Below are 56,513 nucleotides of genomic sequence, written 5' to 3' on the forward strand. Positions count from 1 at the left end.
GGAGGTCTCCCGGGTTCGCCTCTGCCCGAAACTCGGGTAGCTAAGTCGAGGTTTCCTCGCTGTAGGGCAGCCCAACCCGCCCGGCAATCGTGGCACGATCGGGCGGCCTCCCCTCAGGCCGGCTTGGTGCGCCCGGGCAGGTGCTTGTCTGCGGCCGAGAAGGCGACCATGCCGGTCAGCATCGCCGCGAGGAACACCACCGCAGGCGGGCCCGCCAACAAGAACGAGGCCAGGACGGGCCCTGGGCAGTACCCCACGAGTCCCCAGCCGGTGCCGAAGATCAGCGATCCAACCACCAGTCGGGCGTCCACCTTTGTCTTAGTGGGGCCGGAGAAGGACGGGGCGTAGAGCGGTACCTGCCGCCATTTAGCCAGGGTGAAGCCGAGGGCGGCGACCAGAACGGCGGCGCCCATGACGAAGGCCAAGCTCGGATCCCAATTTCCGAAAACATCCAGGAAGCTAAGGACCTTCTCTGGGTTGACCATCTGGGACACCACCAGACCCAGCCCGAAGAGCAGGCCGGATACCAGGGCGATAAGGATGCGGTTCATAGCGCTCAGCCTCCAAAGACATGGCGGGCGAGGAAGACGGTCACTACGGCTGCCAGGAGGAAGAGCCCCGTTGCCGTGATAGAGCGGCGCGACAGGCGCGCCAGCCCGGCAACGCCATGGCCGCTGGTGCAACCGCCGCCGAGCCGCGTGCCGAAGCCGACGAGGAGCCCGGCCATGATCAGCGTGCCGGACCCAGCCTCAATAGAGAACGGTGGCACACCTTGAATGGCGGCATAGACCAAGGGCGTCCCAATAAGCCCAACCAAGAAGGCGATGCGCCAGCCGACCTCGCCCGCCTGCGGCTTGAAGAGCCCGCCGACGATGCCGCTGATTCCGGCGATGCGCCCATTGGAGAGCCAGAGGAGCGCGACCGCCAGGCCGATGAGCGCGCCACCCACGGCGGCCGAGACGGGGGTGAAGTTTTCCATGGGGCTAGTCCTTTAGCTCGCGGATGGCCGCGCAGCCGGTCTCATGAAAGTAGTTCAGCGGAATTTTGAGGTAGGAGACGCCGTTGGCCTCGGGTTCAGGTAGGCGCCCGCCTCGGATGTTGATCTGCAGGGCGTCCAGCAGTAGGGCGGGGAAGGCCAGCGTCCGGTCTCGCGCCTCGCGCGTCTGGACGAAAGCGTCCTCGCTCACGCCGCCCCGGAAGTGCGTGTTGTGCGCGCGCTGCTCGGCAACCGTGGACTCCCAACGCGGCTGGCGATCGCCCGGCTGGTAGTCGTGGCCGGTGAAGACGCGGGTCTCCGGCGGGAGTTCCAGGATGCGCTGGATGCTGCGGTAAAGCGCCCGGGCGTCGCCACCCGGGAAGTCGGCACGGGCCGTGCCGCCGTCCGGCATGAACAGGGTATCGTGGACGAAGGCGGCGTCGCCGATGACGTAGGTGATGGAGGCCGCCGTGTGGCCGGGCGAAAAGATGACCTCCACGTCCAGCTCACCGATCCGGAAGTGCTCGCCGTCCTTGAACAGCCGGTCCCACTGCGAGCCGTCGGTCGGAAAGTCGGGGAGGTTGTAGATCTCCTTCCAGATCTTCTGGACGTGGACGATCTGCTCGCCAATGGTGGTCGGGGCGCCGAACACCTCCTTGAGGTAAGGGGCGGCGGAGAAGTGGTCGGCGTGCGGGTGGGTGTCGAGGATCCACTCGACCGTCAGCCCCTGCTCCCGAACGAACGCCACCATCCGGTCGGCGAAGGTGGTGTGGGTGCCGCGGCAGGTGCGGTCGAAATCGAGCACGGGGTCGATAATGGCGCAGCGCTTGGTCGCAGGATCCGCGGCCACGTAGGCGATGCTGTTGGTGTCCTGGTGATAGAAACCGGTCACCGCCGGATGGTTGTTGGGCATCTCTGTTTCCTTTTTCTTTCGGAGCGAGCAGCGCCAGGCGCGTGAGTTACAGCCGCTGGCCTGTCAGGCTTCAGGCTGGGCAGCCTTGTTTGGCGGTGTGCCCGCGGCCTCCGCTTTGGCGCAGAACAGGTCGTAGAGAAGGCCGATTACCCGCTCCGCGGGCTCGCTGCCCAGGCGGTAGTAGATTGTACGGGAAGCGCGGCGGGTCCTGACTAGCCCGTCTTCCCGCAGGCGGGTCAGGTGCTGCGAGAGATGGGGCTGCCGCATCTCGAGCAGCGTCTCCAACTCCCCGACGGACTTCTCTCCCTGGGTCAGCGAGCAGAGGATCAGCAGCCGGTGCTCATTCCCGAGCGACCTGAGGAAGCGCTCCGCTTCGCCAGCCCGGCTGCGCATTTCTGTTATATTCATTCTTGATAATCTATAAATAATGAATATGCCTTCAAGGCCAACACGACCAGGAAAGCTCACATGCCCAACAGAATCAGGATTAATGATCGGCTGAGCGTCGACCCCACCCCGCCGACCAGAGAGGAACTGGAAAGGCTGGCCCAGGAAGGCTTCCGGTCCGTGGTCAACCTGCGGACGCCGGGGGAGCCCAACCAACCCCTCTCGCCCGACGCGGAGGGCGAGGCCACCCGCGAGGCCGGGCTGGACTATGCCCACATGCCGGTCGCGCCCACAGGCCTGCATTCCGAGCAAGTGGATGAGTTCCGGCAGAAGCTATCCGAACTGCCGGGGCCGGTGCTGATTCACTGCGCCTCCGGAAAGCGGGCCAGCATTTTCGGTGTCCTTGGCCTGGCGACGGAGGAAGGCCTCTCAGGCGAAGAAGCGCTCTCCCGGGCGCGAGCTCTTGGCTTCGATTGGGGAAGCCCTCAGATCGAAGCATTCATCAAGCGATACCTCGATCAGAGCGCGTAGGCGGACGTCCAGAGGCGTCGGCTTCGGGCGGGTGGTAACGGTCGCCCCGAGAAGAGCAGGGCCCGTGCCGTCTGGATCATCGGCGGCCATGGTCTGCGGCACGGCGTCAGGTCCGTGTCTCCCCTGTTGAGCAGCCTTCGGCTTTTCCTCCAGGTCTTGGCGCGGACCTAGGCTACGACTTCGCGCATCTCGGTGAGATCCGCGCCACCAGGAATGAGGTACTCGCCGATAATGAAGGTGGGTGTGCCCTGCAGGCGGGAAAGAACAGCCCGCACCTTGCCAAACGCTTGGCTGACCTCGGTGGACTGATGCTACAGGCCGCGCCCAGCCGCGGGCCATGTTGACCCTGGCACCTTCCAACGCGGCACGGATGCGCGCCTTCTTCATGGCCTGAGCGGCGATGTCCTCGCGTCCATCCCGCAGCACCGCTGCCTACCGCCGCCCCGTGGCGGCCGCAGGCTTCGACGGGTTGCGGGCGACGCGATGAGCGCCCGGCCCACCCGCATTCCACCGTCGGTGGGCAAGCCCCCGGCGGCCACTGGAGCCTGATAATCAAGGCTTATCATTGACTCTTGGGTGGGTGAGACTGCCGGGTGCCAGCGACATCCACTCACCGGCTTGCAACCGCTCGCGAGCCTTGGCGTCCTGCGCCAGCCGGTGCCGCGGCCTCCGCGCAACGGGCCGGGGATCAGGCTCAACGATGGCGCCGGACGCCTCGATGCGGATCGCGGTGACGTCGAAGACCTGCATGGGATGGCCAAGGGGGCCGACTGCAGATCAACCCGTGTGCCCACCTTCCGGGGGATGGCGAGGACTTGCCGGCCTTCATGTGGTCCGGCGTGCCGGCGCTGCCGAACAGGTCCTCCACCTGCAGGCTGGTTTGCAGCCAGGCATCCGAAATTCCTGTCGCAATCCAAGGTGACGAAGGAGCCGGCCTTCACCTCGGTGACGTGGTAGCCGGGTTGGATCGAGCCGCGTCGCCCTGCCCCGCCATGGTGTCTTTATGATCGCGCCTGACCGACCGGCGCCTCCAACTTCTTCGAGCTGGCCGTCGCCACGGCGCGGGGTCGCGCGCCCCCGCCGCCACGCCAGCCCAAGGCCCCCCGGTTCACGGAACCCGCGCGGTGCGGTCCAGGGCCGCGAGCGGCGCCCACCCCTCAATCCCTTTTCTGCCGCGCCTCGATCTCATCCAAAACAGCTTCCGGCGCGATGTCCTGCTGAACCTCCCGCAGCTCCGGATCCGCATTGGTCTGGATGTCCAGCCGCCGGGCGATCTCGACCACCAGCGCGGAAAGCCTGGTCAGCTCATGCTCGGTGAGAAGGCTGATCTGCAGGTCCAGGTCGGCGCGCTTGTCGGCCGCCGCGGCCATGCGGTTCTGGCTGATCAGCACGAAGGTGGACAGGAAGATGGCCTCGACCGACGCCTCCATCGCCAGCACCACGAAGGAGGGATCGAATTTCGGCACCATCGGGACGAGGCCGAGATTGATCAGGATCCAGCCGCCATAGAAGACGAGGTGGAGATAGACGAAGGTCATGCTGCCGGTGAAGCGGGTGATGGCCTCGGCGACCCGCTCCTCGCGGCTCGCGGCCGCCGCCTCCTCGCGGCGCCGTTTCTCCAGCGCCTCGATGTTGCGCAGGAGGGAAGTGCTGAGATTGGCCGGCCTGGGTGGCGGCACCGTCAATCCTGGTTCGGGCATGTCGGACCGGTCCTGGCTTCCGGGGGCGGGCGTGGGTCGGCAGAAGGCGAGAGGAACCGCTTCGGATCCCACCCGGCGCCGGGCTCGGGCTCAACGGCTGCCGCCGATGCCGCTTCACGGCTTGGCGGAGGGCTTCTTCGGCAGGGGCGGCTCGCCGGTCCATTCATCGGTGATCTGGGCCTGGGCCTCGGAGATCCTGGCCAGGTCTTCCGGCGAGGGCGGCTTCTGGATGTAGCCTCCCGTCGCCTGCTCGGCGGTGTGGTGTGCCTTGGGGCCCTCGGGCGCGCGCTTGGCCATGTCTGTCCTCCTCTGTCTCGGCCTTGCTGAAACGCCGCAACGGCGGCACCGTTCCAGGGGCCGAGGAAGGGCCGGCCTCCGGGCTTCACGCCGCGCCCGCTGTCGCCGGTTCCCGAGATCGCCTAGGTTGCCGCCATGCTGGCCATGCCGGAGAGCCTGTTCCACGCCGCCGCCCCGCTTTCCCCGCGCCCGGGCCTTGCGGGGTCCGGGCCATGGCGCAGGCGCAGGGCACAAGGCGGGGCCCGGCGATCGCGTGCCGGGCGGCGCGGGGCATGAGTGCCGGGGCGCCCACCGCCGCGGTGCGCAAGATCATCCATGTGGACATGGATGCCTTCTATGCCTCGGTGGAGCAGCGCGACGACCCCTCGCTGCGCGGCCTTCCCGTGGCGGTGGGCGGCGCGCGGGAGCGCGGCGTGGTGGCGGCGGCCAGCTACGAGGCGCGGCGCTTCGGGGTGCGCTCGGCCATGCCCTCGCTCACCGCGCGGCGGCTCTGCCCCGACCTAGTCTTCGTCCGCCCGCGCTTCGAGGTCTACCGCGCCGTGTCCGAGCAGGTGCGCGCCGTCTTCGCCGAGCACACGCCGCTGATCGAGCCCCTTTCCCTCGACGAGGCCTATCTCGACGTCACCGAGAACCTCCAGCGTATCGCCTCGGCCACCGAGATCGCGGAGCGCATCCGCGCCACCATCCGCGAGCGCACGGGGCTCACCGCCTCCGCCGGCGTGTCCTACAACAAGTTCCTGGCCAAGCTGGCCTCCGATCACCGCAAGCCGGACGGGCTGTTCGTCATCACCCCGCGCATGGGGCCGGGCTTCGTGGAGGCGCTCCCGGTCGGGCGCTTCCATGGCATCGGCCCGGTCACGGCGGCGCGGATGAACCGGCTCGGCATCCATACCGGCCTGGACCTGCGGCAATGGAGCCTGGAAGGCCTGCAGGCCGAGTTCGGCAAGGCGGGTGCCTTCTACCACGCCATCGCGCGCGGCGAGGATTACCGCCCGGTGCAGGCGCACCGGCTGCGGAAGTCGGTCGGGGCCGAGACCACCTTCAGCCGCGACCTGGCCGAGTTCGGCGAGCTGCGCGAGGCGCTGCGCCCGCTGGCCGCCAAGGTGTGGGACCATGTGGCGCGCCACGGGCTGCAGGGCCGCACCGTGACGCTGAAGGTCAAGTTCAGCGATTTCCGGCAGATCACCCGCAGCCAGTCCTCGGTTGTTCCCGTGGCCAGCCTGGCGGAGCTGGAGGGCATCGCGACGCGGCTGCTGGGCGCGGTGCTGCCGCCGCCCCGCGGCATCCGGCTCCTGGGCGTCACCCTCTCGGCGCTGGGCGACGACAGCAAGGGCCCGGCGGCACAGCTGGCGCTGGCACTTTGAAAAGCCCTGGCCGGCGCCCCTGCCAGCCGCGCGGAAAGCCCGCTCAGCGCAAGCAGGCGAGGCCGACCGTGGAAGAAGCCTGCGAGGGTAACCGGCTTCGCGCCGCGAAAGGTTGCAAGGCGATCACGGGAGTTTTCCGCCTGCCGCCTTGCATAACATCCTGCACAGCCCCATATAGGTCTGGTCAGACTCGTTTGGTTCGGCCTGTTCTCCTTGCTCCTGCTTGAGCGCCGAGCCTGGTGTCCGTTTCCCCTCGCAGCTTGATCCGCGACGCGGCAGCGCGACGCGGCCATTTTTCATGAACGGAACACCATCATGTCCATCGGCACCGTCAAGTGGTTCAACGCGACCAAGGGCTTCGGCTTCATCCAGCCCGACGACGGCGGCAAGGATGTCTTCCTGCACATCTCCGACGTCCAGCGCTCCGGGCTGAGCGAGCCGCGCGAGGGCGACAAGATCGAGTACGACCTGCAGCGCGGCCAGCAGGGCAAGACCTCGGCCACCAATCTGAAGATGGCCTGACGCGCCTCGGGGCTGCCGGACCGGCGGCCCCGTTCGCGAAGATGGGGCGCGTGCCTTCGGGCAGGCGCCTCGCGGCCGGCAGAGCCGCCAGGGTGAGATGCCGCGCGCGGGCCGCCGGCATGCCGCCTTCCGGGTGGCCCGGAGACACATCCCCGACCCGCCAAGGAGTTCACGATGCCTCCCCATGGCTTCACGGTCGGCCAGAGCGTTGAATTCGTCCCCGGGCGCTTCGACGGTGCCGCGCCGCGCGGCACCTACACGGTGCTGCGGCAGCTGCCCAACGACTCCAGCGATCGCGAGTATCGCGTGCGCAGCATCCATGACGGCCATGAGCGCGTCGTGCGGGAAAGCCAGATCCGCGGCAGCGTCGCGCCCGGCATCTGAGTTTCGTCCGGGTTCCCCGGAACCCGGATATCAGGCCGTCGGGCAGCCATGAAAGGAACGCATCGTGGCGCGAAGCCCACAGAAACCCGTGGAACCGGACCCCGAGGCCGAAGCCAGGCTGGAGCAGGAGATCGCCTCCCTGGCCAAGCGCCACCGGGTCTCGCCCGCCATCATCCGTGAGATCATCCGGCGTTCCGGCTCGAGCGAGAAATCCTCGATCGAGCGCGAATTGCAGAAGAGCAAGGCGCGGCGCTGATGCCCCCTCCGCTTCCTCCCCGGGAACCTCCCGGGAAGGAGGCGGACTGGCCGCCGGTTGGGGATCACCTCAGCCGCGCTGGCTTTCCACCATGGCGCCATAGACGAGGTTCTTGAACAGCATGCGGGTCTGCCCGCGCGCGGTCGGGCCCTGCGCCATCAGGATGGCCACCAGCCCCTCGGCGCGGTCGATGGTGAAGGAGGTGCCCCAGGCGCCCGCCCACATGGCATCGCCCCGGCTGCCCGGCGCCACGCCCAGCCCATCCTGCAGCCGAACCGCGAAGCCGAGGCCAAAGCCGTAGCCCGGCCCGGTGGAGGAGGCGGGAGAGCCGCCCATGCCCTGGATGTGGTTGGAGAGCATGTAGTTCACCACCGGCGCCGCCAGGTAGCGCCGCCCCTCGAAATGGCCGCCATTGGCGATCATCTGCGCGAAGCGGAAATAGTCCGCCGCGGTGGAGACCAGCCCCGCGCCGCCCTTCAGGTAGGAGCGGCCCGCCTCGTCCTCCAGGATGCGGTAGGCGCGCCACATCGGCTCGGTCTGCGGGTCGGTGGTGGGGGATTCCGCCAGCCGCGCGCGCTTGCCGGGCTCGACGAACCAGGCCGTGTCGCGCATGCCGAGCGGCCCGATGAGCCGCTCCTGCAGCAGCCGGTCCAGGCGCTGCCCGGCCACGCGCTCGATCAGCAGGCCGAGCACGTCCGTGGAGATGGAATAGAAGAACATCGTGCCCGGCTGGAAGGCGAGCGGAATGGTGCCGAGGCGGCGCAGCATCTCGTCGCCGCCGATCGCCTCCCGCCGCGCCTCGATGTTCTGTTCCTCATAGGCGTCGCGGATGCGGCTCGACGGCACGGCGTTGGCATAGGCGAGGCCGGAGCTGTGGCGCAGCAGGTCCTGCACCGTGATGGGCCGCTCCAGCGCCACCTCCTCGGGCGGCTGGCCGTCGCGCCGGCGCTCCACCTTCAGGTTGGCCAGTTCCGGCATCCAGCGGGTGATCGGGTCGCTGAGCTTCATCATCCCCTCCTCGACCAGCATCATCGCGGCCGTGGAGGTCATCGGCTTGGTCATCGAGGCCTGGAGGAAGATGGCGTCGCGCGGCATCGGCCGGGTGCGCGCGGCATCCTGGTGCCCATAGGCCTCGTGGTGGACGATCTCGCCGTCGCGCGCGATCAGCGCGACGCAACCGGCGAAGGAGCCGCGCTCCGCCTCGGCGGCGAAGGCCTTCTCCATGCGCCCCAGCCGCTCGCGGGAGAAGCCGCGGACGAGGTCGGCGCCACCCGGCGGGCGGGGCCGCGCCGGGCCGCGCTGCGGGTGCGGCGCGGGGCCGGCGGGCTGCGCGATGGCCGGGCCGGCCAGGCCGGCGGCGAGGCCGGTCATGCCCGCGGTGAAGGCCGCGCGGCGCGAGGTGGTGAAGCGGTTCATGCGTTTCCTGCCCTTGTGTCCTTGGACCCTCGAAGGGGTCAGGGGCAGGCTAGCGCGGGATCGGCCGGAACGGAATCCGGCCGGAAAGGCCCGCCCAGGTCACTTTCGCGCCTGCGCAACGGGCGGGGCGGGCCCCGCGCCCGTCCCGCCCGCGCTCAGGGCTGCGCCAGGACGCGCTCCGCCACCCGGGCATAGAGCGCGGCGCCATAGGGCGTGGCCTCGTCGTTGAAGTTGTAGTGCGGGTTGTGCGCGGCGGCGCCGGGACCGTTGCCGACATGGATGTAGGCGCCCGGCACCTTCTCCAGCATGAAGCTGAAATCCTCCGAGCCCATCACCGGCGCGCGGTCGCGGCGCACCGCCTGCTCGCCCACCAAGTCGGCGGCGGCGTCGGCGATCTCCGTGCTGCGCTCGGCCTGGTTCACCAGCGGCGCGAAGATCAGGCGGAAATCCACCTCCGCCGTGGCGCCGAAGCCGGCCGCCACCCCCTCCGCCATGCGGCGCATCGCCTCCTCGATCTGCCCGGCCACCTCCTTGCTGAAGAAGCGCGCCGTGCCGGACAGCACCGCCGTCTGCGGGATGACGTTGTAGGCATCCCCGCCCGTCACCTTGGTCACGCTCACCACCGCCGTCTCCCGCGGCGAGATGTTGCGCGACACGATGGACTGCAACGCGGCGCCGATGTGGCAGGCGGTCAGCACCGGATCGATGCTCATCTCCGGCCGCGCGCCGTGCGAGCCCTTGCCGTGCACCGTGATGTCGAAGAAGGCGCCGCCCGCCATGAACGGCCCGGCGCCGATGGCATAGCGCCCGACATCGAGCCCCGTGGCGTTGTGCATGCCGTAGAGCGCATCGCAGGGAAAGCGCTCCAGCAGCCCGTCCTCCAGCATGGCGAGCGCCCCGCCGCAGCCCTCCTCGCCCGGCTGGAAGATCAGGTGGACCGTGCCCTCGAAGTTCCGCGTCTCGGCGAGGTAGCGGGCGGCGCCGAGCAGCATGGTTGTGTGGCCGTCATGCCCGCAGGCATGCATCCTGCCCGGCACGGTGGAGGCGTAGGGCAGGCCGGTCAGCTCGCTCATCGGCAGGGCGTCCATGTCGGCGCGGAGCCCGATGGCGCGGTTGCCCGGCCTGCCGCGCAGCACGCCCACCACGCCGGTGCCGCCGATGCCGCGATGCACCTCGTCCACCCCCCATTCCTCCAGCTTGCGCGCGACGAGCGCGGCGGTGCGGTGCTCCTCCATGCCCAGCTCCGGATGGGCGTGCAGGTCCTGGCGGATGGCGGTCAGCTCGTCATGGTAGCGGCGGATGTGGTCGAGGGCGGTCATCGGGCGGATAGCTCCGTGCGGATCGGGAGGAAGGCCGGGAAGCGGCGGCCCCGGCCGGGCCGGTCTCAGGGGCGGCGGATCTCAGGCGCGGCGGATGTCCCAGAAGACGAACAGGCCGTTGGGCACGTCCGCCAGGTCGCGGCGATAGGCGGTCTTGTAGAGGTACTGGCCGGTCGGCACATAGGGCACCTCGCGCAGCGCCACCTGCTGCAGCTCGGCGCAGATGCGCTGCTGCGTGGCCAGGTCCGGCGCGTCCAGCCACGCCTCGCGCAGCTCCTCGATGCGCGGGATGCTGGGCCAGCCGAAGAAGGCGCGCTCGCCATTGGCGCGCAGCACCTGCTGCACCACCGGGTTGATCATGTCGAGCCCGGCCCAGGTGGTGTTGAACATGTTCCACCCCCCCTGCTCCGGCGGCGCCTTGCTGGCGCGGCGCTGCACCAGCGTGCCCCAGTCGGAGACGGCGGGCTCCACGTTCATCCCGAGCCGGCGCAGCGTGTCCAGGCAGACCTCGCCGATGGCGGCCAGCACCGCCTGGTCGGTCGGGATCATCAGGACGACGCGCTCGCCCTTGTAGCCGGCCTCGGCCAGCGCCTTCCGCAGCGTCTCCATGTCCCGCCGCCGGGTGAGCGGCTCCAGCCCCTCGGTGCTGGCCATCGGCGTGCCCGGCGTGAAGATGCCGACGCCGGTGCGGTACAGGGCCGGATCGGTCCCCGCCGCGGCGATCATGCAGTCCTCCTGCGACATCGCCTCCATCACCACGCGGCGCACCGCCGCCTTGTCGAAGGGCGCGTGCAGGTGGTTGAAGATGCCCGTGCCCATGGTGCCGAGCGGCGTCGCGAGCTGGGTGGCGATGTTGCGGTTGCGCTCCAGGATGGGCAGCAGGTCGTTGGTCGGGTTCTCCCACCAGTCCACCTCGCCATTGGTGAGGGCGGAGGTGGCGGTGCCGGGGTCGGGCATCACGTGCCACTCCACCCGGTCGAAATGCACCCGCTTCGGCCCCGCCGCCCAGGAGGACAGGCCGCTTTCCTCGCGCGGGCGGTAGCGGTCGAACCGCTCATACACCGCGCGGGCGCCGACGACGCGCTCATCCGCCTTCCAGCGGAACGGGCCGGAGCCGATGATCTCGCGGATCGGCGTGGTCGCCTCGGTGGCCGCGAGGCGCTCGGGCATGACGAACAGCGCCGAGGGCCCCACCTTGGCCAGCGCGTCCAGCATGGCGCCATAGGGGCGCCTGAGGCGGATGACGAAGCTGCGGTCATCCGGCGCGCTCATCTCGTCGAGCCGCGCCATCAGCGCCTGGCCGAGCGAGTCACGCTGCGCCCAGCGGCGGATCGAGGCGATGCAGTCCCGCCCGCGCACCGGCTCGCCATCGTGGAAGACGAGCCCCTCGCGCAGACGGAAGGTCCAGCGGCGGCCGTCATCCTCGACGGTGTGGCCCTCCACCATCTGCGGCCGCGGCCGCAGCTCGGCATCCAGGCCATAAAGCTGGTCCCAGATCATCAGCCCGTGCGTGCGGGTGATGTAGGCCGTGGTCATGACCGGGTCGGTCACCGTCAGGTCGCTCTGCGGCACGTATTTCAGCACGCGCGCCGCGGCCGGCTGTGCCAGCGAGGGACGGGCGAGGAAGGCGGCGGCGGTGCCGGTCAGCAGGGTACGGCGATGCATGGGGAGGACGCTCCTCATGGGGGTGAAGCCGGACTGGCGGGGCCTCTGCGGACCTCTTGCTGGATGCCAGCAAACACCGCCGCGCCGGCGGCGGCAAGGCGCCCGCCCTCGACAGGCCCCGCCGCGCCGGGCTTGATGCGTCCCATGAGCGATGACACCTATTTCTACGATCCCCGCCAGGGCCATGGCCTGCCGCGCGATCCCTTCAAGGCGATCCTCGCCCCGCGCCCGATCGGCTGGATCACCAGCGTCGATGGCCAGGGCCGGGTGAACCTGGCGCCCTACAGCTTCTTCGCCGGGCTCAACACCAGCCCGCCCATGGTCGGCTATTCCGTGGAGGGGCGGAAGGACAGCATGCGCAACGTCGAGGAAACGGGCGAGTTCGTCTGCAACCTCGTCTCGCGCCCCCTGGCGGAGGCGATGAACGAGACCTGCGCGCCCCTGGCCCCGGGCGAGAACGAGATGATCCGCGCGGGCCTCGAGGCCGCCCCCTCCACCCTGGTGAAGCCGCCGCGCGTGGCGCTCTCCCCCGCCGCCTTCGAGTGCAAGCTGACGCAGGTGGTGGAGATCAGGGACGTGACGGGCCAGGGCCTCGACACCTGGCTGATGATCGGCCAGGTGGTCGGCGTGCACATCCGGCGCGAGTTCCTCAGGGAAGGGCGGTTCGACACGCTGGCCGCCCAGCCCGTGGCGCGCTGTGGCTACCGGGGCGACTACACCGAGGTGGCCAGCCTGTTCGAGATGATCCGCCCCGGCGCATGAGGCGCGGCGGGCGGGGGAGGCGCGCGCCTCCCCCCCGGCCCGGCTCAGGCCGTCACCGCCGCGGCGAGGAGCGGCCGCTCCACGGGCGCGGGCGCGAGCGCCGCGAACAGCACGCCATAGGGCGGCAGCATGGCGCTGCTTCCCTCGCGCAGGGCGCCCTGCCCGGTGAAGTCCGGCAGCAGCCGCGCGGTGCGGAGCCTGTCGTCATCGTAGTAGCGCGGCACGTCCGACAGGTTCAGCACGATCAGGATGTGCTCCCCGCCATAGTCCCGCACCAGCCCCAGCAGCGGCGCGCCGAGGTCGAGCGGCCGCAGCCCGCCGCGCGACAGGGCCGGATAGGCCCGCCGCGTGCCCAGCGCCCGGCGCCAGACCTGCAGCATGCTGTCCTCATCCATCTCCTGCCGGTCCACCGCCAGGGGATGGTGCGCCTCCGGCACGGGCAGCCAGGGCTTGGCGGTGCTGAAGCCCGCCTGGGGCGCGTCCGCCTGCCAGGGCATGGGGGTGCGGCTGCCGTCGCGCCCCCGGAACTCGGGCCAGTAGGCCAGGCCGAACGGGTCGCGGATCTGCTCGTGGGCCAGCACCGCCTCGGGCAGGCCCAGCTCCTCGCCCTGGTAGAGGCAGAGGCTGCCGCGCAGCGAGATCATGATGGCGGCGAGCAGCCGGGCGAAGCGCGGGTCGGGCGGCGCGTCCCTGCCGGCCGGGTTCCAGCGGGTGACGGCGCGCTCGGCATCGTGGTTGGAGAAGGACCAGCAGGGCCAGCCCTCCGCTTCCCGCCCCGCCTCGGCCATCAGGTCGCGCAGCGTGGCGTGGTCGAAGCCGCCGCGCAGCGGGCGCAGCGTGTAGGCCATGTGCAGCAGGTCGTGCCCGGCACTATAGCGGCGCACGCGGTCGAAGGCGCCGTCCTGGCTCGACACCTCCCCCAGCGTGACGGTGCCGGGATAGCGGTCGGTCAGCGCGCGGATGCGGCGCAGGATGTCGAACAGCCCCGGCTGGATCATGTCGTGCCGGTGTTCCTGCAGGCCGAACAGCTTGGCCGGCACCTGGCCGTCCGCCGCCGGGCGCGGCGGGTTGCTGCGCAAGGCGGGATCATGCGCCAGGAAGTCGATGGCATCGAGGCGGAAGCCATCGACGCTGCGCTTCAGCCAGAACTCGCCCACCGCCAGCACGGCCTCCAGCGCGCCGGGATCGTGCAGGTTCAGGCTGGGCTGGGTGGAAAGGAAGTGGTGCAGGTAGTATTGCCGCCGCCGCGGCTCCCAGGTCCAGGCGGCGCCGCCGAAGACGCTGAGCCAGTTGTTGGGCGGCGTCCCGTCCGGGCTCGGATCGGCCCAGACATACCAGTCGGCCTCGGGTGCCTGGCGGCTGGCGCGGCTGCGCTGGAACCAGGGATGCTGGTCCGAGGTGTGGCCGCCCACCAGGTCGACCAGCACCTTCAGACCGGCGGCATGCGCCGCGCGCAGCAGGCGGTCGAAATCCTCCAGCGTTCCGAACTGCGGATCGACCGCAACATGGTCCGATATGTCGTAGCCGAAGTCCCGGCCAGGCGAGACGTAGAAGGGGCAGATCCAGATGGCATCGACCCCGAGGCCGGCGATGTGGTCGAGCCGGGCCTCGATGCCCCGCAGGTCGCCGACGCCGTCGCCATCCGTGTCGAGGAAGCTCCGCGGATACACCTGGTAAAGGGTGGCGCCGCGCCACCATTCTGCTCCCGCCACCATCGCGCCATCTCCCTGGCCATTTCACCAGGGTCTCCGCCCCGGCCTGGACCAGAGGAGGATCGCGACTTCGTGATGAGCACTCAATGTCAAAAGTCCGTCCCCCCTGGCTTTGCAGGAGGGCGTGGGATTTACGGCACAGTCAGCACATCCACGCAACCGCAGGTGTATCCTGCGCCGGACAACAAGACCCGGCAATGCCTCAAAGCCTCGGACAATGATCCTTTTTGTCTTTACTCTGATCATATTTTGGATTTCACTGCAGAAAATCCATCGTGCTGGTGGAACATCCCGCGGCCGCGGCCAGCAGAACGCTTGCAGGATAAGCCTCGAACTCTCGCCCGTATCGTGACAAACCGCCCAGCTTGTCGTGAGCGGCCGGACCTTATGGAACCATTCATGTCAAAGGAGCAGGAGGCGGCGCGGCACCCTCGCATGGATCATCCCACCCATGCCCTGCCGGCCTCCGTGACCACCGAGGCGGAGCCACACGCCGCAGCGCCGCGGCCTGACCTGGCGGCGCTCGACCGCACGCTGGAGCTGGCACTCGGCAGCCTGGACGCTGAGGGCGCCCTGCTGTGCCTGACGGAGGAGGTGGCGGGCCGCGCGCCCCTGTGCCGGGGCACCGCATCCGTGACGGCCGCCGCCACCCAGGCGATCCTGCGGCGCCTCCAGGGGGAGCCGCTGCCCGTTCTGCTCGCCTTCCCCTTCCCTCCCGGCAGCACGGAACCCCCGGCGGAGGCCATGCCCTGCGCCGCCGTGGCCGTGCGCGAGCCGGACGGCACCCGGCGCGGCCTTCTGGTCGTGCTGGGCCTCGCGCCGGGGGCGCAGGCGGCGGCACCGCGCCGGCTTCAGGCGGTGGCCGACCAGCTCGGGCAGGAGCTGTGCCTGCGGCGCGAGCTGGCCGATGCGAGGCAGGTGGCCGAGGCGCTGAAAGCCCGCTTCGAGCGGCTGCGGCAGGACCAGGAAGGGCTGGCGCGGGCGATCGACCACCGCATCCGCAACGGCCTGCAAATGGTGAACGACATGCTGGCGCTGCAGGCCATGTCGCTCGGCGACACGGAGGCGGCGGCGCAGCTGGACGCGGCGGCCGGGCGCGTGCAGGCGGTGGCCGAGGCGCATGCGCATCTGCAGCGCCAGCCGGCCACCGGCCTCGTTTCCGCCCGGGACTATGTGGCGCTGCTCCTGCGCCGCCTGCGGCAATGCTGGCCCGATCCGGCCCGCCCCCTGCTCCTGCGGCCGGCGCCGGACCTCGCCGTGAGCGCCCTGGATGCGCCGCGCATCGGCATCATCGCCTGGGAGTTGCTGGTCAACGCCCTGCGGCATGGCCGGGGCCGCGTGGAGATTCTGCTCCAGGCCATGCAGGAGGCCAACCAGTTGCGCATCGTCGTGCGCGACGAGGGGCCGGGCCCGGATGCCGCCACGCTCGCCTCCACCAGCCGCCGGGGCAACCAGGAATCGGGGCTGGGGTTGATCCGCCTGATCGCCGGCGGCCATGCCGCCAGCGTCGAGCCGGGGCAGCCGGCCGGGGTGGGCATCACGGTCAGCCTGCGCCGCCCCCTCGCATGACGGCGGAAGGGCGGGCGGGCGCCGCCAGCAGCCAGAAGCGCAGCACCGCATCCTCCGCCACGCCCTGGCGGTAAAGCCCGGCCTTGCGCAGCCGGCGCAGGCGCTCCAGGCGGGACAGGGTGAAGAAGGGCGTCAGCAACGACAGCGTCTCGCGGGCCTCGGGGCTCAGCAGGGGCCCGGCATGGGCCAGGCTCTCCAGATGGCCCCGGAACACCGCCAGGAACCGCTCCGGCCCCCGCGTCAGGGCCGCGGCGCCGCGCCGCAGCAGCGAGGCCTGGGTTCCCACCTGGTTCGACCCGTGCTGGCGGTACAGAATGCCCGGCTCCGGATCGAACCGCAGGGCGCCACCCGCGCCGCTCACCAGCAGGTAGCACCACCAGTCATGCAGCGTGCCCGGCGGCGGGGGCGGCGCCGCCAGGACCAGCCGGCGGGCGGCCTCGTTCAGCACCAGGGTGCAGCCCGTCACCACGTTCTGCACCAGCGCGTTGCGGAAGCCGAGCGGGCGGCGCGGCAGGGGCGAGAGGCCGGTGGGCCGGAGCGTTGCGTCCACCAGACGCTGCCGGCCGCAGTAAAGGGCGGGCCGCTCCGCCGGCATGGCGGAGAGCGCCGCCTGGGCGCGGGCCAGCTTGTCCGGCATCCACACGTCGTCCTGGTCGCAGAAGGCATAGTGACCACCAGCCGGCGCGGCGGCCAGGAGGTGCATGAAGCTGCCCAGCACGCCGGCGCGCCCCGGCGGCGTCTCGGCCCGGAAGGCGCGGCCGGTGCGGTGGCCGAAGTCTTCCAGCAGTACCGTCGTGCCATCGGCGGAGCCGTCGTCGCGCCAGAGCAGGTTCCATTCGGCACCCTGCTGGGCGGTCAGGCTCTCGAGCTGCTCGGGCAGGAAGCGCGCGCCGTTGTAGGTGGCGAGAAGGACATGCAGCGGGGGCATCAGCCTCATCCGGCCCCGGCCATGGCGCGCGGCGCGGCCAGGATGGACGGCTCTCCCTCGCGCAGCGGCAGGAGGGGGCTGAAGAAGCCTTCCTGGGCAAGGCGCCCGCCCCAGCGCGCGCGCAGCCAGGACAAGGCCTCGGCCCGGGCGGCCCGGTCGGCCATGTCATCCTCCTGCCTTTGCCAGAGGCGGGAGAATGGCGTCCAGATCACCCGCAGCCCGGCCGCCCGCAGCTTCAGGCACAGATCCACATCCGACCAGCAGGGCAAGGGGGCCAGCCCGCCGACGGCCTCGAAGCTGGCCTTTCGCACGGCCAGGCAGGCGCCGCTCACGGCCGAGACGTCGCGCGGCAGCCGCAGCTGGCCGATATAGCCGCGGTCATCCTCCACCGCCTGCCCCAGCAGGGGCCAGGGCCTCGCGGGCGTTTCCCCATCGAGCACATAGCCGGCATGGCGGATCCGGCGGCCCGGCCCCAGCAGCATCGCCCCCACCGCGCCGATCTCGGGCCGCGCCGCCTGCGCCACCAGCTCGCTCAGCCAGTCCTCGCGGGCGGGCTCCACGCCAGGCTCCAGCAGGACCAGCACCTCGCCCCGCGCCTGCGCCGCCGCCGCGTTGAGCAGCGCGGCGCGCCCGGCCGCCGGGGGTCCGGGCAGCAGCCGCAGCCGCGGGTCCGTGCCGGCGGGAGCCGGCTGCCCCTTGCCGGCCGGCCAGATCAGCAGCAGTTCGGCCGGGGCGTGCCCGCCCATCTCCAGCAGGGGCAGCAAGGCCTCCACCCCTTCGGGCGCGGCGGGCAGGGCCAGGATCAGGCTGGCCATGGGGCGGGGGCGCGGCATGGCATGGCGGATGCGCGGCCATCCCGGCAGGTCGCCCTGCGGCACGACCTCGGCGCCATGCGCGCCGTTCTGCTCCAGATGCTCGGCCAGGGCCTTGCGGCCGGCGGCCGCGCAGCGCTCCAGCGCGCCCTCGGAGAAGGAGGTCGCCTCCGCGCCCTGCCGCCAGTGGTAGAGGATGGCGGGAATGTGCCGCACGCGCTCCACCCCCGCCGCCGCCACGCTGCGCAGCGCGAGGTCCCAGTCCTGGCTGCCCTCCAGCCCTTCCCGCAGCCCGCCCAGCCGGTTGAGCAGCTCCCGCCGGTAGACGCCGAGATGGCTGACCAGGTTCTGGCCCAGCAGGAGCTCGGGGTTCCAGCCGGGCTTGAAATAGGGGTCGTAGCGGCGGCCCTCGCCATCCACCTTGTCCTCGTCCGAGAAGAACAGGTCCGTCTCCGGATGGGCACGGATCTGCCGCGCCACCACGAACAGCGCCTGCGGCGGCAGCAGGTCGTCATGGTCCATCAACGCCACGAACTCGCCGCGCGCCAGCTCCAGCGCCGTGTTGCTGGCGGCGCTGATATGGCCGTTGCAGCTCCGGCGCACGGTGCGGATCCGCGCATCGGAGGCCGCCGCCTCGGCCAGCACGGCCTGCACATGCGGCGCGGGGGAGGCATCGTCGGCGATGCACATCTCCCAGTGCGGATAGGCCTGCGCGCGCACCGACGCGATGGCGGCGCGCAGGAGGGGCTCGGGCGTGTTGTAGACGGGCATCACCACCGAGATCAGCGGCGGGTCCGGCATGGCCAGCGCGGTGCGCACCATGCCCGCCAGCGCTGCCGGGCCCGGCGTGTCATGCTCCTCCACCCAGCGGCGATAGGCCTGGGGCGAGGGGCCCCAGCGGCGGGCGCTGAGGCGCGCCACCAGTTGCGCCAGGCCGGGGAGGTAGGGCGACATGTCCAGCATCAGGCGCCGGAGCGGGGTGAGGATGCGCGGATGGCGCCGGAGCCAGCTCCTGAGCCGGCCGGCGGAATCCGCGGGAGGGCGGCCTGGGGCCAGCGGCAGAACCGGCCTCGAACCTGTATCTTGTGTCGTTTGCACCATGCGATACGAAGCTTATGGCAACCGCCATGGGGCGAGGCAAATCATCTGCACGACAACAGCCAGACCCGCCCTCGGGTTTTCCTGGCCGGAACCGCGCAGCCATGAAATCCTCCTCTGGTTTTTTCCTGGGCCTTCTTCTGGAAGGAAGATCGCCATTGTTCTTCAGCGCTGCCTGCTTTGCCGGTTCCGCAACCATGGCGGGTGGTGCCACGCTTCACTCCAAGGAAGTCGCTCGTCTCCGGGCAGCCGCCCCGGGAGATGGCCGCCGGAGCTGGCGCCGGCATGCCGCATGGCCTTCCCCTTGACCGGGCGGTGCCAGTTCCCAACGCATAGGCCAGGACAACCACAGCTGGAGGACCGCTTCCGGATGTTCGCCCCCACCCCGCCTTCCCGCGCGGCTGCCCGCGCCTGAAACGGACGCACCGCATGGACATCGCCCCTTCCGGCGCCCCCCCGCTCGACAATGACGGTTTTCCCGTGGCGGCCACCGCCTCGTTGCAGGAGGGCCGCTCCACCACCCTCAAGCATGACGACACCTTTGCCCTGTTCGGCCATGCGGGGGATCTCGGCGGCAGCCCGGAAGGGCTCTACCACCGCGACACGCGCTACCTGTCGCACTTCTCGCTCTGGCTGAACGGCGCGCGCCCCATGCTGCTGAGCGCCGCCCTGCAGGACGACAACGCCGCCCTCACCTGCGACCTGACCAATCCCGACCTGCCGGCGGGCGCGGGGCTGAACGCGGTGCCGCACGACCTCCTGCACCTGCGCCGCAGCCGCTTCCTCTGGAACGGCGCCATCCATGAGCGGCTCGCCCTGCGCAACTTCGACGACCGCCCGCACCGCCTGCGGCTCGAGCTGCGCTTCGCCGCCGACTTCGCCGACCTGTTCGAGGCGCGCGGCGCCCGGCGCGAACGGCGCGGCACGCTCCACCCTCCCCTGCTGGAGCAGGACCGGGTCACCCTTTCCTATACCGGGCTGGACCGTGAGCGGCGCCGGACCACGCTGCGCTTCGACCCGGCGCCCGCGCTGCTGGAGGCCGGGCGGGCGGTCTACGAGATCACCCTGCCGCCCGGCGGCCGCCAGGCCCTGTTCATCGAGGTCGGCTGCGACCGGGAGCCGGCGCCCTGCCCGGCGCGGAAGGCCTTCGGCCTGGCGCTCCGCCAGGGGCGGTGGGCGCAGCGGCGCCATGATGCGCGCCTGGCCAGCCTGGACAGCAGCAACGACATCTTCAACGAGACCATGCGCCGCGCCGCGGCCGACCTCGCCATGCTGGTGACCCAGACGCCGGAGGGGCCCTACCCCTATGCCGGCATCCCCTGGTACAGCACCGCCTTTGGCCGCGACGCGCTGATCTCGGCCTGGCACACGCTGTGGTACGACCCATCCCTCGCCCGCGGCGTGCTGCGCTTCCTGGCCGCGCACCAGGCCACGGAGGCGGACCCGGCCACCGATGCCGAGCCCGGCAAGATCCTGCACGAGACGCGGCAAGGCGAGATGGCGCGGCTCGGCGAGGTGCCGTTCCGCCGCTATTACGGCAGCGTCGATTCCACCCCCCTCTTCGTCATGCTGGCCGGCGCCTATCTCGACCGCACCGGCGACCTCGAGACGCTGCGCGGCCTGCGGCCGAACATCGAGGCGGCGCTGGGCTGGATCGACCGGCATGGCGACATGGATGGCGACGGCTTCGTCGAATACCGCCGCAAGCGGCCGGACGGGCTGCTGAACCAGGGCTGGAAGGACAGCCACGACGCCATCTTCCACGCCGATGGCCGGATGGCGGAGGGACCGATCGCGCTGGTCGAGCTGCAGGCCTATGTCTATGGCGCCTGGCGCGCCGCCGCCCGCATCTTCCGCCGCATGGGGGACCCGCTGCCGGCGGAGGGCCTCGACCGCCGCGCCAACGCGCTGCGCCTGGCCTTCGACGAGCGGTTCTGGGACGAGGCGCTTGGCACCTATGTCCTGGCGCTCGACGGGCGGAAGCAGCCCTGCCGTGTCCGCAGCTCCAATGCCGGGCACGCGCTCTTCGCCGGCATTGCCCTGCCGGAGCGCGCCGAGCGGCTGGTCCACACCCTGCTGGAGCCGGACTTCTTCTCGGGCTGGGGCATCCGCACCATCGCCGCCGGGCAGTCGCGCTACAACCCGATGAGCTACCACAACGGCTCCGTCTGGCCGCACGACAACGCGCTGATCGCCGAGGGGCTGGCCCGCTACGGCTTCCGCCGCCAGGCAGGGAAGATCTTCTCCGCCCTGTTCGATGCCTCCACCTATGTCGAGCTGCGCCGCCTGCCGGAGCTGTTCTGCGGCTTTCCCCGCCGCCGCGGCCAGGGCCCGACGCTCTACCCCGTGGCCTGCGCGCCCCAGGCCTGGGCGGCCAGCACGCCCTTCGCGATGCTGGGCGCCTGCCTCGGCCTCGGCTTCGAGCCCGGAACCCGCTGCATCCATTTCGACCAGCCGGTGCTGCCCCGCTTCCTGGACGCGGTGACGCTGCGCGACCTGCAACTGGGCGACGGGCGCCTCGACATCACCTTCCGGCGGGCGGGCGACGAGGTGGCGATGCATGTGCTGCGCCGCTCGGGCGGCTTGCAGGCCCTGCTCCGCAGCGGCTGAGCCGCGCCGGCCACCCGCGCCTCACCGCACGGCAACGGGGCCCGCCCGTCCCGCCATGGCTCCGGAGGGTGTCACGAGACTGACACGCCTCCGTCATTCACCCGTCGCCCACGCGCTTTAAGCGGTCCGCCCCGAAGAGACCGACGGATCGGATGGCCGCATGGCGCGACGGAAGAATGTTCTGCTGATTGTTGTGGACCAGTGGCGGGCGGACTTCGTGCCCGCGCTGGGGGCCGGGTTTCTGCGAACCCCGAACCTGGACCGGCTGTGCCGGGAAGGTGTCACCTTCCGCAACCACGTCACCAACGCCGTGCCCTGCGGCCCGGCGCGGGCCAGCCTGCTGACCGGCCTCTACCTGATGAACCACCGGGCGGTGCAGAACACCGTGCCGCTCGACTCCCGCCACATGAACCTCGGCAAGGCGCTGCGCCGCATCGGCTACGACCCGGCGCTGATCGGCTACACCACCTCGACGCCCGACCCGCGCACCACCGGCGGGCGCGACCCGCGCTTCACCACGCTGGGCGACCTGATGGAGGGCTTCCGCGCCGTCGGCGCCTTCGAGCCCAGCATGGACGGCTATTTCGGCTGGCTGGCGCAGAAGGGCTACGCGCTGCCCGAGAAGCGCGAGGACATCTGGCTGCCGGAGGGCGAGGACAGCGTGCCCGGCGCCACCGACCGGCCCTGCCGCATCCCGGCCGAGCTGTCGGACACCGCCTATTTCACCGAGCGCGCCCTGACCTACCTGAAGGGCAAGGGCGACCGGCCCTGGTTCCTGCATCTCGGCTACTGGCGGCCGCACCCGCCCTTCATCGCGCCAGCGCCCTACAACACCATGTACAGCCCGGCGGACATGCCCGCGCTGCACCGCCGCGCCACCTGGCAGGAGGAGGCCGCGCAACACCCGCTGCTGGACTTCTACCTGCGCGGCATCAGCCAGGGCTCGTTCTTCCATGGCGCGGGCGGCGCCGCGAGCGCGCTGGACGAGGCCGCCATCCGCACCATACGCGCCACCTATGCCGGCCTCATCACCGAGGTGGACGACGCGCTCGGCCAGGTCTTCGCCTATCTCGACGAGACGGGGCAGTGGGATGACACCATGGTCATCTTCACCTCCGACCATGGCGAGCAGCTGGGCGACCACTACCTGCTCGGCAAGATCGGCTACCATGACGAGAGCTTCCGCATCCCGCTGGTGGTCAAGGAAGCCGGCCCTTCGCCGCGCGCGGGCGAGATCGAGAGCGCCTTCACCGAGAGCGTGGACGTGCTGCCCACCATCCTCGAATGGCTCGGCGGCGAGGCGCCCCGCGCCTGCGACGGCCGCTCCATCCTGCCCTTCCTGCAAGGGGGCCGGCCCGATGGCTGGCGCGACCATCTCTTCTACGAATACGATTTCCGCGACGTGCACTACTCGAAGCCGGAGACGGCGCTCGGGCTCGGCATGGACGACGCGTCGCTCTGCGTGGTGCAGGACGAGCGGTGGAAATACGTCCACTTCTCCGGCCTGCCGCCGCTGCTCTTCGACCTGCGGCGCGATCCGCAGCAATTCGAGAATCTCGCGGCCGACACGGCGCATGCCGCGGTCGTCGCCGAATACGCGCAGAAGGCGCTGTCGCACCGCATGCGGCACGCCGAGCGCACCCTGACCCATTTCCGCGCCACCCCGGGTGGCCTTGAGGAGCGCAATCCATGATGACGCCCCGCCGTTCCCTCCTGCTCGGCGCCGGCGGCGCGCTGGGCCTCTCCGCCCTGCCGCGCTTCGCCATCGCGCAGGCTGACAATCGCCCCGCCATCGCCATCGCCGTGCAGAAGATCAGCAACAGCAACACGCTGGAAGTGCTGCGCGAGCAGTCCAATGTCGGCGAGCGCGTGCTGTTCTCCTCGCTCTGGGAGGGGCTGATCGGGCGCAACTGGCTGGGCGGCCTCGGCGCCGTGCCGGAGCTGGCGACCGAGTGGAAGCGCGTCAGCGACCAGGTGGTGGAGCTGAAGCTGCGCCCCGGCGTGAAGTTCCACAACGGCGACGAGATGACGGCCGAGGACGTGGCCTTTACCTTCGGCCCCGAGCGCATGTTCGGCGAGACCAACCCGACGGCGCAGGGCCGCACCATCCAGGTGAGCGGCGAGCGCATCCCGACGCGCGCGGGGCGCGACCTGCCGGCGGAGGTGCCCGCCGTGGCCCGCCGCTCCTGGCCGGCGCTGGAGCGCGTCGAGATCGTGGACCGGCACACGGTGCGCTTCCACAACGCGACGCCGGACGTGACGCTGGAAGGCCGCCTTTCCCGCTATGGCAGCCAGATCATCAGCAAGCGCGGCTATGTCGAGGCCGAGACCTGGTTCGACTGGGCGCGCAAGCCCATCCTCACCGGCCCCTACAAGGTGGCCGAGTTCCGCCCCGACCAGCTTCTCCGCCTCGTCGCCCACGATGAATACTGGGGCGGGCGGCCGCCGCTGAAGGAGATCCGCTTCGTCGAGGTGCCGGAGGTCTCGGCGCGCATCAACATGCTGCGCTCGGGCGAGGTGCAGTTCGCCTGCGACATCCCGCCCGACCAGATCGGCGGCATCGAGGGCGACCGCCGCTACGAGGTGCAGGGCGGCACCATCCTCAACCACCGCCTGACCTGCTTCGACAAGAACCACCCGCAGCTCGTCGATCCGCGCGTGCGCCGCGCCTTCACCCACGCCATCGACCGGCAGGCGATCGTGGACAGCCTGTGGGCCGGCCGCACTGTGGTGCCGAAGGGCCTGCAATGGGACTATTACGGCGAGATGTTTGTCTCCGACTGGAGCGTGCCGGCATACGACCCGGCCGAGGCGCAGCGCCTGCTGAAGGAGGCCGGCTACAAGGGCGACCCGATCCCCTACCGCCTGCTCAACAACTACTACACCAACCAGACGCCGACGGCGCAGGTGCTGGTGGAGATGTGGAAGCAGGTCGGCCTCAACGTGCAGATCGAGATGAAGGAGAACTGGTCGCAGATCCTCTCGCGCGAGCCGGGCCGCGCGGTGCGGGACTGGTCCAACAGCGCGCCCTTCAACGATCCCGTCTCCTCCATCGTCAACCAGCACGGGCCGAACGGCCAGCAGCAGCAGGTGGGCGAGTGGAGCAACGAGGAGATGAACCGCATCTCCGTCGAGCTGGAGACCAGCACGGACCGCGCCCGCCGCAAGCAGGTCTTCCGCCGCATGCTGGAGATCTGCGAGCGCGAGGACCCCGCCTACACCGTGCTGCACCAGAACGCGACCTTCACCGCCAAGCGGCGCGACATCGGCTGGAAGGCGGCGCCCGCCTTCGCGATGGACTTCCGCGCCGGCAACTGGAAGGGCTGAGGGCATGGCGGGAGCCCTCGTCGAGATCCGCGGCCTCGCCGTCAGCTTCGACGGGCTGCCGGCGCTGCGCGGCGTCGATCTCGCCATCGGGCGGGGCGAGGCCGTGGCGCTGGTGGGCGAATCCGGCTGCGGCAAGTCGGTCACCTGGCTGGCGGCGCTCGGCCTGCTGCCGGGCAAGGCGAGGGTTTCCGGCAGCGTGACCCTGGAGGGCACCGAGCTGATCGGTGCCCCCGCCGCCACGCTGGACCGCGTCCGTGGCGGCCGCGTCGCCATGATCTTCCAGGATCCGGCGAGCAGCCTGAACCCCGTCCATCGCATCGGCCGCCAGATCGCCGAGGCGCTGCGGCTGCACAGGGGCCTCCATGGCGCCGCCGCGCGCGAGGAGGCGCGCCGGCTGCTCGACCAGGTGGGCATGCCGGATGCGCGCCGGCGGCTCGATGCCTATCCGCACGAGCTCTCGGGCGGCCAGAACCAGCGCGTGATGATCGCCATGGCGCTGGCCGGCCGGCCCGAGCTGCTGGTGGCCGACGAGCCGACCACGGCGCTCGACGTCACCATCCAGGCGCAGATCCTGGAGCTGCTGGCGGAGATCCGGCGCGACACCGGCATGGCGCTGGTGCTGGTCAGCCACGACCTCGGCGTCGTGGCCGAGACCTGCGAGCGGGTCTGCGTCATGTATGCCGGCCGCGTCGTCGAGGAGACGACGGCGGAAAGGCTGTTCGCGAGCCCGGCGCACCCTTACGCGCGCGGCCTGATGGCGGCGCTGCCGCCGATGGAGGGGCCGCGCCGGCCGCTCGCCGCGATCCCCGGCGGCGTGCCGGAGCCCTGGGCCATGCCGCGCGGCTGCGCCTTCGCCCCGCGCTGCCCGCGCCGCGGCACGGCCTGCGAGGCCGCTCCGCCGCCGCTGGCGGAGGTGGCGCCCGCCCACCGCGCCGCCTGCCTCTACCCCGGAGCCGCCGCCATGGTCTCGCCAGCGCCGCGGATGGTGCCCGCATGAGCACGCTGCTGAAGGCCGAGGGCCTGGTCCGCCGCTACGCCATGCGGCGCGGCTGGTTCGGCCGCCCCGTCGAGGTGCGGGCGCTGGATGGCGTCTCCCTTTCCCTGGAGCATGGGCGCACGCTGGGGCTGGTGGGCGAATCCGGCTGCGGCAAGTCCACCACCGGGCGGCTGGTGCTGGGGCTGGAAACGCCGGACGAGGGCCGCGTCACCTTCGAGGACCAGCCCCTCCCCGCCCCCGGCACCGCCGAGTGGCGCCGGCTGCGGGCGCGGATGCAGATGGTCTACCAGGATCCGCTGGGTGCGATGGACCGGCGCCTGACCATCGGCGCGCAGGTGGCCGAGCCATGGGCGATCCATGACCGGTCCTCCTCGCCCGAGCGGGTGGCGGCGCTGCTGCGGAGCGTCGGGCTGCGGCCCGACCACGCGGCGCGCTACCCGCACGAGCTTTCGGGCGGCCAGCGGCAGCGCGCCGTGCTGGCCCGCGCCCTGGCCACCGACCCCGCCCTGCTGGTCTGCGACGAGCCGATCAGCGCGCTCGACGTCTCGATCCAGGCGCAGGTGATGAACCTGCTGTCCGAGATACAGGCGGAGCGCGGCGTGGCGCTGCTGTTCATCAGCCACGACCTGCGCGCCGTGCGGCAGATGAGCCACCGCGTGGCGGTGATGTATCTCGGCCGCATCGTCGAGGAAGGCGAGCCGGACGCCGTGCTGCACGACCCGGCCCACCCCTATTCGCAGGCGCTGGTCTCGGCCATCCCGCACCCGCAGCGGCGCGGCCAGCGCATCGTGCTGCAGGGCGACCCGCCCAGCCCGGCGGCGCGGCCGGCGGGCTGCGCCTTCCATCCGCGCTGCCCGGTGGCCAGCGCCCGCTGCGCCGTGGACACTCCCGCCCTGAGGCCACGCGCCGATGGCCGGCTGGTCGCCTGCCATGTGGCGCATGGCGAGATCCCGGCCGGCCATGGCCTTCCCGCCCCCACCCTTGCCAAGGCTGCCTGAATGCTGCGTTTCCTCGGCCTGCGCCTCGGGCGTTCCCTGCTGACGCTGGTGCTGGTGGTCACCTTCGCCTTCGTGGTGCTGCGCCTGTCGGGCGACCCCGCGCTGCTGATCATGTCGGCCGACGCGCCGCCGGAGGCGGTCGCCGCCTTCCGCCGCGCCTGGGGCCTCGATGACCCGCTCTGGGTGCAGTATGTCCGCTACTTCGGCGCCATCTTCCATGGCGACCTCGGCAACTCCATGCGCGACGGGCGCGGCGCGCTGGAGCTGGTGGGGGAGCGTATCCCGGCCACGCTGGCGCTCACCGTGCCGGCGCTGCTGATCAAGCTCTGCCTCGGCATCCCGGCGGGGATCTACGCCGCCCTGCACCGCAACTCCCTGGCCGACCGGGCGGTGATGCTGCTGGCGGTCGCCGGCTTCACCGTGCCCTCCTTCGTGCTGGGCCTGCTGCTGGTGCTGCTGTTCGCCGTGCAGCTCGGCTGGCTGCCCTCGGGCGGGCAGGAAAGCTGGCGCCACGCCATCCTCCCGGTCATCACGCTCGGCCTCGGCGGCGCGGCGGTGCTGGCAAGGTTCACACGCTCCGCCATGCTGGAGGTGCTGGGCCAGCCCTACATGCGCACGGCGCTGGCCAAGGGCGTGCCCTGGCGCGTGGCGGTGCGCGGCCATGCCCTGCCCAACGCGGCCATCCCCACCGTGACCATCGTGGGCTTCATGATCGGCAGCCTGCTGGCGGGCGCCGTGGTGGTGGAGAGCGTGTTCTCCTGGCCCGGCGTCGGCCGGCTGCTGGTGGTGGCGGTCGCCAACCGGGACCTCGCGGTGGTGCAGGCCATCCTGCTGCTGGTCGCCGCCACCATGATCACCGCCAACCTGGTGGTGGACCTGCTTTATGGCGTGCTGGACCCGCGCCTGCGGAACGGCGCGCGGGGAGCCGCCTGATGTCCGACGCGACGCTCGATGCCACCTCCGCCCCGGCCGAGGCCGTGGCGCCGCCGAAGCCCCGCCGGAGCCCTCTGCCGCCCCTGGTGGCCCTCGCCCTCCTCTGGATCGCGCTGATGCTGGGGGTGGCGCTGCTGGCGGAATGGATCACGCCCTATTCCATCACCGCGCTCGACCTGCGCAGCCGGCTGGCCCCGCCCGTCTTCATGGGCGGCACATGGGCCCACCCGCTGGGCACGGACGAGCTGGGGCGGGACGTGCTGAGCCGCCTCATCGTCTCCATCCGCATCTCGCTGCTGATCGCCTTCGGCGCGGCGGTGCTCTCGGCGGTGATCGGCGTGACGATGGGCTTCCTGGCCGCGCATTTCCGTGGCCTGGTGGAGCAGGCGGTGCTGGCGCTGGTCGATTTCCAGGCGGCCATGCCCTTCCTGATCCTGGCGCTCTCGGTGCTGGCCTTCTTCGGCAACTCGCTGGTCCTGTTCGTCTGCCTGCTCGGGCTGCACGGGTGGGAACGCTATGCGCGCATCGCCCGCGGCCTGGCCGTCAGCGCGGGCGCGCAAGGCTATGCGGCGGCGGTGCGGCAGCTCGGCGCCACGCCCTGGCGGATCTATGGCCGGCATGTGCTGCCCAACATCGCCTCCACCCTGATCGTCTCGATGACGCTCGCCTTCCCCGAGATCATCCTGCTGGAAAGCGGCCTCTCCTTCCTGGGCCTTGGCGTGCAGCCGCCGCAGACCTCGCTCGGCAACATGGTGGGCTATGGGCGGGAATACCTGACGCGGGCGCCCTGGATCCTGCTTTCCCCCTCGGCGGTGATCGTGCTCACCACCCTGTCCGTCAGCCTGCTGGGCGACTGGCTGCGCGACCGGCTGGACCCGACCCTGCGCTGAGGACGGCGCAGTCATCCTGGCGGCACGGCCACGGCCCGGCGGAGGACACTCTGCCGGGCTGTTGCTTTCTTGCCGCTCTCCGGCACCACGATGCAGAGAGCCTGCAACCTGATCTGGTGGATGATCGCTCCACTCCATACCATATCTAGCGAAGAGCCTGAGACCGATTCGCAACTTGGCGCTTCGTGGAACAGCCTTCCGGAGCCTTTCCCATGGATGGATTCAGCCAGCCGCTTCACGCCCCGACCGGCCGCCCCCCGGAAGCGCCGATGCCGGGCGGGAGCTTCGGCGAGGCGCCGCTGGCCGCGCGCCCGCTGGACCGCGGCATGGGCCTGGCCGTCGGCCGCCGCACCGTCTTCCGCCCCGAAGACGGGGAGGATTTCGGCCGGGTGGCCGAGCGCGTGGCCGCTGGCAACATCGGCCTCCTCGGCGCGGGCGGGGCGCTGGAGACGGAGCGCGCGCGGCTGCGCAACGCCATCGCGACCGGCGCGCTGCTCACCTCCGGCCGGCACCTCCAGCATGGCGACGCCGCCCAGCCGGGGCGCAACATGGAGGTGTTCACCAATTGCGCCACGGCCATCACCTCCTTCGCCGAGTTCTACCTGCTGCTGAACGGCTCCGGCGTCGGCCGCGCCTATGACGATGCGCTGATCACCACCGACTGGGGCCAGGCACCGACCCTCGGGCTGTATCTCTCGCCCGACCACGCGGACTATCCGCGCGACGCCGCGTCGCTCTGCCGCTTCGGCATTGAGATGGGCCTGCTGCCCTGGGACACCACGCCCGAGCGGTTCGGCGCCACGGCCGAGGCCACGGTGCGGGGGTTCCTGGCCGAGGGGCTGCTGCCCTCGCTCGATGCCCTGCCGGCGGGCGCCGTGCTGCACCGGGTGGAGGACAGCCGCGAGGGCTGGGCCAAGGCGGTCGAGGTGCTGGAGGCCATGGCCTTCCGCGCCGAGCGCGACCGCACCCTGGTGATCGACCTTTCCGCCATTCGCCCCGCCGGCAGCCCGATCAGGGGCATGCAGGGCCGCCCCTCCTCCGGCCCCATCTCGCTGCTGCGTGGGCTGATCAACATCCGCCGCCACGTCATCGAGCCGGCGCGCGGGCGGGACCCGGAGAGCGAGGCGCTGCAGCCCTGGGAGCAGGCGCTGCTGGTGGACCACCACCTCTCGGTCGAGGTGCAGGTGGGCGGCGCCCGCCGCGCCGCCCGCATGGCCACCAAGTCGTGGCGCGACCCGGGCATCCGCCGCTTCATCCGCGCCAAGTCGGAGGGCGGGCTGTGGACGGCCAACCACTCAGTCATGGTGGACCGCGCGTTCTGGCGGCTGCTGCGCGAGGGCGGCGCCGGCGATCCGCTGGCCGCCCAGGCGCGCATGGTGTTCGACGAGGTGACGGCCTGCGCCTACATCAACGGCGAGCCCGGCTTCATCAATGGCGACCTGCTGGAGGACCACCGCACCGGCGCCGCCTGGAACAAGCCGGTGCACGAGGATGGCCGCGACTTCCGCTCCGCCCGCTACCAGGTGGATGCCGCGGCCGGCCTGCTGGCCGAGGCCTCGCGCCGCGCCGCCAGGGCGCGCTTCCCCGTCACCACCAACCCGTGCGGCGAGATCGCGCTGCATGTCACGGGCGGCTACTGCGTCATCGCCGATTTCGCGCCCCTGCTGGCCTGCCCCGCGGCGTTCGGCAGCTTCCGGCCCGGCGCGGCGCCAGGGGATGTGGCGGCGCCATGGGACCGGCGCGTGGAGGACGCGGTGCGCCTCGGCGTGCGCTTCCTGATCCGCGCCAACCGGATGGACGCGCTCTATGGCGAGGAGGTGGCGCGCACCAACCGCATCGGCATCGGCCCCACGGGGCTGCACGAATGGGCCTGGATGCGCTTCGGCCTCGGCTTCCGCGACCTGCTGGACGAACGCCGCGCGGCGCCCTTCTGGGCCATGCTGCGCCGCCTTTCCGCCGCCGCGAAGGACGAGGCCGTGGCCTATTCCGCCACGCTCGGCATGGCGCCGCCCACGACCGTGACGACGGTGAAGCCGGCCGGCACCACCAGCAAGCTGTTCGGGCTGACGGAGGGGGCGCATCTCCCCGCGCGCCGGCAATACCTGCGCTGGGTGCAGTTCCGGGGCACGCGCGAGGCCGGCACGGGGGCCTGGGCTCCCGGTTCCGACCCGCTGCTGGCCGATTACGCGGCGCGCGGCTACCCGCTGCGCGCGCTGCGCAGCTTCCCCGGCATGACCGTCGTGGGCTTCCCCACCGTGCCACTGGCGCAGCGCCTGGGCATGGAGGAGGCCCTCGTCACCGCACCGGAGGCCACGCCGGAGGAGCAGTATCGCTGGCTGCGCCTGCTGGAGGCGAACTGGATCGGGGCGGAGCGGGGCAACCAGGTCAGCTACACGCTGAAGGTCTACACCGACCGCCACGATCTGGACGCCTTCCGCGCCATCGTCCGCGAGCACCAGCCGCAGGTGCGATGCTGCTCCGTGCTGCCGAGCCGGCCGGATGCGGAGCTGGGCTACGAGTATCTCCCCGAGGAGGAGGTATCCACCGCCCGTTTCGCTGCCCTGGTGGAGAACATCCGCGACGGCGCGGTGCGCGAGGCGGTGGACTGGGCGCACCTGCAATGCGCCAGCGGGGTGTGCCCGATCTGAGGGCCACGGGCTCCTGGCGGCGCGGGAGGTTGGGCCACCGCACGCCAGGAGCTGGCGCCACCACCAGGCCAAGGGCGGAAAGGTGAAAATCTCGCCGCCGCCGCTGTCCCTCCCGCGCTCTCATCCGTCTGCATCGGTGCAGCCCGCAGTTCCTGGGCGGGCGATCCTGCGCCAGGAGGGCCGCCCATCCGCACGCCCGGAACGCTGCGCGCAGCGCTGACAGCCCACCGGCGGCACACTCCCCCGGCACAAGGCCGGCAGACCTCGCCTTCCTATCCCTTTGAGGAACTCCGCATGTCGCGTCTCGACTCCCTGTTGCACCGCCGCCTGCCCGGCCTCCTGGTCGCGGGCACGCTGCTGATCGGCGCGGGCGCCGCCCTGGCCCAGACCGCCTTCGAACCCATGGACCGCGCGGCCAACCATCAGCTCCGCTTCACGGCGGCCGAGCAGGGCCGGCCCATCCATGCGGGCGGCGAGGTCGCCGTGGCCGGGCAGGGCTTCCGCCCCGGGCAGAAGGTGACGCTGCTCTATGGCGCGACCCCGCTGCCGGGCGGCACCCTGGTGGCCGACGCCGAGGGCAAGGTTTCCGGCCGGATGACGATCCCGGCCGAGGCCGAGGCCGGCACCTACCCGATCGTGGTGGTGGCGCAGGGGCCCTACAACGCGACCATCGCCTCGCTGAAGGTCTCGCCCCGTATCCCCCTCTCCGGGCAGGAGGGGTTCGAGCTCAAGGAGGCGCAGGTCGCGCGCGGCCTGTACCAGTCCGCCTACAGCGCGCGGAACAAGGCGCTGTTCGTCACCTCCGCCGTGGGCCGCCCGCCGGTGCGCCAGTCCGAGCTGCTGCGCCTCGACCCGGAGACGCTGGCCGTGGTCGCGCGCGTCACGCCGCAGGCCGCCCCCGGCCGCGGCGCCGCGGCGGATGGCGGCGTCTATGCCGTCTATGGCATCGGCGTGGATGACGCGAACGACACCGTCTGGGTGACGAATTCCCGCCAGAACACCGTCGCGGTGTACCGGCAGTCCGACCTCGCCCTGGTGCGCCAGTTCGAGCCGGGCACGGTGAACCACGTGCGCGACGTGGCGATCGACCCGCAGGCGGGCAAGGCCTTCGTCAGCGCCACCTTCCGGCCGGAGGTGGTGGTGTTCGGCACCGGCAAGCCGGAGGTTTCCAACCGTATCGAGATCCCCTCCGGGGTGCGCGGCGGCACCTTCTCCGCCGCCAGCCTCTCGCTGGACGCCAAGGCGCACCGCCTCTACGTGGTGAGCAACACCACCAACGAGGTGGCCGTCATCGACACCCGCACGGACAAGGTGGAGAAGGTGCTGCCCGTGCCCGGCGCGCGCGGCTCCATCGGCGTCTCGCATGACCCGCGGAGCGGCCGCATCTTTCTGGGCCCGGCGCCGCTGGCCAACCACGTCTCCGCCGGTCCGGACGGCACGGTCTATGCCGTGGACAAGTCCGCCAATGCGCGCCAGGAGGAGGGCGACACCCTGCTGCGGATCCGTCCGCGCTCCTGAGTCCGTTCCCCTCGCGCTGGCGGCGCCGGCGCGAGGGAGACAGCCGTGAAGGGGGAGAGGCCGGGGAACCCTCCTGCCTCCTCCCTCCGCCGCCCCCGCCCTTGCCAAGCGCGAATGGGACGCATTATCAGCCCTGTGGCCACTGGCGGGCAGCGGGCGGCATGCATGCGCCGCGCCGCGAGCCCTCCGGCACGCCGCCGCCGGCCATCAGCGCCCCGCATTCTGCTTTTCTCCCCTTCCGCCTTCCTTCCGCCAAGGACCGAGCATGACCCGTGACGATGGCACCGGCGCCCCAGACCCGCGGAAGGACAGGGTCCTCCTGGCCCTCATGGCCACCACCTTCTGCGGCAGCATGGCGATGATGGCCTTTGTCGCCCTCATCGGCCCCATCGCCCGGGTGGCGGGGCTGGCACCCTGGCAGGCCGGCATGGCCGTCACCGCCTCGGGCGTCATGTGGATGCTGGGGGCCCGCCCCTGGGGCCTGGCGAGCGACCGGCACGGGCGCCGCGCCGTGTTGCTGGTGGGCGCGCTGGGCTTCACCCTCTCCTACTGGGCCCTGTGCCTGGTGATCGATGCGACGCTGCGCTGGCAGGTGCCGGTCACGCTTGCCTTTATCGGCCTTGTCGCCGGGCGCGCCCTGGTGGGCGGCACCTATGCCGCCATTCCCGCCGCCGCCGGCGCCCTGATTGCCGACCGGGTGCCGCCCGAGCGCCGCGCGGCGGCGATGGCGATGCTCGGCACCGGCAGCGGCGCGGGGCTGGTGGTCGGCCCGGCGCTGGCCGCGTTGCTGGCGCGGCACGGGCTGAGCCTGCCACTGATCTTCACGGCCGTGCTGCCGCCGCTCGCGCTGCTGGTGCTTTGGCTCCTGCTGCCGGCGCATCCCGCGCAACCCCGCCCGCCGCGGAAGGCGCTGCCGCTCTGGGACCCGCGCCTGCGGCACCCGCTCATCACCGGCTTCACCGCCATGTTCAGCGTGGCGATCGCACAGGTCACCATCGGCTTCTATGCCCTGGATCATCTGGGCCTGCCGCCGGACGCCGCGGCGCAGGCCGCCGGCACGGCGCTGATGCTGGTGGGCATCTCCCTCGTGCTGTCGCAGGCCCTCGCCACGCGGCTGCGCATCGCGCCGGCGCGGATGATCGGCATCGGCACGCTGGTCGCCGCCGCCGGCTTCGGCTCGGTCGCGCTCGTGACCGAGGCCTGGATGCTGGGCGCCTGCTACTTCGTCGCCGCCGCCGGCATGGGCTGGGTCTTTCCCGCCTTCTCGGCCATGACGGCGAATGCCGTTGGCCCGCAGGAGCAGGGCGGCGCGGCGGGCGCGGCGGGCGCGGCGCAGGGCCTTGGCATGGTGCTCGGCCCCGTCGCCGGAAGCCTGCTCTACATGCTCGGCCACACGCTGCCCTACCTGCTGGTGGCCCTGATGCTGCTGGCCGTCTCCCTGTCCATGTGGGCCCGCCCCCGGCCGGCGCCATCGGCCGCCAGCCAGGGACCCGGCTGAACGCGCAATCCTCCCGCTGCGCCCCCGCGCGGGGCGCGGTTCCCCTCCCTCCGGCGGAGCCTCACGCCATGCAGCACCTGATCGAACGCCTCGCCGCCCGGCAGCAGGATCTCGCCGACTTCCGCCACGACCTGCACCGCCACCCCGAGATGGGCTTCGAGGAACGCCGCACGGCGGCGCTCGTCGCCCAGCGGCTCCGCGCCTGTGGCATCGCGGTGGAGGAAGGGCTGGCGGGCACCGGCGTGATAGGCACGCTGAAGGGCCACCGCCCCGGGGGGCGCAGCATCGCGCTGCGGGCCGACATGGACGCCCTGCCGATCCAGGAGGCCACCGGCCTGCCCTATGCCTCCGCCACGCCTGGCGTGATGCATGCCTGCGGCCATGACGGCCACACCACCATGCTGCTCGGCGCGGCGGAGGAACTGGCGCGGAACCCGGATTTCGCCGGCACCGTCCACTTCATCTTCCAGCCCGCCGAGGAAGGCCTGGGCGGCGGGCGGCGCATGGTGGAGGAGGGGCTGTTCCGCCGCTTCCGCGCCGATACCGTCTTCGGCCTGCACAACGAGCCGGGGCTGCCGCTCGGCCGCTTCGGCCTGCGCGCGGGGCCGATGCTGGCCAATGTGGACAGCTGGTCCGTCACCTTCCGGGGCACGGGCGGGCATGGCGCCGTGCCGCACCGCGCGACCGACCCGACCCAGCCGCTGGCCGCCTTCATCGGTGCCCTGCAAGGCATCATCGGCCGCAACCTGCCGGCGCGGGAGACGGGGGTGCTGAGCGTCGGCCACATCGCCGCCGGCGATGCGCGGGCGCCCAACGTCATCCCCGCCGAGGCGCGGGTTTCCGGCACCGGCCGCTCCTTCCGCCCCGAGATCCGCGAGACCATGGGGCGGCGGCTGGGCGAGCTCGCCATGTCGCTGGCCACCGCCCATGGCTGCACGGCCGCGGTGGAATACCGGCACGACTATCCGGCCCTGGTGAACACGGCCGGGGAGGTGGCGCTCGCCGCCCGCGCCGCCGCCGCCCTGGTGGGCGAGGGGCAGGTGGATACGGACTTCCCGCCGATCACGGCGGGCGAGGACTTCGCCTACATGCTCCAGGAGCGCCCCGGCGCCTTCATGCTGGTGGGCAATGGCGTGGCGGAGGATGGCAGCTTCCACCATGTCCACACGCCCCGTTACGACTTCAACGACGCGCTGCTGCCGCTCGGTGCCGCCTACTGGGTGAGCCTCGTCGCGCATGTGCTGGGCGGGGCGGACGCGGAGGGCGGCGCATGACGGCCGGCCGCCGCGCCCTGCTGACCATGGCGGGACTGGGCATTGGCGGGCTGGGCGTGGCCGGCGCCCTCCCCGCTCTGGCGCCCCGCGCCGCCCGGGCGCAGCGCGTGCCGAACCGGCCCGCCGAGGTGATCGAGGACCCGCTGGTGGAACGCTTCGACCTCGGCCTGGGCGATGGCCCCGCCTGGCGCATCCAGCTCGCCCGCCCCGCCACGCCGCCGCCCGCCGCGGGCTACCCGGTGCTGACCGTGCTGGACGGCAACGCCCTCTTTCCGCTGGCCTGGCGGATGCGGGAGGCGGCGGGCGCCGCCGGCGTGGCGCTGCTGGCCATCGGCCACCCCACCGAGGCGCAGTATGATTTCGACCGCCGCTTCCTCGACCTGACGCCGGCCACCCCGGCGGAGGCCTTCGGCCCGCGCCGCGACAACCCGCCGCCCACCGGCGGGCGCGGGCGCTTCCTGGCCTTCATCGAGACGGCGCTGCGCCCGGCCGTTGCCGCCCGGCTGCCGGTGGACCCCGGCCGGCAGGCGCTGTTCGGCCATTCGCTGGGCGGCCTCTTCGGCCTGCACGTCCTGTTCACGCGCCCGGAGCTGTTCCGCGCCTATGCCCTTTCCGATCCGTCCATCTGGTGGAACGGGCGGTCCATCCTGGAGGAGCAGGCGGCCTTCCTGGGCGGGCTGCGCGCCGCGGGCGGGCGGGTGTCGCGGCCGCTTGAGGTGCTGGTCGCGGTGGCCGGCATCACGCGTCCCGGCCCCTTCCGCGCCGCGGGCGGGGACGGGCCGGGCGGGCGGGAAACGGCCCGGGCCCTGGCCACAATCCCGGGCCTGCGCGCCGCCTTCCGCCGCGTGGAGGGCGAGGGGCATGGCGGCATGGTGCCGCAGGCCATGGCCGATGCCCTGGCGCTTGCGGCGGGACGGATGCCGGAGGGCACCGCCCTGCCATGAGGCTGGCGCGTATTGCCCCCGGAGCCCGGCGGCATTATTGAGAATGAGTATCAATGAGGACTGGAACGGGAGCGGTCCCTCCCGCGCCCTCCCCTTCCGCCGGCCCGCCGAGAACGGATACTTGCCTTGATCCCACTGCGACAGGAATGGCCCTCCGAATTCGCGGCGCGCTACCGTGCGGCCGGCCATTGGCGCGGCGAGACCTTTCCCGGCTTCCTGCGCCAGCGCGCCGCCGAGCGGCCGGGCGCCCTGGCCGTGGTGGGAGGCGACCAGCGCTGGACCTATGCGGAGCTTCATGCCCGCGCCGAGGCCGCCGCCGCCGGCTTCCTGGCCCTCGGCCTGCGCCCCGGCGAGCGCGTGGTGGTGCAGCTCGGCAACATCCCCGAGTTCTTCTCCGCCGTGTTCGGCCTGTTCCTGGCCGGGCTGGTGCCGGTCTATGCCCTGCCCGCCCACCGCCTGACCGAGATCCGCCACTTCACCGAGAAGGCCGAGGCCAGCGCCTACATCGCCGCCGACCGTGGCGCGGACGGCTTCGACTACCGCCCCCTCGCCCGCGCGCTGCGCGAGGCCGCGCCGGGCCTGCGCCACATCGTGATCGTGGGCGAGGCCGCGGAGTTCACGCCCTTCGCCGCGCTGGAGGGCGACCGCACCACCCTGCCGCCGGACCCGGACCCCGCCAGCGTCGCCTTCCTGCAGATCTCGGGCGGCACCACGGGGCTTTCCAAGCTGATCCCGCGCACGCATGACGACTACATCTACAGCTTCCGCGCCAGCAACGGGATCTGCGGCGTCACGCCAGAGAGCGTGTTCCTCGTCGCCCTGCCCGCCGCGCACAATTTCCCCATGAGTTCGCCGGGGCACATGGGCGCCCTCCATGCCGGCGCGCGCGTGGTGTTGAGCCCGACGCCGAGCCCCGAGACGGCCTTCCCGCTCATCGCGCGGGAGGGTGTCACGATCACCGGGCTGGTGCCGCCGCTGGCGCTGCTCTGGGCGCAGGCCGCCGCCTCCGGCCGGCACGACCTGTCCAGCCTGGAGGTGCTGCTGGTGGGCGGCGCCAAGCTGACGCCCGAGGCGGCGCGCCGCGTGCGGGACGCCCTGCCCTGCCAGTTGCAGCAGGTCTTCGGCATGGCCGAGGGGCTGGTGAACTACACCCGCCTCGACGACCCCGAGGAGATCGTGCTGGAAACCCAGGGCCGCCCCATCAGCCCGGATGACGAGGTGCTGATCGTGGACGACCTGGGCGAGCCGGTGCCCGAGGGCCAGCCCGGCTACCTGCTGGCGCGCGGCCCCTACACCATCCGCGCCTACCACAACGACGACGCGGCCAATGCCCGCTCCTTCACGCCGGGCGGCTTCTACCGCACGGGCGACGTGGTGCGCCGCACGCCGGAGGGATACCTCGTGGTGCAGGGCCGCGCGGGGGACCACATCAACCGCGCGGGCGAGAAGATCTCCGCCGAGGAGATCGAGGATCATCTCCTCGCCCACCCGAATGTCTTCGATGCCGCCGTGGTTTCCGTGCCCGACGAGTTCCTCGGCGAACGGAGCTGCGCCTTCGTCATCCCGCAGGGCGAGAGGCCGCGCGCGCCCGCGCTGAAGGCCTGGATGCGCGGGCGCGGCATCGCGGACTTCAAGGTGCCGGACCAGATCGTCCTGGTCGACGCCTTCGAGACCACCGCCGCCGGCAAGATCAGCCGCCGGGAGCTGCGCGCCCGCCTGCGGGCCCGGCTGCTGGCCGAGGAACAGGCAGCCCTGAAGCAAGAAGGCTGAGCAAAGGATCACACGAACATGGCCGAGGCAGTGAACCCGCCGATGACGCGGGAGAAGATGCGCGCCGACATCGCGCGCGCCCTGCGCATGGCGCCCGACGAGTTCGGCGACGACGAGGACTTGGCCGATCTCGGCCTCGATTCCCTGCGCGCCATCAACCTGGTGACGTGCTGGGGCGAGGCCGGGCTGTCGCTCGAGTTCGGCGAGCTGGCGGAGAAGCTCACCGTCGATGCCTGGTGGGCCGTGGCCGAGCGGGCGATGGCGAAGCAGGCCCGTGGCTGAGCCCCTCCTTCTGGCGCAACATCCCGGGCCCGGGGAGGCCGGGCCGGCCCTGCCGCTGACCGAGGCACAGGAAGGGCTGTGGTTCGCGCAGCGGATCGACCCCGGCAACCCGGTCTTCAACACCGGGCAGTATCTGGAGCTCCGCGGCGCGCTCGACCTGCCCGCCTTCCGCGCGGCGGTGGACGGCATGGTGGCCGAGGCGGACTGCCTCGCGCTCCGCATCCGGGAAACGCCGGCGGGGGTGGTGCAGCGGCCGGACCCGGCGCTCCGCCCCTGGCTCGAGGTGGTGGACCTCTCGGCCGCGCCGGAGCCGCTCGCCGCGGCGCGCGAGGCCATGGCGCGGGACATGGCGACCCCGGTCGGGCTGAGGCAGGGCGGGCTGGCGCAGGGTGGGCTGGCGCAGGGTGGGCTGGCGGCCGAGCGGCTCTACCGCCTCGGCGCCGGGCATCACCTCTGGTACCAGCGCGCCCACCATCTCGCGCTCGATGGCTACGGCACGGAGCTGCTGGTCCACCGCGTCGCCGCCCTCTACGCGGCACGCCTCACCGGCGCCGATCCCGGCCTGGCCCTGGCGCCCTTCGCCGCCACGGTGGAGGCGGACGCCGCCTACCGCGCCTCCCCCCGCCGCCAGACCGACGCGGCCTATTGGCGGCAGGCCATGGCCGGCGCGCCGGATGCCGCGGGCTTCACCCCAGGGCCGGGGCGCACCGCGCGTGCCGCCCACCGCGCCCACGCCGCGCTCGACGCCGCCACGGGCGAGGCGCTGCGCCGCATCGCCGCCGCGCACGACATCGCCTGGCCCGACCTGCTGACCGCGCTGCTCGGCGCCTATTGCCGCCGCATCACCGGCGAGGAGGAGGCGCTGGTCGGCGCCACCTTCATGAACCGCTTCGGCAGCGCCGCCGCGCGCGTGCCCTCGACGCAGATGAACGTGCTGCCGCTGCGCATCCGGCTGGACGAGACAGCGCCGCTGCACGAGGCGGTGGAGGGCATCGTCGCGCAGCTCGCGCGGCTGCGGCGGCATGGCCGCTACCGGGGCGAGCAGCTGCGGCGCGACCTCGGCCGCGTGGGCGGTGGGCGGCGGCTGCACGGCGCCATCGTCAACATCCAGCCCTTCCACAGCATCCCGGACTTCCCCGGCCTCGCCGCCACGCTGCACCTGCTCGGCACCGGGCCGGTGGACGACATCACCTTCGACCTCCGCACCGATCCAGGCGCCGCCACGCTGCGCCTGGATGTGGAGGCCAATGCCGACCTCTACACGGCCGGAGAGGCCGCCGCCCATGCGCGGCGCGCGGCGCATTTCGTCGCCGCCGCCCTCCAGGCCGGGCGGCTGGCCGATGTGCCGACCGCGACGCCCGAGGAGGCCCACCGCTTCACCATGGCGGTGAACGACACGGCCCATCCCGTGCCGGACACCACGCTGACCGCCCTGATCGCCCGCGCCATGGTGGCCACGCCGGATGCCACCGCCCTGCGCTTCGGCGGCGAGGCGATGAGCTATGCCACGCTGGACCGGCGCAGCGCCGCCCTGGCCGCGGCCCTGGCCGTGCGCGGCATCGGCGCGGGCGACCTCGTCGCCGTGGCGCTGGAGCGCTCGCCGGAGCTGGTGGTCGCCCTGCTGGGCGTCATGCGCGCAGGCGCGGCTTACCTGCCGCTCGATCCGGCCCACCCGGCGGACCGGCTGGCGCGCATCCTGGATTCGGCCCGGCCGCGCCTCGCCCTCGCGGCCACGGCGCTGCCGGGCGCGGTGGAGACGCTCCCCCCTGACCTGTGGCCCGGGACCGGCGACGCCCCCAACGGCCCCAAGCCGGAGGACGCGGCCTATGCCATCTACACCTCCGGCTCCACGGGCGAGCCCAAGGGCGCCGTCATCCAGCACCGCGCCATCGTCAACCGCCTGGAATGGATGCGGCGGCACTACGGCTTCACCGCGCGGGACCGCATCCTGCAAAAGACGGCCGCGACCTTCGATGTCTCAGTCTGGGAGTTCTTCCTGCCGCTGCTCTGCGGCGCCACCCTGGTCCTCGCCCCGCCCGGCGCGCAGCGCGACCCGGCGGCCATCGCCGGCCTGATCCGGGAGGAGGGCATCACCACCGCGCATTTCGTGCCCTCCATGCTCGCGGCCTTCCTGGCGCATCCGGCGGCGCGGGGGCTGGAGATGCGGCGCGTCTTCTGCTCGGGCGAGGCATTGACGGCGGAACTGCGCGACCGCTTCCACGCCACGCTGCGGGCGGAACTGCACAACCTCTACGGCCCCACCGAGGCCGCCGTGGATGTCACGTGGTGGGATGCCTCGGCGGGCGACACCAGCAACCCGCTGCCGATCGGCTTCCCTGTCTGGAACACGCGCCTCTATGTGCTGGACGCGGCCCTGCGCCCGGTGCCCGCAGGCGTCACGGGGCATCTGTTCATCGCGGGCGTGCAGCTGGCGCGGGAATATCTCGGGCGGCCGGACCTCACCGCCCGCGCCTTCATCCCCGACCCCTTCCACCCCGGCGAGCGGATGTACCGCACGGGCGATCTCGCCCGCTTCCGCGAGGATGGCGCCATCCTCTATCTCGGCCGCTCGGACGGGCAGGTGAAGCTGCGCGGCTTCCGCATCGAGCTGGGCGAGATCGAGGCCGCGCTCGGCGCCTCGCCCATGGTGGCGCAGGCCCGCGTCATCGCGCGGGAGGACCGGGCGGGGGACAGGCGCCTCGTCGCCTATGTCGTGCCGCAGGAAGGCCATGACCCGGCGGCGCTGCGCGCGCATCTCGCCGCGCGGCTGCCGGACTACATGCTGCCCGCCGCGCTGGTGCCGATGGCGTCCCTGCCGGTGAACAGCAGCGGCAAGCTGGACCGTGCCGCCCTGCCCGCCCCGGATCTGCCGCGCGAAGGCGGCCGCCCGCCGGAGACGGACACCGAGCGCCGCCTCGCCGCGCTTTTCGCCGCCGCGCTGGACGTGGCGGAAATCGGCGCCGAGGAGGATTTCTTCGCGGCCGGCGGCAATTCCCTCCTGGCCGTGGAGCTGATGCTGCGCATGCAGGAGGAGTTCGGCCGCGACCCCGGCCTCGGCGCCCTGTTCGAGCACCCGACCGTGGCCCGCCTCGCCGCGCTGCTGGAAGCCGATGCCCTGCCGCCGGGCGATGACGGGCTGCGGCCGCTGATCCGCCTCGGCAACGGGCGGGCGGGGACCCCGCCGCTCCATGTCGTGCATCCCGCCGGCGGCATCGCCTGGTGCTATGGCCGCCTCGCCCGCGCGCTCGGGCCGGACATCCCGGTGCTCGGCCTGCAGGCGCCGGCGCTCGACCGCGAAACGCCGCTGCCCTCCAGCCTGGAGGCGCTGGCGGCCGACTACGTGGCGCGGCTGCTGGCGGAGCATCCGGGCGGCCCGGTCCATCTCGCCGGCTGGTCGGTGGGCGGCATCATCGCCCAGGCGATGGCGGTGCGGCTGCGGGAGCTGGGCCATGCGGTCGGCACGCTGGCGCTGCTCGACGCCTACCCCGCCGATGCCTGGCGCGCCGAGGCGGAGCCCGACGCCGCCGCGCTGTTCCGCGCCCTGCTGGCGATCGCCGGGCACGACCCGGCGATGCATCCGGAGCTGCCGATGCGGCGGGAGGCGGTGCTGGCCTTTCTGCGCCAGAGCGGCACGCCGCTCGGCCGCCTGCCGGAAGCGGTGCTGGACGGGGTGATGCGGGTGATGGAAGGCAACAACCGCCTCGTCCGCGGCCATCGCCACCGCGCCTTCGATGGCGCGCTGCTCCACATCCGCGCGGCGCGCGACCATGCCGGCCGCGCCCTTTCCCCCGCCATGTGGGCACCCTACGCCGCCACGGTCGAGGTCGCGGAGGTGCCGGCGCTGCATGGCGAGATGATCGGCGCGGCGGCGGTCTCCCGCATCGCGCCGCTGCTGCGGGCGCGCATGGCGGGCTGAGGCGCTGCCCGCCGCCCTGGCGCGGACGCGGCGGCCCGGGAGAGGCGTTTCGCCTCCCCCGTCCGCCTCAGGCGCGGATCAGGCTCACCGTGTCGCCATTCGGGTCCTCGGGCGCGGGGGCCGGTGGCTGGCCCTGCGCCGGGCGCGGCGCCATGCGCGCCTTGTTGGTGACGTAGGCGAGGCCCGTGCGCCGGTCCACGGCCACGGTGTTCGGATGCGTGCCGGTCCGCAGGCTGGCCAGCACCGCCAGTTCCCGCGTGTCCACCAGGCTCACCGTGCCGGCGCCCCGGTTGGCCACATAGGCCAGCGCGCCATCGCCCGACAGGGTGACGCAGAGCGCGCCCGCGCCGGTTTCCAGCACCTTCACCGGCTGGCCGGAAGCGGCGTCCAGCACCGCGAGCTGCCCGCTCTTCTGGTTGGTGCAGAACAGGCGCCCGCTGGCGGCGTGGAAGGCCAGGTTGATCGGCCCCTCCCCACCCGAGGCGAAGCGGCGCACACCGGCGCGGCGGGACAGGCTCACCTCCACCACCTGGTTCGGCTCCAGCGCGGCGGCGAAGAGCCGGTCCCCCGCCGGGTCGTGGGCAAGGCCGGAGATGCCGCCCTCGAGCCCTTCCGTGATGACGGCGGAGACGGTGTTGGCCGCCGTGTCCACCACCCAGATGGCGCTCGGCTTGTCGCGGTAGCCGAAGACGGAGACGAAGGCGCGGTTGCGCGCCTCGTCCACCAGCACCTGGCGCAGATGGGCGCCCTCGCCCTCGGCGATCCGCGCCTTCACCTGGCCGCTGCGCAGGTCGATGGCGAGCAGCTTGCCGCTGCGCGTGCCGGTGCCGAACAGCGTGCCGGTGCTGTCGTTCACGCCCAGGCCGAAGACCGCCTCGGCGCCGAGCTCAATGGTGGAGCGCGTCTCCAGCGTGCGCGGGTCGAGGCCGAAAATCCTGGCGCCGTCCGCGCCGCGCGGGCCGGTGCTCGCCACATGCACGAGGTTGGTGGTGGTGCTGACGGCCAGCTCGTAGAGGCCGGGGGCCAGCTTCACGGTCTTCTCCACCGTGGCGGCGGCGCGTGCCGGCGCGGCGCGCAGGGCGAGGCCTGCGGCGCCCAGCAGGGCGAGCACATGGCGGCGCCGGAGCGCGGGCGGGGCGGGCAGCGTGTGGGCAGGGTTGGCGGGCATTGCTGGGCTTTCCTGAAGCGACCGGGCCATATGCGAATGCCTATCATTACCATTGCAGCGCGGGTTCCACAAATCCCTGGGGGCCGCCGCTGGCCAGCACCGGCTGGGGCGCCTGGCCGGACCGGCAGCCTGATCCCGCCAAGCCCCGAGGACGGGGGGGCCTTGAAAAATGGGGGAGGCTCTGCGACAAGAAATTGCGAACCATTCGCATTTTCCAGGTGAGGTGACTGAGTCGAGATGGACAGGCTGCATCGGCGGAAGAACCTCCGCACCGGCAATTCCGCGCCCCCTTCGGCGCCCCACCTGGCGCCGGGCCGCAGGCTGGTCCTGGGCGGCATCGCCGCCACCCTCGCCGGCCTGCCGCCCGCCCGCCCCACCCTGGCCCAGACCACCCTGGCCCAGCCCTCCTTGCCCCAGCCCGCCCTGGTCCAGGCGCGGCCGGTCCGGATCGGCATGATCACCTCCCTTTCCGGCCCCTTCACCGCGCTCGGCGAGAGCATGCGGGCCGGGATGCAGCTCCTCCTCGCCCAGTCCGGCCACAGGCTCGCCGGGCGCCCGGTCGAGTTCCTGGTGGAGGACGACCTCGCCCGCTCCGAGGAAGGCGCCCGCAAGGCGCGCAAGCTGATCGGCCAGGACCGGGTGGACCTGCTCTGCGGGGTGATCAGCTCCGGCGTCGCGCTGGCGCTGCGCGACGTGGTGACGGAGGCGCGCACCCCCACCTTCCTGCTCGGCTCGGCCAACGACCTCGCCCGCGGCGCCGCGAGCCCCTTCATCGTCCGCCCCACCAAGACGAACTGGATGCTGGGCACCACGGCGGCGCGTTGGGCGCATGAGAAGCTTTCCGGCGCGCGGGTGCTGACCGTCGGCTCCGACTACGCGGCGGGGCGCGAATACATCGGCGACTTCGCCGCCACCTACCAGCAGCTCGGCGGCCGCCTCGGGCGCCAGCTCTGGACGCCGCTCGGCAGCGCCGATTTCGGCCCGCTGCTCACCACCATCGCCGCCGAGCGGCCGGAGGCCGTCTATGGCTTCTTCGCCGGCAGCGACGCGGTGCGCTTCCTGCGCCAGTGGAAGGAATACCGCCTCGCCGGCCGCGTGCCGCTGTTCGGCGCCGGCGCCTTCTTCGACCAGGAGGACGTGCTGCCCGCCGTGGGGGACGCGGCACTGGGCGCGCTCGGCACCTTCCACCAATCCCCGACCGCCCCGGCCAGCGCCGCCTTCAACCAGGCCTACATGGCGACCGGCAAGCCGCTGCCGGGCGAGTTCAGCACCACCGGCTATGTCTGCGGCCAGGTGATCAGGGCCACGCTGGAGCGCGCGGACGGCGACCTGGCGGACTGGGCGAAGGCGTGCGGCGCCCTGTTCTCCGCGCCCGTGGAGACCGCCTTCGGCACCATGCCCTTCGACCCGCGCAATGGCCAGGCGATCCTCGACATCCATGTCAACGAGGTGCGGCGCGGCGAGGATGGCCGCATGGTCAACACCGTGCTGCACACCTACGAGAAGCTGCGCGACCCGGGGCCGGACGCCTGAACACCGCGGAGGAGCCGCCCCGATGGGCTACGCCATCGTCCAGACCCTGAACGCCCTGTCCTTCTCGGCGCTGCTGCTGCTGACCGGCCTCGGCCTCTCGGTGGTGCTGAGCCTGATGAACTTCGTCAACCTGGCGCATGGCGGCTTCTACCTGCTCGGCAGCTATGTGGCGGTGCTTTGGCTCGGCTCGGGCGCGCCCTGGTGGCTGGCCTTTCCCGCCGCCTTCCTCGCCGCGGGCCTGGCCGGCGCGGTGCTGGAGCGCTTCCCCTTCCGCCGCTTCTACGCCCGGCCGCACCTGATGCAGGTGCTGCTGACCTACGGACTTTCCGTGATCATGGCCGATCTCATGCGCTGGGGCTTCGGCGCGCAGATCCTCACCCCCGAGCTGCCCGCGGCGCTCCAGGGCGTGGTCTTCCTGTTCGACATGCCCTTCCCCCTCTACCGGCTGTTCCTGATCGGCGCGGGCGTCGCGCTGGGCCTGCTGCTCTGGCTGCTGCTCGACCGCACCCTGTGGGGCGCCGTGCTGCGCGCGGCGGTCACGGACCGTGGCATCGTCGAGACGCTCGGCATCGACACGCGCCACCTGTTCGCCGCCGTGCTGGTCCTGTCGGCGGGGCTGGGCGGGCTGAGCGGGGCGCTCGGTGCGGGCATGCTGGCGGCCTATCCGGGGCTCGACGAGGAGGTGCTGATCCTGGCCCTCGTCACCGTGGTGGTGGGCGGGCTCGGCAGCTTCGGCGGCACGGTGGCGGGCGCCCTGGTGGTGGGCTTCGCGCTCACCTTCAGCAAGGTGTGGTTCCCGGAATTCGCCAATGTGGTCGCCTTCTCCGCCATGGCCGGCTTCCTGCTGCTGCGGCCGAACGGCCTGATCGCCCCGCCGCTGCGCCAGATATGAGGGACATCCCGCTTTCCCGGGCGGCGCCGCTGGCGGCCGCCCTGCTGGCGCTGGCGCTCGCCCCGCTGCTGGCCGGCGCCTTCCATCTCCGCTTCCTGGCCGAGATCCTGCTGCTGGGCACGGCGGTGATGAGCCTCGACCTTTTGGTGGGCCTGGGCGGGCTGGTCACGCTCGGCCACGCGGCGCTGTTCGGCACGGCCGCCTATGCGGCGGCGATCGCCGCGCTGCATCTGGGCGGCAACCTGTTCCTGGTGCTCGGCGCCGGCACCGGCGCGGCGCTGCTGATGGCAGCGCTGATGGGTGTCGCGATCATGCGGAGCAGCCATCTCTTCCTGCTGATCCTGACCCTGCTGCTGGGGCAGGTCGCGTGGGAGGTGGCCTTTCACTGGCGTGAGGTGACCGGCGGCGCGGACGGGCTGCGCGGCCTGCCGCCGCTCTCGCTCGGCCCCTGGCGGCTGGATGGGCCGCGCGCCCTGTTCCTGCTGTCCGGCGGCCTCGCCCTGGCCGCCTATCTCCTGGCCCGCTCCTTCGCCGACGCCCCCATCGGGCGGGCGCTGGTGGGCGCGCGCGAGCAGCCGCTGCGGATGAGCGCGCTCGGCTACAGCATCCCGCGCATCCGCTTCCGCGCCATGCTGGCGGCGGGCGGCATCGCGGGGGCGGCGGGCTCGCTCTATCCTTTCCTCAACCTCTATGTCGGGCCGCAGAGCGTGCACTGGTCGCTGTCCGCCACCATGATCATCATGCTGGTGATCGGCGGCGTCGGCTCGCTCTGGGGCGCCTTCCTGGGCAGCGCGATCTATCTGGCGCTGCAGACCTATGTCAGCGCCTACACCGATCGCTGGCAGCTTTTCGTCGGGCTGGTCTTCGTGCTGATCGTGCTGCTGCTGCCGCGCGGGCTGGCAGGTGGCCTCACAGGAGGCCTGGCGGGGAGCCTCGCGGGCGTGCTGTCGCGGCGGGGCAGGCCATGAGCGCGCTGCTCGAGATCTCCGGCATCGGCAAGAGCTTCGGCGCCGTCCGTGTCCTTTCCGGCATCAGCCTCGCCGTTTCGGAAGGCGAGACGCTCGGCCTGATCGGGCCCAACGGCGCCGGCAAGACGACGCTGTTCAACGTCGTCACCGGCTTTCTGCGGGCGGATGCGGGGCAGGTGCGCTTCGCCGGCGCGCCGGTGGACCGGCTCCCCCCCGCCGAGCGCGCCGCGCGCGGGCTGGTCCGCACCTTCCAGAAGGCGATGGTGTTTCCGGCGCTGAGCCTGCGCGAGAGCCTCGCCATGGCCGCGCGGCAGCGCGCCGGCCAGGGCCTGCGCTGGCTCGGCGCGCGCGCCTGCCACCAGGAGAGCGCGGCGCGGGTCGAGCGCCTGCTGGCCGAGAGCGGCCTCGCCCGCCATGGCGGGGAGCGCATGGCCGATCTCTCCTATGGCGAGCAGCGCATCGCCGACCTGCTGATGGCGCTGGCCCTCGAGCCCCGCCTGCTGCTGCTCGACGAGCCCACGGCCGGCCTTTCCCAGGCCGAGGCGGAGCGGCTGCTGGGCATCGTCCGCCGGCATGACGCGCGCACCGCCATCGTGCTCATCGCGCATGACATCGACATCGTCTTCAACCATTGCGACCGGATCGCGGTCATGCATCTCGGGCAGCTGCTCCGCACCGGCACGCCGCAGGCGGTGCGGCAGGACGCGGCGGTGCGCGCCGCCTATCTCGGGAGCCTCGCGGATTGATGCACGGCATGCCGCCCTCCCCCCCGCTGCTCGCCCTTTCCGGCCTGTCGGCCCATTACGGCGCCGTGGAGGTGCTGCGCGGCCTGTCCCTGGAGGTGCGGGCGGGCGAGGCGGTGGCCCTGCTCGGCCGCAACGGCGCCGGCAAGAGCACCCTGGCGCAGGCGCTGTTCAACCTCGGCCCCCGCATCGGGGGTGGCGTGCGGGTGATGGGCCAGGACGTGGCCGGCTGGCCGACCCACCGCATCGCGCGCCTCGGCATGGCGCTGGTGCCGCAGGGGCGCGGCCTGTTCCCCAGCCTGACCGTGGCGGAGAACCTCCGCCTCGCCACCCTGCGGAGCCCGCGCGGCGCCTGGACGCTGGAGCGCGTCTTCGCCGTGTTCCCGCGCCTGGCGGAGCGCCGCGCCGCCTCCAGCAGCGCGCTCAGCGGCGGCGAGCGGCAGCTCCTCGCCATCGGCCGCGCCCTGCTCACCCAGCCGCGCCTGCTGGTGCTGGACGAGCCGAGCGAGGGCCTGGCCCCCCTGGCGGCCGAGGAGATCATCCTGGGCCATGTCGCGCGGCTCGCGGCGGAGGGGCTGACCGTGCTGCTGGCCGAGCAGAACCTGCCCCTCGCCCTGCGGCTCTGCCCGCGCGCGGTGGTGCTGGCCGGGCGCGGCATCGTCTTCGACGGCGCCTCAGAGGCCCTGCGCGCCGACCATTCCCTGGTGCGGGAGCATCTCGGCGTATGAGCCTGCCCGCTTCCTCTCCGCAGCACGGCCCGCCCGTCGCGCTGCCGCGTACCACCTGGTGGGACATGCCGGCCGGGCCGGCGGCGCACCGCATCTTTCTCGCCTGGCCGGAGGCGCCGCCGCCGCCCGCCGGCTACCCGGTGCTGCTGCTGCTCGATGCCAATGCGGGCTTCGCCACGGCGGTCGATTCCTACCGCGCGCTCACCTGGCGCGACACGCCGGGCCGGCCCGCGCCTGCGCTGATCCTGGGCCTCGGCCAGCCTGGCGACAGGGTCTATGACCCCGCCGCCCGCCAGCGCGACTACACGCCGGCGGCGCCGGGCTCGGACGCCTTCCTCCGCTTCATCGAGGCAGCGCTGCTGCCCGCGCTGGCCCGCCGCCACCCGATTGACCAGGGCCGCCTCGCGCTGTTCGGCCATTCCCTGGGCGGCCTGTTCGCGCTGCACGCCCTGCTCGCGCGGCCCGGGCTGTTCCAGAGCCTCGTCATCGCCAGCCCCTCCCTGTGGTGGAACGAGGGGGCGATGCTGGCCGCCGCCCGCCGCTTCGCCGCCCGCCTGCCCCCGGAAGCGGCCAGAACCCGGCTGCTGGTGACGGTGGGCGGGCTGGAGGAGAGCGACGAGGGGCCCCGTGGCGCCATCCGGGCCGCCCGGCGCATGATCGGCAATGCGCGCGACCTCGCCGCGCTGCTGCGCGGCGCCGGCCTTTCGGCCGAGTTCGCGGAGTTCGCTGGCGAGGACCATGGCTCCGCCCGGCTGCACGCCCTGCTCCGCGCCCCCCGCTTCGCCATTTCCCCGGCAGGAGAGACCGCATGAACCGCCGCGCCTTCCTTGGCACCACCCTGCCCCTGCTGGCGGCGCCCGCCCTGCTTCCGCGCCTGGCACGGGCGCAGGGCCCCATCCAGGTCACCGATCTGCGCGGCCGCAGCGTCACCCTGCCCCGGCCGGCGCGGCGCGTGGTGCTGGCGCAGGCGCGGCACGTCCTGGCGGTCGGGCTGCTGCACCCCGATCCGGTCTCCCTCGTGGTCGGCTGGGGGGACGACCTCCGCGGCATGAACCCGCCCGACTACGCGATGCTGCGCGCCCGCTTCCCGCGCGCGGACGCCATCCCGATCGTGGCGCGCGCGGGCCAGAACGCCAACCTGTCCCTCGAAGGCATCCTGGCGGCGCAGCCGGACCTGGTGATCGCCAGCGGCGGCCCGCTGCACGCGGAATCGGAGAACGTGCTGAACCGGCTCGCCGCCGCCGGCATCCCCACCGTGGTCATCGACTTCTTCAGCAACCCGATGCGCGACACGCGCCGCAGCATGGCGATACTGGGCCAGGTGCTCGGGCTGGAGGAGCGCGCCGCGGCGTTCGACCGCTTCTACACGGCGCGGATGGAACGCATCTCGGCCCGGCTCGCCGGCGCAGAGGCGCGGCCGCGCGTCTTCGTCCATGCCCATGCCGGCGGCACGGCCTGCTGCTCCTCGCCGGGCAGGGGGGCGTTCGATTCCATCGTGCGCTTCGCCGGCGGCCACAACATCGGCGCCGATACCCTGCCGGGCAATGTCGGGCAGCTTTCCCTCGAATACATCCTGACCCAGGACCCGGCGGTCTATGTCGCGACCGGGGGGCCGTATGGCGGGCGCGGCGGCATCTCGCTCGGCACGGGCGTGGAGGCGTCCACGGCGCGCCAGGACCTGGCCGCCGTCCTGCAGCGCGAGAAGCTCGCCGTGCTGCCCGCCGTGCAGGCGGGGCGCGCGCACGCCATCTGGCACGGCTTCAACGACACGCCCGCCCATATCGTGATGCTGGAGGCGCTGGCGCGCTGGTTCCACCCCGAGCGTTGCGCCGATCTCGACCCGGCGGCGACGGTGGCCGCCCTGAACGCCGGGTTCCTCGCCCTGCCCATGGAGGGCACCTACTGGACCGACCTGCGCCCCGGCGCCGGCACGCCCTGAGCCGGCACGCCCTGAGCCGGCGCCACATCCGGCGGGCGTCCTTCTCGTTTCCCTGGAGGGAAGAACCTTGCGCTTCCAAAGCCGGGCCACCGTGCCCACCGCCCATGCGAGCCGCTACATCCAGCAGCTCTGCAAGCACTGGAGCCACAGCCTGGCGGTGGAGTTCGACGCCGATCAGGGCAGGATCGTCTTTCCGCGCGACCTGCGCGGCGCGGACTGGCCGGACGCGGCCACCCTGCTGCTCCAGGCCCGCCCCGAGGGGCTGGAATACACGCTGGCCGCCAGCGCCGAAGGCCAGCTCGCCGCGCTGAAGGGCACGGTGGAGCGGCATCTGGACCGCTTCGCCTTTCGCGAGGCGCCCCTCGCCTTCGCCTGGAAGGACGCGGCCTGAGCGGAGGCCCCGCCATGGGGCCCGCCTCGCCGCTGGCCGCCCCGGCAGAGGCCCGGTAGGCTGCCCCCGCCGCATCGCTGCGGGGGAAGGAACCGAACCATGGCCCAGAAGCGCAAGGTCGCGCTCATCACCGGCTCCGGCCGCAACATCGGCCGCGCCGTCGCGCTCGGCCTGGCGGAGGACGGCTTCGATATCGTCCTCAACGGCTCGTCGGACCGCGCGGCCTGCGAGGCGGTGGCCGGGGAGGCGGAGGCGCTGGGCGCTGCCACCCTGGTCGCCCTGGGCGATGTCGGCCAGGCGGCGGATTGCGCGCGGATCGTGGCCGAGGCCATGGCCCGCTTCGGCCAGGTGGACGTGCTGGTGAACAACGCGGCGATACGCCCAGCCATGCCGTTCCTGGAAACGCCCGAGGAAACCTGGCGCCGCGTCCTCGCCGTGGACCTGGAGGCGGCCCGCTGGCTGGCGCGGGACTGCCTGCCGGGCATGCTGGCCCGCCGCTGGGGCCGCATCGTCAACTTCACCGGCATGAACGCCATCCAGGGCTATGACGGCCATGCCACGGTTTCCGTCGCCAAGCATGGCGTCTGGGGGCTGACCAAGGCACTGGCCAAGGAGTTCGGGCCGCAGGGCGTCACGGTGAACGCCATCTCCCCCGGCCCCACCGCCAAGGACGGGCAGGACACCGCCAGCGGCCCTGGCGCGGTCCTCGCCCGCATTCCCCTGGGCCGCCTCGGCACGCCCGCCGAGGTGGCGGTCCTGGTCCGCACCCTGGCTTCCGAGGCGGGCGCCTTCATCAACGGGCAGATGCTGCAGGTGAACGGCGGCACGCAGACCTGAGCGGGGCCGGAGGGCAGGAGCGCCCGCCGGCGGGGGAAAAATCCTCTCTCAGCGATTGCGACTAATTCGCATTACCATTAAGGAAGCCGTGAACCCTGTTAAGGTCCGGCTTTCTTCCATGGCGTATGCGAGCACCGCAGACCTCTATCTGAGCCACCACGGCTGGCTGGTTTCCTGGCTGCGCGGCCGGGTCCGCTGCCAGGACAAGGCCTGCGACCTGGTCCAGGACCTGTTCTGCAAGCTGCTCGAACGCCCTCCCGTCACGGCGATCGAGAAGCCGCGCGCCTTTCTCGCCACCAGCGCCATCCGGCTGCTCATCGACCAGAAGCGCCGGCTGGCGATCGAGCAGGCTTATGTGCAGGCCCTCGCCATATTGCGGGACGACGACACGGCGGCGACGCCGCTCCAGGTCTGCGAGGCGGTGGAGGCGCTCACCGCCATTGCCCGCATGCTGGAAACCCTCGCGGAGAAGCCCCGCCGGGCCTTCCTGATGAACCGGCTGGATGGCCTCGGCCATGCCGAGATCGGCGAGCGGCTCGGCGTCTCCTCCAGCACGGTCAAGCAGTATGTCGCGGCCGCGCTGGTCCATTGCCATGGCGTGCTGCACCCGCCGGAATGAGCGAGCCCTCCCCCGACACGGTGCACAGGGCCGCGCTCTGGCAAGCGCAACTCACCTCCGGAGAAGCGACGGACGCCGATCACCGCGACTGCGAGGCATGGCTGGCGGAGCATCCCAGCCATGCGGAGGCGTTCCGGCGCCTCCAGGCCGTGCTCGACCGGTTCCACGGCCTGCCGCCGGCACCCGCCAGGCATGTCCTGCAGGGCAGCGCCGCCTCCGGCCGGGCGGGGCGGCGGCGCCCGCGGCGGGCGGCACGCTTTCCGCCCTGCTGCTGCTCGCGGCGCTCTGCGCGGGAAGCAGGCCCTGGCCCGCCGCCGGCCACAGCTCCGGCACCGGGGAGATCTCCGGGCTGTCCCTGCCGGACGGATCCCGCGCCACCTTGGGCAGCGGCAGCGCCATCGACCTCCGCTATGACGGCAAGGGCCGCACCATCCGCCTCGCGCGCGGCGAGGTGATGCTGGATGTGCGGCCCGACCCCCAGCGCCCGCTGACGGTGCGAACGCCGCAGGGCAGCGTGCAGGCGCTCGGAACGCGCTTCACCGTGCGGCGGGCGGCAGAGAGGACCTGGGTGGCCGTGGAGGAATCCCGTGTCAGGGCCTGCATCCACGCGGAACGCTGCGTCACCCTGGGTCCTGGGGAGGCGGCGTGGCTCGCCGCCGGAGCCATCGAGGGGCCTTTCCCCGCGCCGCCACACGCCGCCGCCTGGGCGGAAGGCCGGCTCATTGTGGAGAACCGGCCGCTCGTGGAGGTCCTCGCGCAGCTGGCCCGCTACCGCCGGGGCGGCCTGCGATACGACGCGGCGGAGCTCGAAGGCATCATGGTTTCCGGCGTCCTGCCGCTGCGGGAGCCCGACAAGGCGCTGGCGGCGCTCGAGGAATCGCTGCCTGTCAGGATCCGCCGCGACGGCCGCTTCCGGAGCGCCGTGGAGCGCCGCTGAAAAAAACGGCGCGCGAAACTGTCCCTGTGGCCGTCTCGCCCGTCTGCACACAGACAACACCCAGTAACCGGATGTGACAGCCCATGCACCAGATCGGCCACCGCTTCACGCGCTTCCGCGGCACATTGAGGGCGGCTCTGCTCGGCAGCGTGACCCTGCTCGCCATTCCGGCGGGCCCGGCGTGGTCGCAGGGCGGAGCCTCGGCGCAGGCCATCAGCTACGAGGTGCCGGCCGGTCCGCTGGGCAGCGCGTTGAACAGCTTCGCGCAGCAGGCGGGCATCACCCTCTCCTTCGCCCCGGAGCAGGTGCAGGGGCGCAGCAGCCCCGGCCTGCGCGGCCAGTCGACGGTGGACCGCGCCTTCGAGAGGCTGCTGGCCGGCAGCGGCCTCGAGGCGACGTCGCGCGACGGCACGGTCTACACGCTCCGCGCCACGCCCTCCCCCACGGCCGGGCTCGCCACCAGCCCTGACGCGGTGGCCCTGCCCGAGATCAGCGTCGTCGCCACGGCCGAGCAGGCGCTGAAGCAGGCGCCCGGCGTCTCGCTCATCACCAGCGAGGACATCCGGCGGATGCCGCCGGTGAACGACATCTCCGAGCTCGTGCGCACCATGCCGGGCGTCAACCTCACGGGCAACTCGTCCTCCGGCCAGTATGGCAACAACCGCCAGATCGACCTGCGCGGCATGGGCCCCGAGAACACGCTCATCCTGATCGACGGCAAGCCTGTCCGCTCGCGCAACTCCGTCCGCATGGGGCGCAGCGGCGAGCGGAACACGCGCGGCGATTCCAACTGGGTGCCGGTGGATGCCATCGAGCGCATCGAGGTCATCCGCGGCCCGGCCGCGGCGCGCTACGGCTCCGGCGCCGCGGGCGGCGTGGTCAACATCATCACCAAGCCGCCGACCGACGAGTACCACGGCTCCGTGACGCTCTACGCCCTGCAGCCCGAGGACCGGAACGAGGGCGATGGCCGCCGCGCCACCGTGAACCTGTCCGGCCCGACGACGCTTCCCGGGCTGAGCTTCCGCGCCTATGGCAACTTCAACCGCACCGATGCCGACAGCCTGGAGCTGAACCGCGCGGCCTCCGGCACGGCCGCCGGCGACACCCCCCCCGCCGGGCGCGAGGGCGTGGAGAACCGCGACGTGAACGGCCTGCTGCGGTGGGACATCACCGCCGGCCAGAGCCTGGAGCTGGAGCTCGGATACAGCCGCCAGGGCAACATCTATGCCGGCGACCGCGCGGTGAGCACCGCGGGCACCGCGCTGCTCAGCCAGCTCGCCAATGAGGGCGCCGAGACGAATATCATGACGCGGACCACCGCCTCCGTGCAGCATCGCGGCGACTGGGGCTGGGCGGATTCGCGGGTGCTGTTCCTGTATGAGGGCACCAACAACAAGCGGCTGAACGAGGGGCTGGCCGGCTCCACCGAAGGCAGCATCAACACCGCCAACGGCTACTCGACCGCCACGCTGAACAACTACACCCTCAATGGCGAGCTCAACATCCCGCTGGAGATCCTGGCGCCGCAGCGCCTGACGATCGGCGCCGAGTTCTTCCGCGAGAACCTGGACGACCCGCAATCGGTGACCCAGTCCCTCGCCACGGGCGGCGTGATCCCCGGCATCTCCAGCGGGTTGCGTCCCGGCAGCGCCAGCGCCGAGACCTACTCGATGTTCGTCGAGGACAACATCTACGCCACGTCGCGGCTGGTGCTGACGCCGGGCGTGCGCTTCGACCACCACAGCGAGTTCGGCTCCAACTGGAGCCCCAGCCTGAACGCCTCCTACGAGCTGTTCGACGGCTTCTCGGTGAAGGGCGGCATCGCGCGCGCCTTCAAGGCGCCCAACCTCTACCAGTCCAACCCCAACTACATCTACTTCACCATGGGCAATGGCTGCCCCGCCGGCTTCCCCAGCCTCGGCGCCGGCTGCTACGTGCAGGGCAACGCGGATCTCGAGCCGGAAACCAGCCTCAACAAGGAGATCGGCGTCTCCTACAACAGCGGCGGCTTCAGCAGCAGCCTCACCTACTTCCACAACGACTACCGCGACAAGATCGTCGCCGGCGTCGTTCCCGTGGGGCAGACGGGCGCGCGGGGCCGCATCTTCCGCTGGGAGAACACCCCGGAGGCCGTCATCCAGGGCATCGAGGGCAACATCCTCATCCCGGTGCTGGACACGCTGTCCTGGAGCACCAACGTCACCTACATGATCGAGAGCAAGGACAAGAGCACGGGCCAGCCGCTGTCCCTCGTCCCGGAATACACGGTCAACAGCACGGTGGACTGGCAGGCGCGCGACGACCTGTCCTTCCGCGCCGGCGTGACCTTCTATGGCCGGCAGGAAGCGCGCACCATCGACCTGCTGGGCAATGCCAACACCGGATCGGAGCTGTGGGAGCGCAAGCCCTACTCGGTGGTCGACATCAGCGGCACCTACCACATCAACGACAACACGCGCCTCACCCTGGGCGTCCTCAACCTGTTCGACAAGCAGCTGTTCCGCGAGGCCAATTCCAGCGCGGCCGGCGCCAACACCTACAACGAGCCGGGGCGCGCCTACTTCGCGAGCCTGACGGCGAGCTTCTGACCCCTTCCGCCCGATGGGGCGTCCCGCTCCGGCGGGGCGCCCCTGGAGACCGCCCTTGCACCTGGACTGCGCATGATCGACGGCTACATCGACGACGTCGCCTATCCGGCGCAGTTCCACCGCGAGATGACCCCGGCCTGGATCGACGCCGTCGGCCGCGGCCTGGGCTGCGCCATGCCCGACCTTTCGGCGCCGTTCCGCTGGTGCGAGCTGGGCTGCGGCAGCGGCATGAACAGCCTGGTCTCGGCGGCCACCCATCCGCTGGGCCGGTTCGTGGCCGTCGATGCCAGCGCTTCCCTGCTCGGCAAGGCCCGGGCCGCCGCCGAGGCGGCAGGGCTGCGCAACCTGGAGCTCGTCCAGGCAAGCTTCGAGACCCTGGCGGAAAGCGCCGAGGGCCGGATGGCGCCCTTCGACGTCATCGTCACCCATGGCGTGCTGTCCTGGATCGCTCCCGGCCAGCGCGCGGCCCTGCTCCGCTTCATCGGCCGCTTCCTCAAGCCGGGCGGCATCGTCTACGCGCACTACATGACGCAGCCGGGACTTGCGGCGGCCATGCCGCTCCAGCAGCTCGCCCGGCGCCACGCGGCCTTGCTCCAGGGCAGCTCGGCGCAGCGCGCGCGCGAAAGCCTGGCGTTCCTGTCGCGGCTTTCGGAGGCGGGCGCCGGGTTCTTCGCCGCGCATCCGCAGGAGCGGCAGCGGCTGGACGCGGCACGCGCCCTGGCGCCGGACGCCCTGGCGCATGAGCTGCTGCCCATGCACTGGGAAGCCTTCCACGTCGCCGACATGATGGAGCGCTTCGGCGGGGCAGGCTGCGTCTATCGCGGCAGCGCGACACCGCTCGACAACATCGACGCCGTCAGCCTCCCCGCCGCCATGCGCCCGCTGCTCAAGGACATCGCCGACCCCGTCCTGCTGGAGACGGCGCGGGATTTCTGCCGCAACCAGTCGCTC

49 protein-coding genes and 1 pseudogene (1 of these 50 running past the window's edge) are annotated in these 56,513 nt (G+C 72.2%); 36 read left to right on the forward strand and 14 right to left on the reverse strand.

The genetic code is table 11. The features are described 5' to 3' along the window. Positions 1–113 precede the first annotated feature (113 nt). The 4 genes from CR162_RS08620 to CR162_RS08635 all read right to left on the reverse strand — a co-directional run bounded on the left by CR162_RS08620 (position 114) and on the right by CR162_RS08635 (position 2,282). Complete coding sequence (locus CR162_RS08620; protein WP_099095143.1) at positions 114–551, reverse strand: YeeE/YedE family protein; 438 nt, start codon at positions 549–551, stop codon at positions 114–116. Between the two features lie 5 nt (positions 552–556). Further along, complete coding sequence (locus CR162_RS08625) at positions 557–979, reverse strand: YeeE/YedE family protein (protein ID WP_099095144.1); 423 nt, start codon at positions 977–979, stop codon at positions 557–559. A 4-nt stretch (positions 980–983) separates the two neighbouring features. Continuing rightward, positions 984–1,889: an MBL fold metallo-hydrolase gene (locus CR162_RS08630; protein WP_099095145.1), complete on the reverse strand. Its 906-nt coding sequence runs from the start codon at positions 1,887–1,889 to the stop codon at positions 984–986. A gap of 63 nt (positions 1,890–1,952) precedes the next feature. Further along, a complete protein-coding gene (locus tag CR162_RS08635; RefSeq protein ID WP_245870210.1) occupies positions 1,953–2,282 on the reverse strand; it encodes an ArsR/SmtB family transcription factor in 330 nt (109 codons plus the stop codon). Between the two features lie 75 nt (positions 2,283–2,357). Here CR162_RS08635 and CR162_RS08640 point away from each other — a divergent pair, with 75 nt between their 5' ends. Further along, positions 2,358–2,807: a beta-lactamase hydrolase domain-containing protein gene (locus CR162_RS08640; protein ID WP_099095147.1), complete on the forward strand. Its 450-nt coding sequence runs from the start codon at positions 2,358–2,360 to the stop codon at positions 2,805–2,807. A 552-nt stretch (positions 2,808–3,359) separates the two neighbouring features. Here CR162_RS08640 and CR162_RS21990 read toward each other — a convergent pair. The 3 genes from CR162_RS21990 to CR162_RS08650 form a co-directional block, all read right to left on the reverse strand. Continuing rightward, positions 3,360–3,557, reverse strand: a complete 198-nt coding sequence (locus CR162_RS21990) for a hypothetical protein (RefSeq protein ID WP_141563116.1) — start codon at positions 3,555–3,557, stop codon at positions 3,360–3,362. 407 nt (positions 3,558–3,964) lie between these two features. Further along, positions 3,965–4,507, reverse strand: a complete 543-nt coding sequence (locus tag CR162_RS08645; protein ID WP_099095148.1) for a DUF1003 domain-containing protein — start codon at positions 4,505–4,507, stop codon at positions 3,965–3,967. Between the two features lie 114 nt (positions 4,508–4,621). After that, on the reverse strand, positions 4,622–4,804 hold the full coding sequence (locus tag CR162_RS08650; RefSeq protein ID WP_099095149.1) for a hypothetical protein: 183 nt from the start codon (positions 4,802–4,804) through the stop codon (positions 4,622–4,624). 272 nt (positions 4,805–5,076) lie between these two features. Here CR162_RS08650 and dinB point away from each other — a divergent pair, with 272 nt between their 5' ends. From dinB to CR162_RS22330, 4 genes are all read left to right on the forward strand, one after another. Continuing rightward, positions 5,077–6,168 (forward strand): DNA polymerase IV, encoded by a 1,092-nt coding sequence (dinB, locus tag CR162_RS08655; protein ID WP_099095150.1) that lies wholly within the window; start codon positions 5,077–5,079, stop codon positions 6,166–6,168. A 315-nt stretch (positions 6,169–6,483) separates the two neighbouring features. After that, complete coding sequence (locus tag CR162_RS08660) at positions 6,484–6,690, forward strand: cold-shock protein (RefSeq protein WP_099095151.1); 207 nt, start codon at positions 6,484–6,486, stop codon at positions 6,688–6,690. Positions 6,691–6,864: 174 nt separating this feature from the next. Then, positions 6,865–7,074, forward strand: coding sequence for a hypothetical protein (locus tag CR162_RS08665; RefSeq protein ID WP_099095152.1), 210 nt, complete (start codon positions 6,865–6,867; stop codon positions 7,072–7,074). An 88-nt stretch (positions 7,075–7,162) separates the two neighbouring features. Next, complete coding sequence (locus tag CR162_RS22330; RefSeq protein WP_176559779.1) at positions 7,163–7,330, forward strand: hypothetical protein; 168 nt, start codon at positions 7,163–7,165, stop codon at positions 7,328–7,330. Between the two features lie 69 nt (positions 7,331–7,399). On the opposite strand, the gene CR162_RS08670 is transcribed toward CR162_RS22330, so the two are convergent. From CR162_RS08670 to CR162_RS08680, 3 genes are all read right to left on the reverse strand, one after another. Further along, positions 7,400–8,746 carry a serine hydrolase domain-containing protein gene (locus tag CR162_RS08670; RefSeq protein ID WP_245870211.1) on the reverse strand — a complete coding sequence of 449 codons (1,347 nt, stop codon included), beginning with the start codon at positions 8,744–8,746 and terminating at the stop codon, positions 7,400–7,402. Between the two features lie 155 nt (positions 8,747–8,901). After that, positions 8,902–10,065: a M20 aminoacylase family protein gene (locus tag CR162_RS08675; RefSeq protein WP_099095153.1), complete on the reverse strand. Its 1,164-nt coding sequence runs from the start codon at positions 10,063–10,065 to the stop codon at positions 8,902–8,904. Between the two features lie 81 nt (positions 10,066–10,146). After that, entirely contained in the window at positions 10,147–11,730 is a 1,584-nt protein-coding gene (locus tag CR162_RS08680) for an ABC transporter substrate-binding protein (protein WP_099095154.1), read from the reverse strand. Positions 11,731–11,874: 144 nt separating this feature from the next. Between CR162_RS08680 and CR162_RS08685 the strand changes: the two genes are divergently transcribed. After that, positions 11,875–12,492 carry a flavin reductase family protein gene (locus tag CR162_RS08685; RefSeq protein WP_099095155.1) on the forward strand — a complete coding sequence of 206 codons (618 nt, stop codon included), beginning with the start codon at positions 11,875–11,877 and terminating at the stop codon, positions 12,490–12,492. Positions 12,493–12,536: 44 nt separating this feature from the next. On the opposite strand, the gene CR162_RS08690 is transcribed toward CR162_RS08685, so the two are convergent. Further along, positions 12,537–14,207, reverse strand: coding sequence for an alpha-glucosidase (locus CR162_RS08690; RefSeq protein WP_176559780.1), 1,671 nt, complete (start codon positions 14,205–14,207; stop codon positions 12,537–12,539). Positions 14,208–14,603: 396 nt separating this feature from the next. Here CR162_RS08690 and CR162_RS08695 point away from each other — a divergent pair, with 396 nt between their 5' ends. After that, complete coding sequence (locus tag CR162_RS08695) at positions 14,604–15,773, forward strand: histidine kinase dimerization/phosphoacceptor domain -containing protein (RefSeq protein ID WP_176559781.1); 1,170 nt, start codon at positions 14,604–14,606, stop codon at positions 15,771–15,773. Here the strand turns inward: CR162_RS08695 and CR162_RS08700 are convergent. Both CR162_RS08700 and CR162_RS08705 read right to left on the reverse strand, forming a co-directional pair. Continuing rightward, positions 15,748–16,701 (reverse strand): glycosyltransferase family 2 protein, encoded by a 954-nt coding sequence (locus CR162_RS08700; RefSeq protein WP_176559782.1) that lies wholly within the window; start codon positions 16,699–16,701, stop codon positions 15,748–15,750. The two genes, CR162_RS08695 and CR162_RS08700, sit on opposite strands and share 26 nt — an antisense overlap. Before the next feature lie 5 nt (positions 16,702–16,706). Beyond that, positions 16,707–18,467, reverse strand: coding sequence for a glycosyltransferase family 2 protein (locus tag CR162_RS08705; protein WP_176559783.1), 1,761 nt, complete (start codon positions 18,465–18,467; stop codon positions 16,707–16,709). Between the two features lie 573 nt (positions 18,468–19,040). On the opposite strand from CR162_RS08705, the gene CR162_RS08710 reads away from it, so the two are divergent. The 15 genes from CR162_RS08710 (at position 19,041) to CR162_RS08780 (ending at position 42,216) form a co-directional block, all read left to right on the forward strand. Next, entirely contained in the window at positions 19,041–21,221 is a 2,181-nt protein-coding gene (locus tag CR162_RS08710; protein WP_099095159.1) for an amylo-alpha-1,6-glucosidase, read from the forward strand. Between the two features lie 160 nt (positions 21,222–21,381). Next, positions 21,382–22,914, forward strand: a complete 1,533-nt coding sequence (gene pehA / locus CR162_RS08715; protein WP_099095160.1) for a phosphoric/sulfuric ester hydrolase PehA — start codon at positions 21,382–21,384, stop codon at positions 22,912–22,914. Then, positions 22,911–24,548, forward strand: coding sequence for an ABC transporter substrate-binding protein (locus CR162_RS08720; protein WP_099095161.1), 1,638 nt, complete (start codon positions 22,911–22,913; stop codon positions 24,546–24,548). Before pehA ends, CR162_RS08720 begins: the two co-directional genes overlap by 4 nt. 4 nt (positions 24,549–24,552) lie before the next feature. After that, on the forward strand, positions 24,553–25,545 hold the full coding sequence (locus tag CR162_RS08725) for an ABC transporter ATP-binding protein (RefSeq protein ID WP_099095162.1): 993 nt from the start codon (positions 24,553–24,555) through the stop codon (positions 25,543–25,545). Next, positions 25,542–26,543 carry an ABC transporter ATP-binding protein gene (locus CR162_RS08730; RefSeq protein WP_099095163.1) on the forward strand — a complete coding sequence of 334 codons (1,002 nt, stop codon included), beginning with the start codon at positions 25,542–25,544 and terminating at the stop codon, positions 26,541–26,543. The genes CR162_RS08725 and CR162_RS08730 overlap by 4 nt, the downstream gene beginning before the upstream one ends. Then, positions 26,544–27,476, forward strand: coding sequence for an ABC transporter permease (locus CR162_RS08735; RefSeq protein WP_099095164.1), 933 nt, complete (start codon positions 26,544–26,546; stop codon positions 27,474–27,476). It begins immediately after the preceding gene. Beyond that, positions 27,476–28,366, forward strand: coding sequence for an ABC transporter permease (locus tag CR162_RS08740; protein WP_176559784.1), 891 nt, complete (start codon positions 27,476–27,478; stop codon positions 28,364–28,366). The genes CR162_RS08735 and CR162_RS08740 overlap by 1 nt, the downstream gene beginning before the upstream one ends. A gap of 269 nt (positions 28,367–28,635) precedes the next feature. Beyond that, positions 28,636–31,014, forward strand: coding sequence for a recombinase (locus CR162_RS08745; protein ID WP_099095165.1), 2,379 nt, complete (start codon positions 28,636–28,638; stop codon positions 31,012–31,014). Between the two features lie 294 nt (positions 31,015–31,308). Next, on the forward strand, positions 31,309–32,532 hold the full coding sequence (locus tag CR162_RS08750; protein ID WP_099095166.1) for a YncE family protein: 1,224 nt from the start codon (positions 31,309–31,311) through the stop codon (positions 32,530–32,532). 265 nt (positions 32,533–32,797) lie between these two features. Continuing rightward, positions 32,798–34,030 (forward strand): MFS transporter, encoded by a 1,233-nt coding sequence (locus CR162_RS08755; RefSeq protein ID WP_099095167.1) that lies wholly within the window; start codon positions 32,798–32,800, stop codon positions 34,028–34,030. Positions 34,031–34,098: 68 nt separating this feature from the next. Further along, positions 34,099–35,304: a M20 aminoacylase family protein gene (locus CR162_RS08760; protein ID WP_099095275.1), complete on the forward strand. Its 1,206-nt coding sequence runs from the start codon at positions 34,099–34,101 to the stop codon at positions 35,302–35,304. After that, positions 35,301–36,248, forward strand: coding sequence for an alpha/beta hydrolase (locus tag CR162_RS08765; RefSeq protein WP_218014861.1), 948 nt, complete (start codon positions 35,301–35,303; stop codon positions 36,246–36,248). Before CR162_RS08760 ends, CR162_RS08765 begins: the two co-directional genes overlap by 4 nt. Positions 36,249–36,374: 126 nt before the next feature. Further along, positions 36,375–38,018 (forward strand): (2,3-dihydroxybenzoyl)adenylate synthase, encoded by a 1,644-nt coding sequence (locus CR162_RS08770; protein ID WP_099095168.1) that lies wholly within the window; start codon positions 36,375–36,377, stop codon positions 38,016–38,018. An 18-nt stretch (positions 38,019–38,036) separates the two neighbouring features. Continuing rightward, entirely contained in the window at positions 38,037–38,300 is a 264-nt protein-coding gene (locus tag CR162_RS08775; protein ID WP_099095169.1) for a phosphopantetheine-binding protein, read from the forward strand. Beyond that, a complete protein-coding gene (locus tag CR162_RS08780; protein ID WP_245870212.1) occupies positions 38,293–42,216 on the forward strand; it encodes an amino acid adenylation domain-containing protein in 3,924 nt (1,307 codons plus the stop codon). Before CR162_RS08775 ends, CR162_RS08780 begins: the two co-directional genes overlap by 8 nt. A gap of 67 nt (positions 42,217–42,283) precedes the next feature. On the opposite strand, the gene CR162_RS08785 is transcribed toward CR162_RS08780, so the two are convergent. Beyond that, the gene (locus CR162_RS08785) at positions 42,284–43,384 is read right to left on the reverse strand and encodes a YncE family protein (RefSeq protein WP_099095171.1); all 1,101 of its coding nucleotides are present in this window, start codon (positions 43,382–43,384) and stop codon (positions 42,284–42,286) included. A gap of 237 nt (positions 43,385–43,621) precedes the next feature. Between CR162_RS08785 and CR162_RS08790 the strand changes: the two genes are divergently transcribed. From CR162_RS08790 to CR162_RS08855, 14 genes and pseudogenes are all read left to right on the forward strand, one after another. Then, the gene (locus CR162_RS08790; RefSeq protein ID WP_099095172.1) at positions 43,622–44,917 is read left to right on the forward strand and encodes an ABC transporter substrate-binding protein; all 1,296 of its coding nucleotides are present in this window, start codon (positions 43,622–43,624) and stop codon (positions 44,915–44,917) included. 22 nt (positions 44,918–44,939) lie between these two features. Then, positions 44,940–45,809 carry a branched-chain amino acid ABC transporter permease gene (locus CR162_RS08795; RefSeq protein ID WP_099095173.1) on the forward strand — a complete coding sequence of 290 codons (870 nt, stop codon included), beginning with the start codon at positions 44,940–44,942 and terminating at the stop codon, positions 45,807–45,809. Then, a complete protein-coding gene (locus CR162_RS08800; protein ID WP_099095174.1) occupies positions 45,806–46,777 on the forward strand; it encodes a branched-chain amino acid ABC transporter permease in 972 nt (323 codons plus the stop codon). Before CR162_RS08795 ends, CR162_RS08800 begins: the two co-directional genes overlap by 4 nt. Continuing rightward, positions 46,774–47,523: an ABC transporter ATP-binding protein gene (locus tag CR162_RS08805; RefSeq protein ID WP_099095175.1), complete on the forward strand. Its 750-nt coding sequence runs from the start codon at positions 46,774–46,776 to the stop codon at positions 47,521–47,523. Before CR162_RS08800 ends, CR162_RS08805 begins: the two co-directional genes overlap by 4 nt. Before the next feature lie 8 nt (positions 47,524–47,531). Then, positions 47,532–48,248 carry an ABC transporter ATP-binding protein gene (locus CR162_RS08810; protein ID WP_245870213.1) on the forward strand — a complete coding sequence of 239 codons (717 nt, stop codon included), beginning with the start codon at positions 47,532–47,534 and terminating at the stop codon, positions 48,246–48,248. After that, positions 48,245–49,060, forward strand: coding sequence for an alpha/beta hydrolase (locus CR162_RS08815; protein WP_099095176.1), 816 nt, complete (start codon positions 48,245–48,247; stop codon positions 49,058–49,060). The genes CR162_RS08810 and CR162_RS08815 overlap by 4 nt, the downstream gene beginning before the upstream one ends. After that, positions 49,057–50,187, forward strand: coding sequence for an ABC transporter substrate-binding protein (locus CR162_RS08820; protein WP_099095177.1), 1,131 nt, complete (start codon positions 49,057–49,059; stop codon positions 50,185–50,187). Before CR162_RS08815 ends, CR162_RS08820 begins: the two co-directional genes overlap by 4 nt. A 67-nt stretch (positions 50,188–50,254) precedes the next feature. Further along, positions 50,255–50,578: a DUF2218 domain-containing protein gene (locus CR162_RS08825; protein ID WP_099095178.1), complete on the forward strand. Its 324-nt coding sequence runs from the start codon at positions 50,255–50,257 to the stop codon at positions 50,576–50,578. A gap of 99 nt (positions 50,579–50,677) precedes the next feature. Continuing rightward, entirely contained in the window at positions 50,678–51,415 is a 738-nt protein-coding gene (locus CR162_RS08830) for an SDR family NAD(P)-dependent oxidoreductase (RefSeq protein ID WP_099095179.1), read from the forward strand. A gap of 118 nt (positions 51,416–51,533) precedes the next feature. Next, entirely contained in the window at positions 51,534–52,034 is a 501-nt protein-coding gene (locus CR162_RS08835; RefSeq protein WP_099095180.1) for a sigma-70 family RNA polymerase sigma factor, read from the forward strand. Then, a pseudogene (locus CR162_RS23220) lies at positions 52,031–52,171 on the forward strand (FecR/PupR family sigma factor regulator); the annotation flags it as partial. The gene CR162_RS08835 and the pseudogene CR162_RS23220, both read left to right, overlap by 4 nt. Continuing rightward, positions 52,132–52,971: a FecR family protein gene (locus tag CR162_RS08845; RefSeq protein WP_099095181.1), complete on the forward strand. Its 840-nt coding sequence runs from the start codon at positions 52,132–52,134 to the stop codon at positions 52,969–52,971. The pseudogene CR162_RS23220 and the gene CR162_RS08845, both read left to right, overlap by 40 nt. A gap of 83 nt (positions 52,972–53,054) precedes the next feature. Further along, the gene (locus CR162_RS08850; protein WP_099095182.1) at positions 53,055–55,562 is read left to right on the forward strand and encodes a FepA family TonB-dependent siderophore receptor; all 2,508 of its coding nucleotides are present in this window, start codon (positions 53,055–53,057) and stop codon (positions 55,560–55,562) included. Positions 55,563–55,634: 72 nt separating this feature from the next. Then, a protein-coding gene (locus CR162_RS08855; protein WP_099095183.1) for a class I SAM-dependent methyltransferase crosses the window boundary here: on the forward strand, positions 55,635–56,513 show its 5' portion. Its footprint extends 540 nt past the window's final position; 879 of the gene's 1,419 nt are visible here — the first part of the coding sequence; its start codon is at positions 55,635–55,637; its stop codon lies beyond the right edge, outside the window.

Origin of the sequence: Teichococcus rhizosphaerae, from assembly GCF_002631185.1 — a bacterium.
In the GTDB taxonomy this organism is placed as follows: Bacteria; Pseudomonadota; Alphaproteobacteria; order Acetobacterales; family Acetobacteraceae; genus Pseudoroseomonas; species Pseudoroseomonas rhizosphaerae.

Bases quoted from the DNA above. Each gene is read 5' to 3' on its own strand.
- CR162_RS08705 (WP_176559783.1), bottom strand. From the start codon at position 18,467: ATGTCGCCCTACCTCCCCGGCCTGGCGCAACTGGTGGCGCGCCTCAGC.
- CR162_RS08670 (WP_245870211.1), bottom strand. From the start codon at position 8,746: ATGAACCGCTTCACCACCTCGCGCCGCGCGGCCTTCACCGCGGGCATG.
- CR162_RS08750 (WP_099095166.1), top strand. From the start codon at position 31,309: ATGTCGCGTCTCGACTCCCTGTTGCACCGCCGCCTGCCCGGCCTCCTG.
- CR162_RS08695 (WP_176559781.1), top strand. From the start codon at position 14,604: ATGTCAAAGGAGCAGGAGGCGGCGCGGCACCCTCGCATGGATCATCCC.
- CR162_RS08805 (WP_099095175.1), top strand. From the start codon at position 46,774: ATGAGCGCGCTGCTCGAGATCTCCGGCATCGGCAAGAGCTTCGGCGCC.
- CR162_RS08730 (WP_099095163.1), top strand. From the start codon at position 25,542: ATGAGCACGCTGCTGAAGGCCGAGGGCCTGGTCCGCCGCTACGCCATG.
- CR162_RS08665 (WP_099095152.1), top strand. From the start codon at position 6,865: ATGCCTCCCCATGGCTTCACGGTCGGCCAGAGCGTTGAATTCGTCCCC.
- pehA (WP_099095160.1), top strand. From the start codon at position 21,382: ATGGCGCGACGGAAGAATGTTCTGCTGATTGTTGTGGACCAGTGGCGG.
- CR162_RS08785 (WP_099095171.1), bottom strand. From the start codon at position 43,384: ATGCCCGCCAACCCTGCCCACACGCTGCCCGCCCCGCCCGCGCTCCGG.
- CR162_RS08835 (WP_099095180.1), top strand. From the start codon at position 51,534: ATGGCGTATGCGAGCACCGCAGACCTCTATCTGAGCCACCACGGCTGG.
- CR162_RS08630 (WP_099095145.1), bottom strand. From the start codon at position 1,889: ATGCCCAACAACCATCCGGCGGTGACCGGTTTCTATCACCAGGACACC.
- CR162_RS08650 (WP_099095149.1), bottom strand. From the start codon at position 4,804: ATGGCCAAGCGCGCGCCCGAGGGCCCCAAGGCACACCACACCGCCGAG.
- CR162_RS08815 (WP_099095176.1), top strand. From the start codon at position 48,245: ATGAGCCTGCCCGCTTCCTCTCCGCAGCACGGCCCGCCCGTCGCGCTG.
- CR162_RS08845 (WP_099095181.1), top strand. From the start codon at position 52,132: ATGGCTGGCGGAGCATCCCAGCCATGCGGAGGCGTTCCGGCGCCTCCA.
- CR162_RS08830 (WP_099095179.1), top strand. From the start codon at position 50,678: ATGGCCCAGAAGCGCAAGGTCGCGCTCATCACCGGCTCCGGCCGCAAC.
- CR162_RS08620 (WP_099095143.1), bottom strand. From the start codon at position 551: ATGAACCGCATCCTTATCGCCCTGGTATCCGGCCTGCTCTTCGGGCTG.
- CR162_RS08720 (WP_099095161.1), top strand. From the start codon at position 22,911: ATGATGACGCCCCGCCGTTCCCTCCTGCTCGGCGCCGGCGGCGCGCTG.
- CR162_RS08660 (WP_099095151.1), top strand. From the start codon at position 6,484: ATGTCCATCGGCACCGTCAAGTGGTTCAACGCGACCAAGGGCTTCGGC.
- CR162_RS08765 (WP_218014861.1), top strand. From the start codon at position 35,301: ATGACGGCCGGCCGCCGCGCCCTGCTGACCATGGCGGGACTGGGCATT.
- CR162_RS08735 (WP_099095164.1), top strand. From the start codon at position 26,544: ATGCTGCGTTTCCTCGGCCTGCGCCTCGGGCGTTCCCTGCTGACGCTG.
- CR162_RS08635 (WP_245870210.1), bottom strand. From the start codon at position 2,282: ATGCGCAGCCGGGCTGGCGAAGCGGAGCGCTTCCTCAGGTCGCTCGGG.
- dinB (WP_099095150.1), top strand. From the start codon at position 5,077: ATGAGTGCCGGGGCGCCCACCGCCGCGGTGCGCAAGATCATCCATGTG.
- CR162_RS08690 (WP_176559780.1), bottom strand. From the start codon at position 14,207: ATGGTGGCGGGAGCAGAATGGTGGCGCGGCGCCACCCTTTACCAGGTG.
- CR162_RS21990 (WP_141563116.1), bottom strand. From the start codon at position 3,557: ATGCAGGTCTTCGACGTCACCGCGATCCGCATCGAGGCGTCCGGCGCC.
- CR162_RS08790 (WP_099095172.1), top strand. From the start codon at position 43,622: ATGGACAGGCTGCATCGGCGGAAGAACCTCCGCACCGGCAATTCCGCG.
- CR162_RS08675 (WP_099095153.1), bottom strand. From the start codon at position 10,065: ATGACCGCCCTCGACCACATCCGCCGCTACCATGACGAGCTGACCGCC.
- CR162_RS08795 (WP_099095173.1), top strand. From the start codon at position 44,940: ATGGGCTACGCCATCGTCCAGACCCTGAACGCCCTGTCCTTCTCGGCG.
- CR162_RS08710 (WP_099095159.1), top strand. From the start codon at position 19,041: ATGGACATCGCCCCTTCCGGCGCCCCCCCGCTCGACAATGACGGTTTT.
- CR162_RS08850 (WP_099095182.1), top strand. From the start codon at position 53,055: ATGCACCAGATCGGCCACCGCTTCACGCGCTTCCGCGGCACATTGAGG.
- CR162_RS08810 (WP_245870213.1), top strand. From the start codon at position 47,532: ATGCCGCCCTCCCCCCCGCTGCTCGCCCTTTCCGGCCTGTCGGCCCAT.
- CR162_RS08760 (WP_099095275.1), top strand. From the start codon at position 34,099: ATGCAGCACCTGATCGAACGCCTCGCCGCCCGGCAGCAGGATCTCGCC.
- CR162_RS08820 (WP_099095177.1), top strand. From the start codon at position 49,057: ATGAACCGCCGCGCCTTCCTTGGCACCACCCTGCCCCTGCTGGCGGCG.
- CR162_RS08800 (WP_099095174.1), top strand. From the start codon at position 45,806: ATGAGGGACATCCCGCTTTCCCGGGCGGCGCCGCTGGCGGCCGCCCTG.
- CR162_RS08640 (WP_099095147.1), top strand. From the start codon at position 2,358: ATGCCCAACAGAATCAGGATTAATGATCGGCTGAGCGTCGACCCCACC.
- CR162_RS08740 (WP_176559784.1), top strand. From the start codon at position 27,476: ATGTCCGACGCGACGCTCGATGCCACCTCCGCCCCGGCCGAGGCCGTG.
- CR162_RS08755 (WP_099095167.1), top strand. From the start codon at position 32,798: ATGACCCGTGACGATGGCACCGGCGCCCCAGACCCGCGGAAGGACAGG.
- CR162_RS08725 (WP_099095162.1), top strand. From the start codon at position 24,553: ATGGCGGGAGCCCTCGTCGAGATCCGCGGCCTCGCCGTCAGCTTCGAC.
- CR162_RS08745 (WP_099095165.1), top strand. From the start codon at position 28,636: ATGCCGGGCGGGAGCTTCGGCGAGGCGCCGCTGGCCGCGCGCCCGCTG.
- CR162_RS08700 (WP_176559782.1), bottom strand. From the start codon at position 16,701: ATGCCCCCGCTGCATGTCCTTCTCGCCACCTACAACGGCGCGCGCTTC.
- CR162_RS08680 (WP_099095154.1), bottom strand. From the start codon at position 11,730: ATGCATCGCCGTACCCTGCTGACCGGCACCGCCGCCGCCTTCCTCGCC.
- CR162_RS08685 (WP_099095155.1), top strand. From the start codon at position 11,875: ATGAGCGATGACACCTATTTCTACGATCCCCGCCAGGGCCATGGCCTG.
- CR162_RS08645 (WP_099095148.1), bottom strand. From the start codon at position 4,507: ATGCCCGAACCAGGATTGACGGTGCCGCCACCCAGGCCGGCCAATCTC.
- CR162_RS08625 (WP_099095144.1), bottom strand. From the start codon at position 979: ATGGAAAACTTCACCCCCGTCTCGGCCGCCGTGGGTGGCGCGCTCATC.
- CR162_RS08775 (WP_099095169.1), top strand. From the start codon at position 38,037: ATGGCCGAGGCAGTGAACCCGCCGATGACGCGGGAGAAGATGCGCGCC.